We start from the raw sequence: 55521 nt of genomic DNA, 5'->3' as shown, positions 1-55521 counted from the left end.
GCACCACCGGCGGCGACCAGGGCGACACCGAACTGAGCGAGGCCGAGCTGCGCGCCGTCCACCTGCCGCCGTTCCGGGAGGCGGTGAAGCGGGGCGTGGGCTCCGTGATGGTCTCCTACAGCAGCTGGAACGGCGTCAAGATGCACGGCCACCGCTACCTGATCACCGACGTCCTCAAGGGCGAGCTGGGCTTCACCGGCTTCGTGGTCTCGGACTGGGCGGGCGTCGACCAGCTCGACGGGCGGGAGGGGTTCACCGCCGCCGAGGTGCGGGACGCGGTCAACGCCGGCATCGACATGGTGATGGTGCCGCACGACTACCGCAGGTTCATCGAACTGCTGCGCGGCGAGGTGCGGGCCGGGCGGGTCCCGATGGAGCGCATCGACGACGCCAACCGCCGCATCCTGGCCAAGAAGTTCGAACTGGGCCTCTTCGAGAACCCCTACACCGACCGCTCCTACACCGCCGGCATCGGCTCCGACGCCCACCGCCGGCTCGCCCGCGAGGCGGTGCGCAAGTCCCAGGTGCTGCTGAAGAACTCCGGCGGCGCACTGCCGCTGGGCAAATCGGCCAAGGTCTTCGTGGCGGGCAAGAACGCCGACGACATCGGCCACCAGAGCGGCGGCTGGACCATCACCTGGCAGGGCGGGAGCGGCGACATCACCCCCGGGACCTCCATCCTGGAGGGGATGCGGTCGGTGGCCTCCGATCCGTCGCGGGTGGTCTACGACCGACACGGCAACGGCATCGACGGCTCCTACGACGTGGCCGTCGCCGTGGTCGGCGAGACGCCGTACGCGGAGATGGAGGGCGACCGGCCCGGCTCGATGGGCCTGGACCAGGAGGACCTGGACACCCTGGCCCGGCTGAAGGCCTCCGGGGTGCCGGTCGTCGTCGTGCTCGTCTCGGGGCGGCCGCTGGACATCGCGGCGCGGATCGGCGACTGGGACGCGCTGCTCGCCGCCTGGCTGCCCGGAACCGAGGGCGCCGGGGTCGCCGACGTGCTCTACGGCGACTACGCGCCGACGGGCAGGCTGCCGGTGACCTGGATGCGGTCCGCGAGCCAGCAGCCGATCAACGACGGCGACGGCAAGGACGCCCTGTTCCCCTTCGGACACGGGCTCACCTACACCGGCACCGCCCCGGACGAACCCGACGACCCCGATGTCCCGGACGACCCCGACGGCCCCGGGCATCCGGTGTGCACCGCCGACTACCGGGTCGTCAGCCAGTGGTCCGGCGGCTTCCAGGCCGAGGTGACGGTCCGCAACACCGGGGACGCGCCCCTCGACGGATGGAAGGCGGAGTGGACGCCCCCGGGCCCCCTCACCGTCAACAGCGTCTGGAACGGCACGCTCACCCGGACCGGGGACACCGTCTCCGTCACCGGCGCCGGCTGGAACGCGAAACTCGCCCCGGGGGCCTCGGCGACGTTCGGCTTCACCGCCACCGGCTCCCCGGCCGTCCCGGCCATCACCTGCACCGGCGTCTGACCGCCGGCCCGCCCCGGCTTCCTCCGTCCCCGTCACAGGCGGAGGGGGCCGGGGCGGGGACGCGGGGCGGGCGATTCGCCGGTTTTCCGTTCCCGGGGCCCGGGTACCGGGCCCTGGTCAGCGAAGAAGGGACGGAAGAACCATGCGGTACGACACCTTCCTCGGACAGGTCCAGGCCCGTGCCCGGCTGGACAGCGTCGGCGCCGCCGAGACCGCCACCCGCGCCAGCCTGGAGACCCTCGCGGAACGCGTCCCGGCGACGGTGGCGGAGAAACTGGCGGCCCAGCTCCCACGGGAGGTGGGCGAGCACCTGCGCAGGGTGGCGCACGCACCGGACGAACCGGACACCGGCACCCGGATGAGCACCCAGGAGTTCTTCGACCGCGTCGCGCGCCGCGCCTCCGCCGACCGGCCCAAGGCCATGCACGAGGCCCGGTGCGTCATCGAGGTCGTCGACGAGGCCACCAGCGGGACGTGCTCGGCGAAGATCCGCCCCGCCCTGGACGACGACCTCGCCCGGATGCTTTTCTCCGGCAGCTCCGGGCACGCGTGACACAGGGCGGTGACGGATCCCGCCCCGGCGCCCCGGCCCGGGCCGGAGCGCCCGCGCGACGACCCCTGAGACGGTGACCGTGTTCGTCTTCTTCTCCAACCGGGCCGGATGCCTCGGCTCGCTGCTGTTCAGCCTGGTCGGCACGGCCGTCCTGCTGCTGCTCCTGTACAGCTGCCAGCGGGCCTGACGGGCGCCCGCCCGGTCAGCCCTCCGGGCCGTCCGGCAGCGGTTCGCCGCACCGTTCGCAGACGGCGGTGCCCGCCCGCTCGTTCAGCCGGCCGCACGCCGGGCACACCCGGTCCAGCATGCACGGCGGCTCGCCGCCCTCCCCGCCCCCGGCGGGCTCCCGCCGCGCGGCGGACGGGCCGGAGGCGGGACCGCGGACGGTCATCCCGGGCCGCCGCCGGTGAACGGTCAGGTACACCAGCCCCCCGGGTCCCGCCCGCAGCGCCCGGCGGGAGGTGCGCGGCAGCCACACCACGGCCGTGGGCGCGAGCTCCAGCCGCCCGCCCGCGCCGTCCTCGAGTTCCCCGCCGCCGGCGATCACCACCAGCAGGACGTCCAGGTCGTCCTCGGCGTGCTCGCCGACGGACGCCCCCGGCGGGAGGCGCACCAGATTGGAGTCGAGCTGCCGGCCCGGCTCGGCGAGCCGCCACAGGGCGCCGCTCCGCTCCGGCGACGCCCGGCCGGCCAGGTCGCCGAGGTCGGTCAGGACACGGGGGGTCTCAGGGGACACCGGCACCTCCGGGACGTGTGCGAGCGCCACGATCCTAGGCCGCCCCGGACGGGGACCCGCAACGGAGCCCCTAGGCTTGGGCCCCGCGATGAGGAACAGACGCGCGGTACCGCCCTCCCCCCTGCCCCAGCGGCACGGAATAGACCCGGTCCGCCTCAGACTCCCCGCCGACGGCGCCTGGGCGACCGTCCGGGACCACCTGGTCGACCGGCTGTCGTCCGCGGTGGACCCCGGACAGGTCGACGCCATGCTGCGCGAGGGCCGTGTCTGGGGTGCGGACGGCCCCCTGGCCCCCGGCGCCCCGTACGTGCCCGGGGCCTACCTGTGGTTCCACCGGGAGCTGCTTCCGGAGACACCGGTGCCGTACGCGGTGGAGGTCCTGTACCGCGACGAGATCCTGGTCGTCGCGGACAAGCCGCACTTCCTGGCCACCACGCCGCGCGGCCGGCACGTCACCGAGACCGCGCTGGCGCGGCTCCGCCGGGACCTGGGGCTGCCCGCGCTCAGCCCGGCCCACCGGCTGGACCGGCTGACCGCGGGCGTGGTGATGTTCACCGCCCGCCCCGAGTACCGCGCGGCCTACCAGAACCTCTTCCGGGACCGGCGGGTGCGCAAGGAGTACGAGGCCGTGGCGCCGTACGACCCGGAGCTGGGACTGCCCCGCACGGTGCGCAACCGGATCGTCAAGGAACGCGGGGTCATCGCCGCCCGGGAGGTGCCGGGGGAGCCCAACAGCGAGAGCCGGATCGAGCTCCTCGAACACCGCGGCGGGCTGGGCCGCTACCGGCTGGTGCCCCTCACCGGCCGCACCCACCAGCTCCGCCTGCACATGAGCGGCCTGGGCGTCCCCATCCTGGGCGACCCGGTCTACCCGGCCGTCCTCGACAGCGCCCCGGACGACTTCCGCCGCCCCCTGCAACTGCTCGCCAGGTCGCTGGAGTTCACCGACCCGCTCACCGGCCGCGCCCGCCGCTTCGAGAGCCGCCGCACCCTGGCGGCCTGGACCTCCCACCGGGAGTGGGCGGGGGAGGAGACCGCGGCGCCCCGGTGAGGCAGCCGCCCCGCGCGTGGATCCGTCCCGCCGCCCGCCGCCGGGGGATGCGGCCGGATTCCGGCCGCGACTCCCGGCAGACTCGAAGACGTGAGCGAGACCGTGAGCGAGACGGGAAGCGGGACGGGCGGGCCGAGCGCGCGGATGCTGGAGCTGCTCTCCCTGCTCCAGAGCGGGCGCGCCTGGCCGGGCGCGGAACTGGCCGCCCGGCTGGGCGCCTCGCCGCGCACCCTGCGGCGGGACGTCGACCGGCTGCGCGCCCTGGGGTACCCGGTGGTCTCCGTGCCCGGACCGGGCGGCGGCTACCGACTCGTGGCGGGCCGGGCCATGCCGCCGCTGCTGCTCACCGACGAGGAGGCGGTCGCCGTCGTGGTGGGCCTGCGGCTGGCCGCGGCGGCGCAGACCGAGGACGCCGCCGGCGCGGCGGAGGCCGCCCTGCGCAAGCTGGAGCAGGTCCTCCCCTCCCGGCTGCGGCACCGGATGGAGGCGGTGCTGGCCTCCACCGAGATCGCCTCCCGCACCGCGCCCGCGCCGGACCTGAGCACCCTCCACCTGCTGGGCGCGGCCGCGCACAACCGCCAGGACGTGCGGTTCACGTACACCAGCCGGGCCGGCGAGCGCACCGAGCGCCGGGTCGAGCCCTACCGCCAGGTGCTGCTGGGCAGACGCTGGTACCTGCTCGGCTGGGACCGGGACCGCCGGGACTGGCGCACCTTCCGCATCGACCGGATCACCGGGCCGCACGTGCCGGGCACCACCTTCACCCCGCGCGAGCTGCCGCCGGACGGGGCGGTGGGCTTCGTCCGGGCGTCCGCCCGGCTCCCCGTCAGCCGGCACCGGGGCGTGGTGCGCTTCGACGCGCCCGTCGAGGTCGTCTCCGAGCGGCTGACGGCGGAAGCCGGCTCGCTGGAGGCGATCGACGACCGCACCTGCCGGTACGTCACGGCCGCCGACTCCTGGGAGTGGCTCGCCATCACGCTCGCCATGGTCGGGGTGCCCTACACCGTCGAGGGCCCGCCCGAACTGGTGGAGTACTCCCGCGGCCTCGCCCGGCGCATCGCCCGTGCGGCGGACGGGGACCTTGCGCACCCATGGGCGCCGGACCACCGGGTACCCGGGGAACCGGAACGGGAGCACACCGGCGGAAGGACCGCGGATGAGCCGTGACGGAACGCGAGGGGCCGCCCTCTTCGACGTGGACGGCACCCTGGTGGACACCACCTACCTCCACACCGTGGCCTGGTGGGAGGCGCTGCGCCAGGCCGGGCGGCGGGTGCCGATGTCCCTGATCCACCGGACCATCGGCATGGGCAGCGACCAGCTCCTCAAACGGTTCCTCGGCGAGGACCACGACCCGGACGAGGCCGCGTCCGTCAGCGCCGCCCACCGCACGCTCTATGCCGAGTACTGGCCGCGCCTGGCCCCGCTGGAGGGGGCCGCCGACCTGCTGCGGGCCTGCGCCGAGCGCGGCTGGACGGTCGTGCTGGCCAGCTCCGCGCACGGCGACGAGCTGGAGGCGATGCGGCGGGCGGTCGGCGCGGACGACGCGGTGACCGCCGCGACCAGCTCCGACGACGTGGAGGCCAGCAAACCGGCCCCCGACCTGGTGGCCTCCGCGCTCGCCCGTGCGGACGTCCCCCCGGACCGGGCCGTCTTCGTGGGCGACACCGTGTGGGACGTGGCCGCGTGCGAGAGGGCCGGCGTGCCCTGCGTGGGCGTGCTCTCCGGCGGGCTGACCCGGCAGGAACTGCTGGAGGCGGGCGCCGTGGAGGTCTACGAGAACCCCGCCGACCTCCTCGCCCGCCTCGACGGCAGCCCGCTGGGCCGCCCGCCCGGCGGGGACTGAGACCGGGCCCGCTACCCGGCGGACGGGACCCGGCGGCCGGCGTCCAGCCGGTACCCCTCTCCGGCGGCGGCCCGGAGCAGCACCTCGGTCAGCTCGCCGGGAGCGGAGAGCATCGGCCAGTGCCCGGTGGCGAGTTCGAAGAAGCCCGCCCGGGGCTCGGCGAGCGCCCGGAAGCGGGGGTTGCCCGTCGCCACCAGGGCCTCGACCGCGGCGATGGTCGTCCCGCCGCCGGCGGTGCAGAAGATCCCGGTCATCGGCAGCCCGTCGACCGCCCCCGACAGCCGGAGCGGCTGGGTCTGGGTGCGCAGCGGATGGGGCGCGGAGAGGCGGGCCAGCCGGACGAGCGCGTCCTCGGGAACGCCGACGACATTCCCCAGGGTCCGCCACTCCTCCAGCGAGGGCGGGGGGATCCGCCGGCTGTCCTCGGCCTCCTCGGCCTGGCGCAGCATCCGTTCGCGGGTCTCCCGGTCGGCCATCTCGTCGCGCACCTGGTCGAGCATCGAGCGGCCGTGGTCGGGCAGGGGCGAGTCCAGGTACACCACCCGGGAGACCCGTTCCGCGCGCCGGTCGGCGGCGCCCACCACCGGGTAGATGCCGTAGCAGTGGCCGACCATCACCACCTTCGGCGCGTCCAGGTGGTCGACGATCTGGACCAGGTCCTCGATGTGCGTCTCCAGATCCGTCTCCGGTCCCGCCAGGTGGCGGCGGTCGCCCAGGCCCGTGAGCGTCGCCGGGTACGCTCCGGCTCCCGCCGCCCGCAGCCGGCCGGCCACCTCCTCCCACACCCAGCCGCCGATGTGACCCCCCGCCACCAGCACGAACGCCGTCTCGGCCGTCATGAACGCCTCCCTCGCACGCCTCGGTCCGCGCGGCCGGCCGCTGGGGCCGCCCTCGCTCGCCGGTACGGTAGGAACTCCCCCTGAGGGAGGTTCAAGCCGTGTCGGCAGACGACAGCACGTGGAGCATCGGGGAGCTCGCCGAGCGGGCGGGCACCACCGTCAAGACCGTCCGCTTCTACTCCGACCGCGGTCTGCTGCCCGAGGCCGCCCGCAGCGCCGGGGGCCACCGCCGGTACGGGCCCGAGGCGCTCGACCGGCTCCGCCTGATCCGCTCGCTGCGCACCCTCGACCTGCCCGTCCCGGAGGTGGGCCGGGTCCTGGCGAAGGACGGCGCGCTGGAGGAGGCGCTGGAGGACGCCGTCGCGGAGCGGCTGCGGGAGGTCGGCTCGCAACTGGCGGCCCTGCGCTGGCGGGAGGCCGCTCTCCGACTGCTCCGGGACTGCGCGCCCGGGGAGCGCGCCGACCGGCTGCGCCTGGTCGGAGCCGTGACCCTCCCGCCCAGCACGGCCGCGCCGGCCCGCTTCTGGAGGCGCTGGCTCCCTCCGCGGCTCCCGGCCCGGCTGGTCTCCGAGATCCTCGACCAGGCGGTCCCGCAGCCGCCGGAGGACCCGACCCCGGCCCAGGTGCTGGCCTTCGCCCGGCTGAACGCCCTCGTCTCCGGACCCTGCCCGCCGGGCTCCGGCAGGAGCCAGCCCGCGGCGCACCGGTCCGGGGAGGGCTGGCGCCCGGCCGTGCTCTACGCGGGTCTCGGCGAGGCCTACGCGCTGGCGGGGGCACGGATGCGGGCGGGACTGGCTCCCCACGAGGGCGAGGCGCTCGACTGCTTCGTCTCCGCCTACGCCCGCTCGCGCGGCACGCGCGACACCCCCGTCTTCCGCCGCCGGCTCAGTGCCCAGCTCGCCGCGGATCCCCGCATCGACCGGTACTGGCAGCTCACCGTCGAGCTGACCACCCCGCCGTCCGGCACGCCCGAGCCGAACCCCGGCACCGCCCACGACTGGCTCTGCGCCGCCCTGGACGCGCAGGTCGCCCGGACGGCCCCCTGAAGAACAGCGGAGCGCCGCCCGCGGGCGGCGCCGCCCTCAGGCCGTCCGCCGCTCCCCGCCGTCGCGGCCGTCCCCTCCGCCGTCGCCGGGGGGCACCGCGTAGCCGGGGACGGACGGCCACCTGACCGTCAGGACCACCGACTCCTCCTCCGCGTACCAGGAGTGGTCGACGCCGCGCCCCCACACCACGTAGTCGCCCTGCCGCTCCAGGACGACGTCGCGGCCGGGGAACTCCATGCGGAAGCGCCCGCTCACCAGGACCAGCAGGGCCGTCCGCCGCTCGCCCCGCACCCACCGCGCCCGCCGGTCGCCGCGCGGGTGGACACCCCACTTGATCTCCACGTCCTCGCTGTGGCGGGGGTCGCCGGGGTCCTTGAAGTGCCCGAGGATCCAGCCCCGGTCCAGTGCCGCGTCCTCGCCCGCGTTGCCCACGTACACGCCGTCTTCCATGTCCGCGGACGCTAGCAACCGCGCGGCGCCGCACTACCGGCGCCCCCGGGACGCGCCCCGCACCGCTCCCGCGGCCGGCCGGTGAAGGACTCTGCCGCGCCCGCACCACCGCCGGTCCTGCGTCGATCGGGTGGAGATGACGGCGCGCGACCGGTCCGCCCCCCGTGGCCTCCCGGCGACCGGATAACCGATATGCATGATTTATTACGAGTTCTCGCAGAGGAGTGGCAGAGGTTTCCGGCCGCTGCCAGGGGGGCACCCGCCCGCAGCCGTCCCCCGCCCGAGACCCCGATGGTGACGAGGAAGGGCCACGATGCTCGTCAGCCGTACTCCGTCCGCGGCCCCGCCGGCGCCGCCCCCCGCCGGCCGACCCCGCGTGAGGTGGAACGCCGCGTGAGACACCCGATGGCCACGATCGATCCGGGCGCCCCCCGCCGCGTCCACGACTCCCCGCCCGGCCCGGCCCGGCCCGCGCCGCCGGAGGAGACCCGGGACGGCGACCGCGGCGCCCACGGCAGTCACGGCGACCAGGAGGTCCGCCTCCGGGTGGAGGAGGCCCTGCGGCGCTACGTGGCCGAGCGGTGCGAGGAGGCCGAGCGCGTCGACGACTCCTTCCGCGTTCAACTCGCCGCCGCCGTCTCGGCGTTCGCGCTGCGCGGGGGCAAGCGGATGCGCGCCTCCTTCCTCTGGTGGGGCTGGCGGGCCGCCGGAGGGGACCCCCACGGCGAGGACGCGGACGCCGTCCTGCGGACCGCCGCGGCCCTGGAACTGCTCCAGACCTGCGCCCTGATCCACGACGACGTGATGGACGACTCCGCGCTGCGCCGCGGCCGCCCGGCGCTCCACGTCGACTTCGCCCGCCGCCACCGGCAGGACGGCATGCTCGGCAGCCCCGAGACGTACGGGACGTCGGTGGCCACCCTCGCCGGCGACCTCGCCCTGGCCTGGGCGGACGACCTGTTCACCGAGTCCCTCCCGGACGGGCCGGTCCGCCGCGGGGCACACGGGCCGTGGCGGGCCATGCGCACCGAGATGGTGGCCGGCCAGTTCCTCGACCTGCACACCCAGGCGGCCGGCAGTCCCTCGGCGGCCACGGCACTGCGCGTCGCCTACCTCAAGAGCGCCCTCTACACCGTCGAACGCCCCCTCCACCTGGGAGCGGTCCTCGGCGGAGCCGACGACGAACTCATCGGCGCGCTGCGCTTCGTGGGCCACAACGCCGGACTGGCCTTCCAGCTCCGGGACGACCTCCTCGGCGTCTTCGGCGACCCGCGGCAGACGGGCAAGCCCGCGGGCGACGACGTGCGCCAGGGCAAGACGACCTACCTGGTGGCCCTCGCCCTGGCCCGCGCCGAGGCGCTCGGCGACAAGGGGGCCCGCACGGTCCTGCGCGAGAGCCTGGGCGACCCCGGCCTCACCCCGGAACGGCTCGCGCGCTTCCGGGAGGTCCTGACCGGACTGGGGGTGCGCGCCGCCGTGGAGGAGAGGATCGAACGGCTCGGCGAGATCGCCGTGCGCCGGCTGCACCGCGTCTGCGACGACCCGGTCGTCGCCCGCCGGCTGGCGGCCATGGTCCGGGCGGCGGCGGGCACCGGCGGCGAGACGGCGCGGACGCCGGGAACGGAGGCGCGATGAGGACCCTCGGCGGACGCACGGACCACGTCGTGGTGGTCGGGGCCGGACTCTCCGGACTCGCCGCGGCCCTCCACCTGCTCGGCGCGGGACGCCGCGTGACGGTCGTCGAGCGGGAGGCCGCGCCCGGCGGCCGGGCCGGACGCCTGGAGACCGGCGGCTACCGCATCGACACCGGCCCGACCGTCCTGACCATGCCCCACCTGATCGACGAGGCACTGGCCGCCGTGGGCGAGTCCACCGGCAAGCGCCTGGAGCTGCTGCCCCTGCACCCCGCCTACCGCGCCCACTTCGCCGACGGCTCCCGCCTGGAGGTGCACACCGAGGCCGAGGCGATGGAGGAGGAGGTGCGCCGCTTCGCCGGACCGGACGAGGCGGCGGGCTACCTGCGGCTGCGGCAGTGGCTCGAGCGCCTGTACCGCGCGCAGATGCGGCGCTTCATCGACAGCAACATCGACCACCCCCTCCAGCTCCTCCACCCCGACCTCGCCCGGCTGGCGGCCCTGGGCGGGTTCGGACGGCTGGAGGGGCAGGTGAGACGGTTCCTGGCCGACGAGCGCCTGCGCCGGGTCTTCACCTTCCAGGCCCTCTACGCCGGAGTGCCGCCCGCCCGGGCCCTGGCCGCCTACGCCGTCATCGCCTACATGGACACGGTCGCCGGCGTCTGGTTCCCCCGGGGCGGCATCCACGCCCTGCCCGCCGCCCTGGCCGGCGCGGCCCGCGACGCGGGAGGGGAGCTGCTGTACGGCTGCGAGGCGACGCGCCTGGAGAAACGGGCCGGCCGGGCGGTCGCCGTGCACACCGGCGACGGCCGCCGCATCCCCTGCGACGCGGTCGTCCTCACCCCCGACCTTCCCGTCGCCTACCGCCTGCTGGGACGCGCCCCCCGCCGCCCGGTGCCGCTGCGGCACTCGCCCTCGGCGGTGGTGCTCCACGCCGGCACCCGGCGCACCTGGCCCCAACTGGCCCACCACACCCTCTTCTTCGGCGGCGCCTGGCGGGACACCTTCACCGAACTGACCCGCACCGGACGGCTGATGAGCGACCCGTCCCTGCTGGTCTCCCGGCCCACGGCCACCGACCCCGCCCTGGCCCCGCCCGGCCGCCACCTCCACTACGTCCTGGCGCCCTGCCCCAACACCGCCACCGGGCCGCTGCCCTGGAGGGAGCTGGCGCCCGGTTACCGGGACCGCGTCGTGGCCGAACTGGAACGCCGGGGCCTGACCGGGCTGGGCGAGGACATCGAGGTGGAGCACCTGGTCACCCCCGAGGACTGGGCCGCCCAGGGGCACGCCGCCGGGACCCCCTTCTCCGTCGCCCACACCCTCCGGCAGACCGGCCCCTTCCGGCCGAGGAACCTGGTGCGGGGCGTGGACAACGCCGTCCTGGCCGGCTGCGGCACCACCCCGGGCGTCGGCGTGCCCACCGTCCTGATCTCCGGCAAGCTGGCCGCCTGGCGCATCACCGGCCCGCCCCGCCCCGCCCGCACCACCGGACGCCCCGCGCACGCCGCCCCCGCGGCCGGGAGGAGGACGCCATGACCGTCCGGGAACTGGACGCGGCGGGCATCACCGACCCGCGGCTGCGCCGGGCCTACGCCGTCTGCCGCGAACTCAACGCCCGCCACGGCAGGACCTACTTCCTGGCCACCCGCCTCCTGCCGCCCGCCCGCCGCCCCGCCGTGCACGCCCTGTACGGCTTCGCCCGGTGGGCGGACGAGATCGTCGACGACCTGGAGGGGACGCCGACCGCCGGGGAACGCGCCCGCGCCCTGGCCGCGCTGGAGGGCGAACTGGCGGAGGCGCTGCGCGCCGGACCGCACGCCGACGGCTCCGTCCCCGTGCTCCGCGCCCTCGCGCACACCGCCTCGGTCCACGGCATCGACCACCGGCTGTTCCACGACTTCATGGCGTCCATGCGCATGGACCTGGACGTCACCGACTACCCCACCTACGACGACCTGTACCTCTACATGCACGGCTCGGCCGCCGTCATCGGCCTGCAGATGCTGCCCGTGCTGGGCACCGTGGTCCCGCGCGAGGAGGCCGAGCCCCACGCCGCGGCCCTGGGCGTCGCCTTCCAGCTCACCAACTTCCTGCGCGACGTCGGGGAGGACCTGGACCGGGGCCGGGTCTACCTCCCCGGCGAGGTCCTCGCCCGGCACCGCGTCGACCGCGGCCTGCTGCGCTGGTGCCGCGACACGGGCCGGGGCCACACCCGGGTGCGCGAGGCGCTGCGCGAGGTCGCCGCGCACACCCGGTCGGTCTACCGCGACGCCCTTCCCGGCATCGACCTGCTCGACCCCGTCGCGCGGCCCTGCATCCGCACGGCGTTCACCCTCTACGGCGGCATCCTGGAACGGATCGAGGCCGCCGGGTACGCCGTGCTGCACCGCAGGGTCGCCGTACCCGCCCGCCGCCGCGCCGCCGTCGCCCTGGACGGCCTGGCCCGCCTCACCGCCGTCCGGCTGCACCGCCGCATCGCCCACCCGCGGTACGCGGCCGACACGGCCCGCCCGGTCCCCCGGAGGAACGTCCTGCCATGACACCCGACACGCCGCCGGACGCCGCGCCGGGGAGCGGCCTCCCGCACCGCCGCCCCCTCCGCCTCCCCTCCCGCCGCCCGCGGCGCGGCCTGCCCCTGCGGCCGGCGCCCCCGGTCGACTGGGCCGGGCAGCGGCCCACCTGGCGCGAGGCGTCCCCGGCCGTCATCGCCGCCGCCCTGAAACGGGCCGCCGCCCGGCCCTCGGGGAACTGGTACGTCCTGGGACCCTCGGAGAGGATCCGCCCCGGCCGCTCCTTCGGGCGCACCGTCGCCGGGACGGAGGTGGTCGCCTGGCGCGACACGTCCGGGCGCCTGGTGGCCGGACCCGGCGCCTGCCCCCACCTGGGGGCGCCCCTGCGCGAGAGCCCCGTGCACTGCGGCCGGCTGGTCTGCCACTGGCACGGACTGGCCCTGGACGGCCGGGGCGCCGCCGGCTGGGAGCCGTACCCCGCCCACGACGACGGCGTCCTGGCCTGGGTCCGGCTGGACGCGGCCGGCGGCGAGGAACCGCTGGAGGAGCCGGTGCTCCCGGCCCGGCCGCCGCGGGCCGCCTCGCTGGTGGCGGTCACCGAGACCGTGGGCGTGTGCGAGCCGGAGGACGTCGTCGCCAACCGCCTCGACCCCTGGCACGGGGCCTGGTTCCACCCCTACTCCTTCTCCGACCTGACGGTGGAGCAGGTTCCGGGGAGGGACGCCGAACCGGCCGGCCCGGAGGAGGACCGCTTCGTCGTCCGGGTCGCCTTCAGGCTCGGCGCACGCGGCGCGGTCCCGGTGCGGGCGGTCTTCACCGCCCCGGAACCGCGCACGGTGGTGATGCGCATCGCCGAGGGCGAGGGCGCGTCCTCGGTGGTGGAGACCCACGCCACCCCGCTGGGCACGGACGACCGCGGCCGGCCCCGCACCGCGGTGACCGAGGCGGTCCTGGCCACCTCCGACCGCCCGGGCTTCGCCCTGGCCCGGGCGGCGGCCCCGCTGCTGCGGCCGCTGGTGCGCCGCACGGCCGCGCGCCTGTGGCGCGACGACCTCGCCTACGCCGAACGGCGCTGGCTGCTGCGCAGCACGGGCCGCTTCCCCGGCTGAACGCCCCGCGCTCCGGGCCGGTTCACCGCGTCGCCAGCGTCCTCAGCGCCGCCGACCGTCCCGCCACGGGGACCGTCCACAGCGTCTGGCCCCGCACCCCCCAGCGCTCCAGGAGCGCGTTCGCCGCCAGGAAGCCGGTGGTGGCCGCCCGTTCCATCAGCGCCACCGGCAGGTCCACCCGGACGCAGTCCCCGGCGAGCACCACCCCCGGGTCGGGGGTGCGCACCGGCGGGCGGTCGCCGAAGGAGCCCACGGCGAACAGCGGGCAGTCCGCGCGCCACTCGTGCACCGCGTCCACCACCCGCGCCCGGCGGGTCTCCGGCCACAGCCGGCGCAGCTCGGCGAGCAGCCGCTCCCGGACGGCGGCGCGGTCGGCGCCGGGCGGGACGGCGTACGCGTGCAACTCCACCACCGAACCTCCGGTGCGCCGCGCCCACCGGGCCGCCTCGCCCTCCCACCGCTCCAGCACGCTGACGTTGTCCAGCGGGCCGTAGCCGCCGGTGCCCAGGAAACCCGGCCGCTCCGGACGGACCGGCCGGTCCAGCCACAGCCGCGACACCAGGAACGGCGGTGCGGTGCGCAGCCGCCGCACCCGCTCCCGCCAGGCGGTGTCGCCCAGCCCGGGCGAACCGGCCACCACGTGCCGCAGGCCGGCGGCGTCCAGGGCCAGGACCACCGCGTCGAACCGCCCGGCCGCGCCGTCCGCCGACCGCACCTCGTACGCGCCCGGCGCGACGGGGGAGACCGACTCCACGGCGGCGCCGGTGCGGAACGCGGCGCCGTGGCCGCGCAGGTACTTCTCCAGCGGATCCCACAGGGCGGCCGGGAAGGGCTCGTTCACCACGTCGAAGAGCAGGCCCTCGCTCGACCCGAGGAAGTAGATGTGGAACATCAGGGCCAGCTCGGCCGCCGACAGCTCGCCCGGGTCGGCGAAGAAGCTGCGGGAGAACACCTGGAACGCCAGGTGCCGGGCGGCGGCGGGGAAGCGGACGCGGTCGAGGAAGTCCGCGGCGCTGATGCCGTCGAGGCGTTCGAACACTTCCGGCACCCGCACGTCCAGCAGGGGGAGGGCCGCCCGCGGGTCCATGCGCAGCAGCCCGGACCAGGTGAACGTGGGGCTGAGGAGGGCGAAGCCGAGCGCGTTCCACGGCGGGGTGCGGGGCACCCGCGCGAAGCCGTCCCGCGCGCCGGCGGCGTGCTCCAGCGGGTAGTCCGGCAGCGGCGAGAGCATCCCCAGGGAGCCGTCCACCCGGCGCAGCAGCCCCCGCAGGTTGTAGTACTGGCGGAAGAAGGCGTGGAAGCCGCGGCTCATCGTCACCGCGGACCCGTCGGCCAGTGTCACCGGCCACCCGGCGAGCCGGCCGCCCAGCCGGGGCTCCCGCTCGTGGACGGTCACCCGGACGCCCCGCTCGGCCAGCGCCGTGGCCGCCGCCAGCCCCGCGATGCCCCCGCCGACGACGGCGACGCGCGGAGCGCCGTCCCCCGGCACCGAGGGCCGTCCCGGGGCCGGGCGCAGGACGACGGCGCGGCGGTCGCGCCCGCGCCGGGCGGACGTACGGCCGGACGGCGGCCGGCGGCGGGGCAGGGACATGGCGGAACTCCCGGAAGGCGGCGGGGCGGGGGACCGGAGGGAACGGGGGACCGCGCGGCGGCGGCCCGGCGGCCCCGGCGATGACAAGGGCGACGATAAGCCCGTCAGGGCCGCGGAAGGACGGCGTCACGCCGCCGCAGCACGGGCAGTTCCACCGCGGAGCGGAGCATGGGCGGCACCGGGGTGCTCAGCCCGATGGCCACCTCCTCCCACCACCGGGAGCGCCCGTCGAGGAACCGCAGCAGGCGGTCGGCGGGGTTGCGCAGGAACAGCTCGCCGAAGAACCGGGCCCCCGACAACCGGCCGGCGGCCAGGGCCCGCAGCACGACCGCGTCCATCGCCCGGTGCCGGGCCGCGTGCGCCGGGGGCGGCACGGGGACGCGTCCGCGCCGCCAGGCGTCGGCGACGGCGTCGCTCTGCCGCTGGACGGCGGCGAAGGTGTAGCCGGTGGCGGGCCGGGTGGCCCCGCCCGCCGTGCCGATGCGGAAGACGCAGCGGCCCGCGCGGCGCGGGAAGACCGCGTCCGTCATGGGGATGACGCCCTGCTCGGTGTCCAGCACCGTCATCCCGCCGAGCCCCAGCACCTCCGCGGTGTAGTGCCGCAGCGCCCGCTCGTACTCCTCCCGGCGCAGCGGCGCGGCGGAGAACTCGGTGTACTCCACCAGCGCCTCCCGCCGCCCCAGCGGCAGGACGTAGCCGAAGGACAGGCCGTGCGCCGGCTGCGGGGTGCGGAAGTCCATCAGCTCCACGGCCGACGGGTCGAAGGAGTCGGCGGCGCAGCGCACGAACCAGCCGCGGAAGTGCTGGAGCAGGGTGCTGCGCGCGGCGGGCAGCCGGCGCGGGGGGCGGGAGTCGAAGGCCCAGCGGGCCCGCACCCGAACCGGGGAGCCGGAGGCGTCCGTGCCGTGGACGACGGCGCCGCCCGCCGGATGGTCCAGCACCCGGTCGACGGTCGCGGCCGGCCGGTGCAGCCGGGGCAGGCGCGCCAGCCGGCGCTCCACCAGCTCGGCGAAGTCCGGGGAGCGGATCATCTTGTAGCGCAGGGGGCCCAGGCGGGCCTCGGCGGTGCGGCCGTCCGGGCAGCGGACGCGCAGCCGGTCCCAGGAGGCCCGCACCGCCTGCTCGTAGGGGCCCTCGCCGGCCTCCCAGAAGCACCAGGTGCGCGGCGGGGTGCGGGTTCCCGAGCCGGGCTCGCCGGGGGCCTCGACGAGCGCCACGGAGGGGGCGGCGCCGTGCGGGCCGGGGGTGCCGGCCAGCCGGTGCGCCAGGGACAGTCCCGCGGCGCCGGCGCCCACCACGGCGATGTCCACGGTGATGTCCGCGCCGTCCGCGCCGTCCTTGTCGTTCATGCCGTTCATGCCGGGGTCCGCGTCCGCATCGGTCACCCGGAGGGTGTTCCACGCGACACCCGCCCCCACACCGCCGGATCGGCGGCGAGCGTAGGATCGCCGCGGTGTTCCGGTCGGGGCGGGACGGGACACACCCAGCGGTTTTTGTCCCATGGGCAAAAACTTTGCCTGTGAGACAGGTTTCTGGCTCAATCGTCCTGTGAGTTCCCCATCCGAGGACCCCGGCGGCGGACTGCCGCCGCAGATCGCCTCCCGGCTCCGTGACCTGCGGCGGCAGAGCGGGCTGACCCTGGAGGCCGCCGCGCGGCGGGCGGACCTGTCGCCCGCGCACCTGTCGCGCCTGGAGACCGGTGGCCGCCAGCCCTCGCTGCCGTCGCTGCTGGCGCTCGCCCGGATCTACGGGATCACCGTCTCGGAACTGCTCGGCGAGACGCCCCCGGAACGGGACCCGGTCGTCCGGGCCGGCCGGACGGAGGCGGTCACGGCGGACGGCTGGACCTACCGGCAGGCCGGCGGGTCGGGCCGGGCGATGCAGGCGCTGCGGGTGCACGTGCCGCACGGCTCGCGGCCCGGGCACGACCCGGTACGGGTGCACCCGGGCGAGGAGTGGATCCATGTGCTGAGCGGACGGCTGCGGCTGGTGCTGGGGGAGGGCGAGCACGTCCTGCGGCCCGGTGACTCCGCGCACTTCGACTCGCTCACCCCGCACCGGATCTCCGCGGCGGCGCCGGAGGGCGCCGACCTGCTGTTCGTTCACACGCTGCTGCGCAGCACCGTCGCCGAGCTGTGCATCGGCGGACCGGTTCCGCACGGTCCGTGAGACCCGCCACCGTCCCGTTCCCCGGAACCGGCGGCCGAGTCCGGCGAATTCACCCAGTCCCGAAAGGCGGCACCATGTCCGACCAGCAGCCCCGTCCCGCGTCCCGTATGAACGAGGAGAAGAAGTTCCCCCGGGGGGCCGTCATCCGGATCTTCGTCTACTTCGTGGCGACCCACATCTTCGCGGCCTTCCTCTTCCTGCTGTTCAAACTGGGCGGAGCCGAGTGACGGACGCCCGGACGGCGGGCGGCGTCCGCCGTCCGGGCGGGGTGCCCGCCGTTCCGTCCGGGCGTCCTCAGCAGCGCACCGGTCCGGGGACGGTCATGCGGAAGGGCCGCACGGCCGCCGAGAGCAGGGGGACGGTGGCCGCCAGGGGCGGAAGCCGCTCCGACCACGAGACGACCGCCAGGGTCTCCCGGCGGAGGGTGCCCACCATGCGGCCGGGCACGAACAGCCGCCGCCCGGCGGACCCGGAGAAGCCCGGCAGGGGCATCGGAACCGCCGGCAGCCGGAGCCGGCCCGGCCGGAAGACGAGTTCGGCCAGCAGGCCGTCACGGTCGCCCACCCGCACCGAGCGGTCCGTCCAGTCGAACTCGGCGAGCTCCTTGGGCAGGCCCCAGATGCTCCGCCCGCCCCGCACCGACGCGGGGTCGCTGACCCAGATGCGGTCGATCAGCAGTCCGGCCCTCCGGCCGCGCCGCACCAGGGGCCCGACCGCCAGCTCGTCGTAGCGCAGGGTTCCCTCCCGGTACCGGACCAGTCCGACGGCCAGGGCGGGGGAACCGGTCAGCGGACGCAGGTCCGCGGGAACGGGCGGCCGGTGGCGCGCCGGGAAGACCGCGGCCCACAGCTGCCCCCGGAACCTCCAGGGCGCGGGCGGGTGGGACGTCCCGTCGTCCGGGGCGGCACCGGTCATGCTCCACGGCTCCTTCCTGGCGCGGCCCCGGCGCGGCGGCGCCGGCCGGGCCGGGTCTCGTAGGGAGGTGGGAGCCGTGCCCCCGTGCGGCGACCGGGCCTTCGGCGCCCGTGCCCGGGGCGGCCGCCCGGCGGCGGCCGCCTCCCGCACGGAACCCGCCGGGCCGCGTGTCCTTCTCCCGGAGCCCGGCCTCCTCGTCCAGGAGAGCCGGAGTCGGTGGTGTCACGGCTCTCATGGGGGCCGGTCGGGACGGGAGAAGCCGGCGGCCGATCGATGAGGGGGACGGACACACCGGCCGCCGGCGTTGTCAGCGCCCGGCTCCCGCCGACCGCTGTGCGACTCCCTCACGGGTTGTGTCCTTCGCGTACCCGCCCGATGCGCGGACACTCATCCGGACGGCGGGCGAAGGACGCCGGCCGCGGGCGAGGGCGCGCCCGCCGGCGGCGTACCACTGGACGGCGAGGACGAGGGCCAGGGCGATCTCCACCAGGTCGCCGCCGTAGTACATCAGCCGGGCGCCGGTGCGCAGGTCGGCCGGGGCGAAGCCGGTGCCGGGCGGGGGCGAGGCCCAGAGGGACTTGGCGAGCACGGCGTGCGCGGCCCCGGCGCCCAGCAGCGCGGCGCCGCGCGGGAGGAGGCCCCAGCGGCGGCGCACCGGGTCGAGCCGGCAGACGGCGAAGGTGAACAGCAGCCCCGCGGCCAGGACATGGAGGTGCACCGCGGCGTCCAGCACGGGCCGGCCGTGGACGGCGGCCCACAGCGGCGTGCGGTACAGCAGCCACAGACCGCCCACGTCGAGCACGGCCGCCACCGGCGGGCAGACCAGCCACCCGGCGGGCCGGGAGTGCGCCGCGGCCAGCAGGGTGCGCCGTACCGGGCCGGGGCGGAGCAGCCGCAGCGCGAGGGTGAGCGGCCGGGCCAGGACCAGCAGCAGCGGGGCGGCCATGCCGACGGCCAGGTGCCGGGCCATGTGGGCGGTGAACGGACCGCCGGGCGGGGCGACGAGGGCGGCGGCGGCCAGGGCGGCGCCGCCGGCGGCGAAGCAGACGTCCCGTGCGGGTGGCCAGGCGTCGCCGCGGCGGCGCAGACGCGCGGCGGCGAGCAGGTAGACGGCGACCGCCGACAGCGCGGTCGCGGCGGCGGCCAGCGACGCCGGGCCGGGACCGGAGGGGTGGACGTGCGCCGGGGTCACCCGGCTGCTCCTGCCCGCCGGGGAGCGCGTCCCGCCCGCACGGCCAGGGCCGCGCCGATGCCCAGCAGCGCCAGGCCGGCGGCGTTCCAGGCGAGGTCGTAGGGGAGCAGGTCGACGCCGTAGCGGATCTGGTGGAGGCGCAGCACCTTGTGGTCGACGATGCCGTCGAAGAGCTGGAAGCCGCCCAGTCCGAGGAACAGTCCGGCCCGGGCGTGGGCGGGGGAGAGGGCGCCGCGCCGGCGCAGGTCGGCGTAGAGGGTGAATCCGGCGATCAGGCCCAGCAGTTCGGCGGTGTGCAGCAGGCCGTCGGCGAACAGGCCGACCGCGGGGGTGGAGCGGTCGTAGAAGTGGTGCCAGTTCAGGAGCTGGTGGAAGACGATCTCGTCGACGGCGGCCATGACCGCCGCGCCGATCAGCGCGCAGACCGCCGCCGAACGCCGGGGCAGGGGCCGGGGGTGGGACGGTGGGGAGGCGGGCCGCTCGCCGGCCGGTCCGGTCATGGTGTCTGTCGCCCTTTCCGGGAGGGGTCGTGTCGCGTCCGGTACGCGTACCCGCATCCCGGAGGGGAACGATCCGGGGCTCCGGGCGGTCGGGTGGCCGGAATCGCCGGCGGCGGCCGTCCGGGGCACCCGCGCCGGGAGGGGGCGGCGGACGCCGGGAGCCCCGACGGACACCAGTGGACACCTGAGCAAGACGGGAGAAACCGGAAGGGCACGGGGTGAACCGGGATGAGCAGAGCGGCCCGGGAGCGCGCCTTTCTTACCGGAAAGAATTCGGAACTTCCACGGTTAATGAACCTTGCGGTGTGACGTATATCCGCCGACTGTCCTCATCTGCTCCCCCGTCAAAGGGGCTTGAAGGGGAGTTGGCGGAAAAGTTCTCCGGAATTTTTCCGGAAGGAAGCGTTGACGGCGTATCAGGGCGGGCCCATACTCCATAGCGATCGTTGCCGATCGCCATGGACCTGCCATCCATCACCCCCACGCCGGACGGCAGGCCGCAGAGCCGCGAATGGCACATCCACCCGCCGGACGCCCCTGTCCGCGCGGGTCACGGACGAAGGGAAAGCAATGATCGACACCCCCCACGCCGCCGAGCGGCCCAGACCGCCGCGGAAGCGCACGCGGTCCGCGCTGCGCAACGCGCTGGCGCTGGGCGCCACGGTGGCCATGGCCGCGGCCGGCACCCTCACGGCGCTGACCGGCACGGCCAACGCCGCCTCCACCCTCGGTGCGGCGGCGGCGGAGAAGGGCCGCTACTTCGGCACCGCGGTGGCGGCCAACCGACTGGGCGAGTCGGACTACGTCACCACCCTCAACCGGGAGTTCAACTCCATCACGGCCGAGAACGAGATGAAGTGGGACGCCCTGGAGCCGTCCCGCAACTCGTTCAACTTCTCCACCGCCGACCGGATCGCCAACCACGCCCGCAGCCAGGGCATGAAGCTGCGGGGCCACACCCTGGTGTGGCACTCCCAGCTCCCGAGCTGGGTCGGCAGCCTGGGCAGCGCCTCCGAGGTCCGCTCGGCGATGAACAACCACATCAACCAGGTGATGGGCCGCTACAAGGGTCAGGTCCACTCCTGGGACGTGGTCAACGAGGCGTTCGAGGACGGTTCCAGCGGCGCCCGCCGCAACTCCGTCTTCCAGCAGCGCCTGGGCAACGGCTACATCGAGGAGGCCTTCCGCACCGCGCGGGCGGCCGACCCGGACGCCAAGCTCTGCTACAACGACTACAACACCGACAACTGGAGCCACGCCAAGACCCAGGCCGTGTACAACATGGTCAAGGACTTCAAGGCCCGCGGCGTGCCCATCGACTGCGTCGGCTTCCAGGCCCACTTCAACAGCGGCAACCCCGTCCCCTCCAACTACCACACCACCCTGCAGAACTTCGCCGACCTCGGGGTGGACGTCCAGATCACCGAGCTGGACATCGAGGGCTCCGGCACCTCCCAGGCCGAGCAGTACCGCGGCGTGGTCCAGGCCTGCCTGGCGGTCTCCCGCTGCACCGGCATCACCGTCTGGGGCGTGACCGACAAGTACTCCTGGCGCTCCTCCGGCACCCCGCTGCTGTTCGACGGCAACTACAACAAGAAGCCCGCCTACGACGCGGTCCTCGCCGCCCTCGGCGGCTCCTCCTCCGGAGGCGGCACGGGCGGCGGCACCGGAGGCGGCGGCACCGCCGCCTGCACCGTCACCTACGAGCAGACCGACCGCTGGGGCGACCGCTTCAACGGACGGGTCACCGTCAAGGCCGGCAGCAGCGCCATCAGCAACTGGTCGGTGACGGTCACCGTCACCCCGCCGCAGAAGATCTCCAGCACCTGGAACGGCACCCCGTCCTGGGACTCCAGCGGCAACGTGATGACCATGAGGCCGAACGGCAACGCCACCCTGGCGGCCGGGTCCTCCACCAGCTTCGGCTTCACCGTGATGGCCAACGGCAACTGGACCGCCCCGCGCCTGGGCGCCTGCACCGCCTCGTAACCCCTTCTCCCGGATCACATCCGACCCTCCCCCCACACCCGGTGGCGTGGCGGCCCGCGGCCGCCGCGCCACCGGCGCGTCCGCACCGCCGCGCCGGGGGAACGGAGGGAAGAGGCGTTCGTCCGCCAGGGCGACGCCGTGTGCGAATGCCCGGGGAACCGCCCCGCAACGGGGGCGGCGAGGCGGCCGTCCCGGCCCGCCGGCCCCTCAGTGCCCCGGGCCGGCGTAGCGGGGGGCGAGGCCGGGACCCGACCCCTCGCGGATCGCCAGCTCGGCCGCGCGCAGCCGCTCCAGCGCCTCCGGCTCGGCCAGGCCGGGCACGCACACCACCTCGCCGGAGCGCAGGGCCGCGAGGGAGGCGGTCACCACGTCCTCGGGAGGCATGCCGCCCTCGCCGTGCACCCGCTCCTCGTGCCCGGGCACCGGCTCCGCCCCCCGGGTGAGGTGGAACTCGGTGGCCGTCAGGCCGGGGCAGAGCACCTGCACGGCCACCGGTGTGCCCGTCAGCTCGGCGGCGAGCGTCCGGGTGAAGGCCACCACGTAGCCCTTGGTGCCGCCGTAGACGGCCCGGTGGGGCAGCGGGTCGGGCGGCAGCGAGCCGGCGAAGGCCAGCAGCGACGCCACGTTGACCACCGCGCCACGCCCGCGGTCCAGCATTCCCGGCACGGCCGCCCGGGTCAGGACGGTCGGGGCCGTCACGTTGACCGCCAGTACCCGGGCCAGCAGTTCCGGCTCGGTACGGGCGAACGGGCCGTAGCCGTTGATGCCCGCGTTGTTCACCAGCAGGGCCGTGTCCGGCGCGGCGACCCGTTCGGCCACCCGGGCCAGGTCCTCGTCCCGGCCCAGGTCCGCGGTGAGCGTCTCGACCTCGGCCGGGGTCTCGGCGCGCAGCCGGGCGGCCAGGTCCTCCAGCCGCCGGGCGCGCCGCGCCACGAGCACCAGGCGCAGGCCGTGTCCGGCGAGTCTGCGGGCGTAGGCCGCGCCGATGCCGGAGGAGGCACCGGTGACCACGGCGGTTCCGGTCGTGGCGGAGGGATCGAAAGCCATGCCCCCATGGTGCACGGGCAGTGCCCCGGACGCCTCCCGGGACCGGGACCGGGGCCGTGCCGCACCGGCGCCGTCAGCTGTTCAGACCGGCCCGGGCCGCGGCATCGCCGTGGTCCTCGGGCCGGGGGCCGAGCCACTCGCACAGCAGCACGGTGGCGTCGTCCAGGAGCCGGCCGCCGTGGTGGTCGAGCACGGAACCCACCACGCGCCGCAGGGTCTCGGGCACCGGCAGGCCGGAGGTGTGGTGCTGGACGAGGAAGTCCACGAAGCGGGCGAGGCCGAACTCCCGGTCGCCCGGGCCCCGGGCCTCGACGATGCCGTCGGTGTAGAACACGACGCGGTCGCCCGGCTCCAGCTGCTCGCGGCAGAGCGTGCTCCTCAGCCCCAGGCCCGTGCCCATGGGATGGGCGGGCGGGCAGCGCAGCAGGGTGCTCCAGCGCTTGCCGCGGATGACGACCGGAGGATGGTGGCCGCGGTTGACCCAGCTGAACACGCCCGTGCGGGTGTCCAGTTCGGCCAGGACCCCGGTGGCGTAGCGGGTGTGGCCGAACTGCTCGATCAGCAGTTCCTCGACGGCCTCGCCGGTCTCGACGAGGCCGCCGCCCTGGCGGCGGCGGTTCCGGGAGGCGGCCACGGCCAGGTTGGCGGTGAGACCGGCGGCGGTGTCGTGCCCCATGGCGTCGAAGACCGACAGGTGCACCACGGGACCGGCGAGCGCGTAGTCGAAGGCGTCGCCGCTGATCCGGTACGCCGGTTCCATGGCGGCGCCGATCACCACCCGGCCGTCGGCGTAGGTCCTGGACGGCATCAGGTGCCACTGCATCTCGGCGGCCGGGTTCATCTCCGCGGTGCGCACCAGGCGGGAGTGGGAGTCGCTGAGGGGCGCCTTGCTGGCCAGGACGAGAGCCACCAGGGAGGCCAGTTGCTGCATGTCGTCGCGGGTGCGGTCGTCGTCGGTGGCGGTGGTGACGCGCAGCAGGCCCATGCGCTCGGTGCCGTCCAGCAGCGGCACCCACCAGCGGTACCCCTCAGGTCCGGCCCCGGAGACGGGGAGGACCTGCCCGTACTGGTAGGCCCGTCCCGGTACGGTGCCCTCGATCCTCAGCTCCGCCTCGTCGCCGTCCGCGCCCTGCCCGGCGTCCGGCCCGGATCCGGTCAGCAGGCGCAGCACGCGCTCCTGCAGGTCGGCCAGGTAGATCCGCACGTCGTGGAGCCCCGCGACCGCCGCGTGGTCGGCGACGGCGGTCGGCACGAGTTCCAGGGGCATCAGATGGCTGTCGGCCAGCAGGCCCGCGAGCATCTGCCGACTGCGGAGGTACCGCTCCGGCACAGTGGCTCCTTCCCGGCGGGCAGCTCGACGGGGAACCGGACCGGCGCGGCCGGCGGCTCCGCGCGCCCTGTGCGGCGCGGTGCCGGGTCACGGCACCCGCACGGCCCGCCCGTACGGTGTGTCGTTCCGGTGCCGTGTGGTCCGCCGACGGCCGGAGGGACGGGGGAATCCGCCGGCCGCCGACGGGGTGCGGCCGGGTGCCGGTCTGCGACTCCACCTGTTGGCCACCCGGGCGCATCTCCCCGTCTACCCCGCCCGGGGCGGTGCAAGCCTGCCGGGGACGGCGGCCCCGGCCCGATTCCCCCGCCCGCCCGTGAGGACCCCCGCGGCGGCACGGGCGAGGGCGTCCGCGCGGGACTCCGGCGTGCGGCCGAAATCGGTGGGACGGCCGCCGAGCCCGAAGCGAGCACGCCGACCGGGAGGGAGCGACGGCCCGCGGGGGAATTGCGGGTGCGACGGCGAGACGCGGCTGCGAGGATGCCCCGTCATGGAGACCGACGATCTCGTCATCCGCCGTGCGACCGGCCGGGACGCGTCCGCAGTGGCCGGGGTGTGGCTGCGGTCCTTCGCCGCGGCCCTCCCCGGCGTGCGCCGGGCCCACACCGACCGGCAGGTGAGGGAGTGGTTCCGGGACGTGGTGGTGCCGGACCGGGAGACCTGGGTGGCGACCGCGGAGGGCGCGGTCGTCGGGATGATGGTGCTCGACGGCGGGAAGGTGGAACAGCTCTACCTCGACCCGTCCTGGCGGGGCCGGGGCCTCGGCGACCGCTTCGTCGCCCTGGCCAAACGGCGGAGCCCGGACGGGCTGGAGCTGTGGACGTTCCAGGTCAACGGACCGGCCCGGCGGTTCTACGAGCGGCACGGCTTCCGCGCGGTCGAGCACACCGACGGCAGCCTCAACGAGGAGCGCGAACCCGACGTCCGGTACGTGTGGAGGCCGGGGACGGGGGAGCGGACGTCCTCGGGGCACGGCGCCTGACGGCCGCCGGGAGCGCGCCGCGGCGGGGAGGCCCGCCCCGCCCGGCACCCGGCCCGCGCGGGGCGGGGGAGCCGGCCCTGACGGGAGAAGACTCCCCGTCAGGGCCGGCGCTTCCGAGCCGGGTTCCTGAGCCGGGTTCCTGAGCCGGAGCCCTGAGCCGGGCCCCGGCGGGACCGCCCCCGCGGTGGCTCCTCCCACATGGCCGGGGAACCCCGTCCCGCCGTCACATCGACCTGATTCTCAGGTACCTCCGCAGCGCCGGCAGCTCGGCCGCCGCCGCCGCGGCCGCGGCGGCGACCAGGACGCCCACGGCGACACGCACCACGGCCGCGGGGACGAAGACGCCGTTCCTCACCGGGAACCCACCTCCTCCACGGCCAGCAGCTCCTCCACCAGGGACTCGACCAGGGCGACGGCCTCGCCGACCGCACGCCGGACGGGTTCGCTCAGCCCGACGGCCGCCTCCGGCTCGTCGCCGCGCATCCGCACCAGCGGCTCGCAGCCGACGACCAGGACGCGCGGCAGCGGGGCGTCGCCCAACTGCCGCGCCAGAGCCAGAACTCCGACCGGATCCATGGCGTGCGCCTCGGGAGCGCCCCGGTGGGCGTCGAACGCGCCGAGATCCGGTTCGATCACCGAGAGCGTGCCGGGCGGCCTGCCGTGCGGGGCGGCGTCGACGAGCAGGACGGTGCCGTACCCGTCCAGCAGCCGGTACGCCAGGTCCATCCCGCGGATGCCGAAGTCCGCGACGTGGACGCCCTCGGGCGGCGTCCGCCGCAGCAGCGCGGCGGCCACCTCCGGCCCGAAACCGTCGTCGGCGAGGAAGACGTTGCCGATCCCGGCCACCAGGATCCGCGCGCGGGCCGGGCCGGGCCGGCGCCGGCGGGCGGCCCGGCCGGCTCCAGCTCTGCGGGGGAGAAGAAGCGGTGGCCGATCCGCCCGCTCGCCCCGGGATCGCGCCCGGGATCGTCGTCCGGGCCGACCGCGACGTGGACCCGGCCCTCGAAGTCCTCCTCGACGGCGGCGATCTCGGCGGCGCGCCCGGTGAGCGCGAGGTCGAGGACGCCGGCGCCGCGGAGGGGCCTCAGCCGTACGCGGTCGCCCTGGCCCAGCGGGAGCCCGCCGACCGTCACCGTGCGGTTCACATCCCCTCCTCGAGCGGCCGGAACTCGCGGATGGTGCCGTGCAGCGCGAGGAGTTCGTCCGGGCCGAGCCGTGCGCAGCGGTCCAGGATCTCCCGGGCCAGGGGGTCGCAGGCCCGCGCCTCCCGCTGCTCCTCCTCCGTCAGGCTCAGGACGCCCAGGACGAGCAGCCGGTCGATCTCCGTGCCGTCGAAGAGGTCCCCGGGGCTCTCCGGGGCCACCTCGGGGAAGTCGTACAGGGTGACGGGGGAGGAGAGCACCGTGCGGGACCCCGACCAGTCGGCGGCTTCGCCGGAACCGGTCCCGTCGGCGGCGTCGGCAGTGCCGGTGCGGTCGGCGCTGTCAGCGCCGCCGGTGTCGTCGGCGTCGTCGTCGTCCACGAGGACCGGCCAGGTGCCCTGGTTCTCGCAGGCCGCGGCGGCCTCCCACAGGCCCTCCGGCGGATCGATGAGCGAGACGAAACGCCCCTCGGAGCAGTGCAGCACCGTATGGGTGGAGACGAAGGCGTACGCGCACGCCTCCTCCCGGGCGCCCAGGGCGGAGGGGCCCGGCAGCGGGCACGGCGTGGTGTTCACGATGCCCACGGACAGCCGGTACACGCTCTCCGCGACGGGCTCGGCGCTGATCTCCACGGTGCCGCGCAGCGCGTTCCACCGGCGCACCAGGGCGCCGACGGCGCGCCCCGAGCCGTCCTCGATCGGCTCGCGGTCGGCGCCCGCCGGAACGTCCACGGCGGTCCGCGCGGGGCGGGAGAGGACGGAGCCCAGCGTCACGGGGAGGCAGAACTCCCGCTCGGTCGCCTCCTGCCACGCCGGGTACCGCCGCCCGTCCACGGTCAGGTCGTCGACGGCCTCGGGGCCGTTCGGCCCCTCGCGCACCACGCCGCGGTCCACGACGTGCAGGAACCGCACGCGCACCGTCACCCCGGCGGTCTCCGCGGGACGGCCCGCGGTGTCCACCAGCACCTGGGTGCGCATCCGGTGCGGCTCGCCGAGCGCGGCGGCGCAGGAGCGGGGGAAGATCCCGCCGAAGGTCCATCGTTTGGTGTTCTTCAGCGCGGACCTGCGGTACGGCCACAGCAGGTAGCCCTCGTAGAGGCAGGTGCGCACGATCTTCTCGACCCTGTCCGGGCACCGCGCCGCCTTCCGGCGTTCCGCCCGTCTCGTCTCGTCCATGGTGCTCCGGTGGTCTTAGGAGTTCTCCAGGGGTCCGGAGAGCTCGGGAGTGGGGTCTTCCGCCCGGTCCAGCAGGCTGCCGACGGTGTCGTCCCAGGTGCCGAACACCTGACGGAGCCGGTAGGCGTCGAGCCGTTCGTAGGTGTCCCGGGACAGCCGCAGCCAGGGGCTGCCCGCGTAGTAGCGGTCGATCAGGTCGTGCCACAGCCCGGCGGGCAGCCGGTAGCGGGCGTCCTCGGCCCAGGAGATCTGGGCCGTGCTCAGCCGGCCGTCCGGAGCCTGGAAGAAGACGGTGCCGCTGAAGAGGAAGTCCAGGGGCACCTCCCCGTCGCGGACGGCGTACAGGTACTTGGTGACGGCCAGCTCGGCGTCGCCGGGACACGGCACGGTCAGGGTGACGGCGGTGGCGTCCGTGAACGGGGGCACCACCACGGTGGTCCGGGTCCAGGCCAGGGGGCGCAGGGTGGTGCCCCACCGCTCCGGGGCGCCGAACAGTCCGGCCAGGGCGTGCCGCGTCCGGTCGTCGTAGCGGCGGCGGGCTACGTCGATCCGGACCGAGGCCGCCAGGCTGACCGAGCGGACGGGGCCGCCGCCGGTCCGGGTGATGCCCAGGTCGAACCGGAGGGTGGGCACCGCGGCGAAGCGCTCCGGCCGCGCGCCGGTGACGGCGAAGGAGAGCGACGGGACGGTGTGCCGGGCCGGCCCGCCGTCCGGCGCGGTGTGCGGGGCGGTCACGACGGGGAGAGGTTCGGCATGCCGGGCATGATCGGATCGCGGCGCCCGGCGTCGATGCCGGCCGAACGGCGCGCGGTGGAGCGGTCGTCGGGCAGGAGCCCGGCGGACTTCCGGTGGGAGCCCGGCTGGTTGCCCTGCCTGATGCCCCTGACATGGGCGGCCCTGTCGGGCCGCACCCGGGGCTTTCCTGCCCTGATGCCGGTCATGGAGCCTCCTTCGGATTCCGGGTCGGGAACCGGTGGGGGACGGTTCGGTGGGGAAGGCCGCCCGGCGGCGGCCCGTCGGCCGGCGCTCCGCCGGCCGGTGTGCGGAAGAAGTCCTCGATGCGCCGCCGGACCCCGGACCCGCCGCCCGGCCCCTTCCAGTGCGTGCGCACCACGGCGGCCAGGCGGTGGCAGTCGTCCAGCGGGACGATCCAGTGCTCCCGCGCGTCCCGGGACCGGTCGACGAGCAGCGCCTCGACGTCGTCGGCCAGTGCCGCCAGGGCGGGGACGGCCTCCTCCGCCTCCCGCCGGCGGTCCGGGTCCACCGGGGAGCGCAGCAGCCCCAGCGGGCCGGGGCAGCAGGCCGTGACCTCGCCGGACCTCCCGCTGCGGACGAGGAACGCCAGGCCCACCGGTACGCCGAGGGACGCCCACAGCGCGTCGTCGATCGCGTTCCCGCCCAGCCGGACCCTGCGGCGCGGCAGCAGCCGGTAGTGGGCCCCGCCCGCCTCCCGCCGGTCGAACAGCAGGGAGCAGGCGCGGCAGGCGCAGGACACCGCGCCGGCGTGGAGGTCCAGCAGGTGGCGGTGGTCGGCGGGCAGGGGTTCGGGGCACAGGTCGCAGCGTTCCTCCCGCGGGCCGTCGGTGTCCCGCCCGCCGGGGCGGGCGGGACGGCGGGCGAGCCGCCGCAGGCGGGGCGCCGGGAAGGAGGCGGCCACCGCGCTCACCCGCCCGTCTCGGCGGCGGGCGCGGGCGGCGGAAGAGGGAGTCCGCGGGGATGAGCGCCGCGGGCGTCCGCGCCGGGACGGCCACCGCCTCCCGCACGGCCTCCTCCAGGGCCCGTGGCGAGGTGGAGCAGCCGGGTCCGCCGCGCACCCGGACCCGTGTCGCCGCCTCCGACAGCTCCACCAGTTCCACCCCGTCCCGCGCCAGGCCCTTCCGGCCGCGCACGTCCTCCAGGGCGTGGCGCACCCGGGTCTCCAGCGGGTCGGGATGGAGGTCGTGGACCAGCAGGAGGCGGCCGACGAGTTCGTCGTCCGCGAGGCGCCTCAGGAGGCGGTCCCCGTCCTGCTCCCCGCCGAGGAGGGCCGCGATCCGGGCCGGGCAGTCGCCGTAGAGGTCCACCAGGGCCCCGGCGGTCTCGGCAGCCAGGGCGGCCGCGGGGCCGTCCGGCAGCGACTCCGGGCCGGACAGCAGCTCCTCGGTCCGGGCCACCTGCGCGCGGGCGCGCTCGTCGTCCCAGGGCATGGCCCCTCCTCTCTAGGAGACCGCGCCGAAGGTCGGCGAGTGGTGCTGCCGGAGGGTGCGCCCGCCGCCGAGGTGCATGTGGACGCCGCACGGCAGGCAGGGGTCGAAGCTGCGCACGGTGCGCATGCTGTCGATGCCCTTGAAGTCGTCCGGCCCGTTCTCCTCGAAGATCGGGCAGCCCTGGACGGCGTCCTCGTACGGTCCGGGGGTGCCGTGGACGTCGCGGGGGCCGGCGTTCCAGGGGGTCGGCGGGTGCGGGTGGTAGTTGGCGATCTTCTTGTCGCGGATCACCGGGTGGTGGGAGAGCACGCCGCGCACCGCCTCGTGGAAGCCCACGCCGATGCCCTCCTCGGGCACCAGCCGGTCGATGCACTGGTCGAGGGTGATCGGCTCACCGGTGCGGGGATCGTTGTCCGTCGACGTCCAGTAGCCGTCCCCGTTGATGTTCTCGTCGGGGACGGACCCCTCGACGACGAGGACGAAGGGGCCCAGCTCGCCGTCGGCGGCCTGGTGGAAGGCGCGGGTGGAGTCCTCGCCGGTCTCGTGGGCCGGCACCTTGTTGTGCAGACGGACCCTGGGGATGCCGGGGACCGCACCGAGGACGACGTCCTCCAGGCTCGGCAGCGTCGCCGCGGTGACCGAGACCGTGTCGCCGTCGCAGCTCATGCCCTCCGAGGTCCGGAGGACGTGGACCTCGTCGACGCCGCTGGGGGCCGGTGCGTCGGTGCTCATGGCGGCTTCCTTCCTGCCTGCGGATCCGCGGAGGGGCGGGCCCCGGTGCGGCGCGGCGGCGTCCGGCGCCCGGCCGCCGCCGCTCCTCGGAGCCTGACATTTCCAACAAACCCCTACAACTCAAACGTTCGCCGCCGGGGGAGTGCCTCGGTCAGGTGCTCCGGCGTGCGCGCGGGTCCCTCCCCGCGGACGAAGGCCGAGCGCAGGGCGTGGTGCGGCTCGCCCGCCCGGAAGAGGCACCGGTGCGTCCGCGCCAGTTCCGTCGCCCGGTGGTCCCGCAGCGGCCGGACGGCCTCGTCGCGCTCGCGCGCCACCTTCTTCTCGCCGATCCGCGTCTGGAGGGACGGGTCGGCGGCCAGGCCGACCGCCATCCGGGCGACCTCGCGGAAGAAGTTCTCCGGGGCCACGGACAGCACCCGGTCCACCAGACCGGTGCGCAGGGCGGCGGTCGCGCCCACCGGCAGCGCCTGCCGGGTCAGCCGCTCCGCCTCCTCCGCGCCCACCCGGCGGGGCAGGGTGTAGGTCCAGTACTCCGATCCGTACAGCCCCATGAGCCGGTAGTGGGGGTTGAGCACCGTGCCCGTCCTGCACCACACCTCGTCCGCCGCCAGCGCCAGCATCGCCCCGCCGGCCGAGGCGTTGCCCCCCAGGGCCGAGACGACCAGCCGGTCGGTCGTGGTGAGGACCGCCTCCACCAGGTCGTCCATGGCGTGGAGGTTGGCCCAGGCCTCCTCGGCGGGGTCGTCCGCCGCCTCGATCAGGTTCAGGTCGATTCCGTTGGAGAAGAAGTCCCGGCAGGCGCCGAGCACCACCACCTGGGTCGGCCGGGAGCAGGCGAAGCGGTAGGCGTCCAGCAGGCGGCGGCACCGGTCGGTGCCCGTCGCACCGCCGGGGAAGGAGAAGCGCACGAAGCCCACCGGGCCGCTCTCCTCGTAGCGGATCTCGCTCCAGGTGAGGCGCCCGGCGGGGAGCCACAGCGGTACGGGCGCCTCGGGCACGCCCCGCAGCCGGTCGCCGAGGGCCAGGGCGGCGGGCAGCGTGAACGTCCCCGGACCTCCCGGCCGGGGCCGGGGCCGCAGCCGGGGGATCCACACCGCGCCGTCCGTCGTCGCCCGGCAGATCGCCCCGCACCGGGTGGCCAGCACCTCTCCGGGACGGCCGCGCAGCCGGTCCTCGTAGTGGCCGCCGTGCAGGTACCACTCGCCGCCCGCGAACTCGTCCAGCACACCGGGACGGGAGTCGGCGGCCCGCAGTTTCCGCAGCACCACCCGGGTGGGCTCGTTCTCCCAGTCGATGCGGCGCTCCTCCTGGCCGAGGCACGGGCGCGGACCCGGCCCGTCCTCCGGCCGCGGCCGGGGGGTGTAAGCCCCGGAGGCGAAGCGTCTGACGGCCAGCAGCACCGCCTCCACGGCGGCGTCGGCGACCTCGCCCCGGTACAGGTCGCTCTTGCCGACCTGCTGCGGCACGGAGAAGGGGGCCGACGCCCAGACGGGACCCGTGTCCGGCTCCTCCCCGGCCTGGAACACGGTCACCCCCCACTGCCCGGCGCCGTCCTGCAGCGCCCGGTCCAGCGACGAGGGGCCGCGGTCGCCGGGCGGCCCGGGGTGCACCACCAGGCAGGTGCGGGCGGACCACACCTTCCGGGGGACGGCCGCCGTCGGCGTCGGGACGAGGACCAGATCGGGGGCGTGCCGCTCCACGGCCCCCCACCCGGAGCCGTCCCCGGGCACGAGTTCCACGGAGACCGCGTGGCCGCGCTCCTCCAACTCCACCAGGACCCGCTGGGTCAGACTGTTGAACGCGCTCGCCACGAGCAGGATCCGCATGAGGCCTCCCGGACCGTTGGACCGTTGCCGTCGTCTGTGGGCCGTGATCCTGACCCACCGGACCCGCGGACCGGGCCGTGACGCGCTCGGTTCCCCGCGGGCTTGCGCTGTCCGGGGGAACTCGGCTCCGGTGCGGCGGCGGAGCGCGGGGGCGTCCCGGGGCGCTGGCTAGCGTGGCGCCCCATGCACGAGCTGTCGATCGCCCTCGCCGTCGTCGAGGGCGCCGGGGAGGCCGCGCGCCGCCACGGCGCCGACGCGGTGGAGTCGGTGCGCCTGCGCGTCGGGGAGCTGTCGGGGGTGGTGGCGGACGCCCTGCGGTTCTCCTTCGAGGTGGCCGCCGCGGGCACCTCCCTCGCGGGTGCCGGGCTCCGCATCGAGGAGGTGGCCGCCCGCGCCCGCTGCCGGGCGTGCGCGGAGGAGTTCGCCCCGGGCGCACCGCCGCTGCTGTGGTGCCCGGAGTGCGGGGAGTCCGGGACGGAGCTGGTGGCCGGCCGGGAGCTGGAGATCGTCGGCGTGACGCTCCCGGAGGGTCGCCCGTGCCCCGGGAGCGGCGCGGCAGGGGGAGCGACAGGAGGAGAGGGCGTGATGTGCCGGATCGTCGACCTGAGACAGGCCGTACCGGCGAAGAACGACGGACTGGCGGCGGCGCTGCGGGAGGAGCTGGCCGGCCGCGGTGTCACCGCCGTCAACCTGCTGTCCAGCCCGGGCAGCGGCAAGACGGCCCTGCTGGAGCTGCTCCTGGCCCGGGCCGTGGAGCGCGGCCTGCCCGTCGCCGCGCTCACCGCCGACCTCGCCACGGAGAACGACGCGCGGCGGCTGGCCCGCTCCGGCGCGCCGGTCCGGCAGGTGCTGACCGGAGGACTCTGCCACCTGGAGGCGGACGGGCTCCGCGGCCACCTGGAGGGCTGGCTGCCGGACGGCACCCGGCTGCTGTTCGTGGAGAACGTGGGCAACCTGGTGTGCCCGGCCGCCTACGACCTGGGCGAGACGCTGCGGGTGGTGCTGATGTCGGTCACCGAGGGCGAGGACAAGCCGGCCAAGTACCCCATGGCCTTCGGCCTGGCGAACCTGGTCGTGCTCTCCAAGACGGACCTCGCCGGAGCCGCCGGCTTCGACGGGGACGCGTTCGCCGAGCACGTCGAGCGGGTCAACCCGGGGGTGGAGGTGCTGCGGACCTCGGCCCGCACCGGGGAGGGCGTCGGGGAACTGCTGGAGCGGATCACGGCCGTCGGCGCGGGGCGGCGGCCCCACCGGCCGCCGCTGGCCGGCCCGCACCTGCGCGGGTACCGGCACGGCCACGACCACGGACACGGCCGTGAGCAAGCGCACGACCACGGCCACGACCACGGACACGGGCACCGGCACGAACCCGCGCCGGGCGTCCTCCGACTCGAACCCGACACCGGCCTTCCGGTGCGGTGAACGGACACCGGGAAACACCGGGAAGGAGCGCCATGACGGCCACTGTCGACGACCGGCCCGGACACGGCGCGGTGCGGCACCGCGTCCGGGTGGGAGGCACCGTCCAGGGCGTGGGGTTCCGGCCCTTCGTCCACACCCTGGCCCGCGAGCTGGGCCTGAGCGGATACGTGGCGAACGACGCCGGAGGCGTGGTCGCCGAGGTCGAGGGCGGCCCCGAGGCCGTGGAGGCGTTCTGCCGGCGCCTCCGGGAGCAGGCCCCGCCCCTGGCGGTGGTCTCCACGGTGACCTCCGAGCCCGTACCGCCCCGGGGAACCGCGCACCCGTACGCGGAGTTCACCATCCGCCCCTCCCGGCAGGGCGGGGGCCGCACCCAGATCCCGCCCGACACCGCCACCTGCGACGACTGCCTGCGGGAGCTGGCCGATCCCGCCGACCGCCGCCACCGCCACCCGTTCGTCACCTGCACGCACTGCGGCCCCCGGTTCACCATCGCCACCGCACTGCCCTACGACCGGGCGACCACCACCATGGCGGCCTTCTCGCTGTGCCCGGCGTGCGCCGGCGAGTACACCGACCCCGCCGACCGGCGCTTCCACGCCCAGCCGGTCGCCTGCCACGACTGCGGCCCCCGGCTGCACCTGACCCACGCCCCCGGCACGGGCTCCCGCGACGCGGACGGCGAGCGGGCGCTCGCCGGAGCCCGCCGGCTGCTGGCCGAGGGCGGGATCGTGGCGGTCAAGGGCATCGGCGGATACCACCTCGCCTGCGACGCGACGAACTCCGCCGCCGTCGCCGCCCTCCGCGAACGCAAGGCGCGCGGCGGCAAACCCTTCGCCGTGATGTGCCCCGACGTCGCCACCGCCGCCTGGCTCGCCCGCGTCGGCCCCGCCGAGCACCGCGCCCTCACCGGCCGTCTGCGGCCCATCGTGCTGCTGCGCCGTCACCCTCCCGGCGAGGGACCGGACCTGCTGGCCCCCGAGGTGTGCCCCGGCAGCCCGGACGTGGGCGTCCTCCTGCCCTACACCCCGCTGCACCGGCTGCTGTTCGGCCTGCCCGGCGACCCGCCCGGCCCCCAGGTCCTGGTGATGACCAGCGGCAACCGCTCCGGCGAACCCATCGTCACCGACGACCGCGAGGCGCTGACCCGCCTGGCGGGCCTGGCCGACGCCTGGCTCTGGCACGACCGGCCGATCGCGGTGCCCTGCGACGACTCGGTGGTGCGGACCGGCGCGGACGGCGCCGAGGTCGTGCTCCGCCGCTCCCGCGGACACGTCCCCGCCCCGGTCCCGCTCCCCTTCCCCGTGCCGCCCTCGCTGGCCGTCGGAGGAGACCTGGAGAACGCCTTCTGCCTGGCCGAGGGCCGCTCCGCCTGGTTCTCCCCGCACCTGGGCGACCTGGACGGCCCGGCCGGCGCACGGGCGCTGGAGAGCGTCGAGCGGCACATGCGGAAGCTCACCGGAGTCGCCCCCCGGCTGTTCGCCGCCGACCGACACCCCGGCTACCGCTCCGCCCGGTGGGCCCGGCGCCGCGCCGGCGGCCACCCGCTGCACCTGGTGCAGCACCACCACGCGCACATCGCCTCGGTGATGGCCGCCGCCGGGGCCGACGGCGGCGCCCCGGTCGTCGGCGTCGCCTTCGACGGGACCGGCTACGGCGACGACGGGGCGGTCTGGGGAGGCGAGGTGCTGCTGGCCGACTACGCCGGGTACCGGCGGCTGGCCCACCTGACGTACGTCCCGCTGCCCGGCGGCGACGCGGGAGTCGCCAACCCCTGCCGCATGGCGCTGTCCCGGCTGCGCTCGGCGGGCATCGCCTGGGAGGACGACCTGCCGTGCACGGCGGCCTGCACACCGGGCGAACGGCAGCTCCTGGCACGGCAGCTGGAGCGCGGGACGGCCTGCGTCCCGACCTCCAGCATGGGACGGCTGTTCGACGCGATGGCGTCGCTGACGGGACTCTGCCACCGGGCCGGCCACGAGGCGCAGGCCGCCGTCGCCCTGGAGGCGGCCGCCGCCTCGGCCGGCGAGGACGGCACGCCCGGGTACGCCTTCGCCCTCCGCGCGGGCGCCGGGGGAGGCCCGGCCCTGCTGGACCCGGCGCCCGTGCTGCGCGCGGCCGTCGCCGATCTGCGCTCCGGCGCCGGGGCCCCGGTGATCGCCGCGCGCTTCCACCGGGCGGTGGCGGGAGCGGTGGAGGAGGTCTGCCTCCTGGCGCGCCGGGAGACCGGCGCCACCGCGGTCGCCCTGGCCGGCGGGGTGTTCGCCAACGCGCTGCTGGACCGGGAGTGCACCGGGCGGCTGCGCGCGGCCGGCTTCACCGTGCTGCCCCGGCACACGGTGCCCCCCGGCGACGGCGGACTGGCGCTCGGCCAGCTGGCCGTGACGGCGCACGCCGCCGCCCGATGACCCCACGGACCGCCAGAGGAAGACCGGCGACGGACGGAGGACCCATGTGCCTGGCGGTGCCCGGCAGAGTGACCGGGATCGGGGAACGCGACGGCACGCGCATGGCGCGGGTCGGCTTCGGCGGGTGCTGAAGGACGTGTGCCTCGCCTACCTGCCCGACGTGGAGCCGGGCGAGTACGTCATCGTCCACGTCGGCTTCGCGCTGCAGCGACTGGTCTGAGGAGTCCGCCCGGGCGTCGCTGGAGCTTTTCGACCGACCAGGGCTCCCGGACGAGGAGTTCGGGGACGCCTGGGAGCGCGCGGCGGCCGAGGCCGGACAGGGCGCCCCGGCGGATCCCGCAGGCGCCCCGGCGGCCGGAGCGGCGGAACGGGAGGACGCCCGGTGAGGTACATCGACGAGTTCAACGACCCCGGCCGGCCAGGCGGCTGCTGGACGACATCCACGCCACCGCCACCCGGCCCTGGACCATGATGGAGGTCTGCGGCGGCCAGACCCACTCGATCATCCGGCACGGCATCGACCAACTGCTGTCCGACAGCGTCGAACTCGTCCACGGCCCCGGCTGCCCGGTGTGCGTGACGCCCCTGGAGACGATCGACCGGGCCCTGGAGATCGCCTCCCGCCCGGGCGTGGTCTTCTGCTCCTTCGGCGACATGCTCGCCGAGCCGGTGGACCCGGCCGCCTGGTCCTGCCCGGCCCCGCTGCGCGACCGCCCGGCCGTGGTCATGGGACACGGCGGGGGAGGGGCGCTCTCGGCGGAACTGGTGGAGCACCTCTTCGTCCCCGCCTACGGCAACGAGACCCTGGCGGGCCTGCGCGACTCCGCCGAGGTGGTGCTGGGCGGCGCGCGGCTGGCGTTCTCCACCGACTCCTACGTGGTGCGGCCGCTGTTCTTCCCCGGCGGCGGCATCGGCGACCTGGCCGTCAACGGCACGGTCAACGACCTGGCCATGAGCGGGGCGCGGGCCGCCTTCCTGTCATGCGCCTTCATCATCGAGGAGGGCACCGGTCTGCCGGTGGTCCGGCGGGTGGCGCAGGCGACCGGCGCCGCCGCGGCGGCGGACGTCGAGGTCGTCACCGGCGACACCAAGGTGGTCGAGGCGGGCCACGGCGACGGCGTCTACGTCAGCACCGCGGGGACCGGACTGATCCCCGCGGGCGTCGACATCCGCCCGCAGCGCGCCGCGCCGGGCGACGTGGTGATCGTCAGCGGACCCGTCGGCCAGCACGGGGTGGCCATCCTGAGCGTGCGCGAGGGCCTGGAGTTCGGGGCCGAGGTGTGCAGCGACACCGCGCCCCTGGGCGGCCTGGTCCAGGCGATGCTCGCGGCCGCCCCGGACCTCCACGCGCTGCGCGACCCCACCCGCGGCGGGCTGGCCGCCGCGCTGAACGAGATCGCCGCGGCGTCCGGCACAGGCGTCGTCCTGGACGAACGGGCCGTGCCCGTGCCGGAGGCGGTGGCGGCGGCCTGCGGCTTCCTCGGACTGGACCCGCTGTACGTGGCCAACGAGGGCCGCCTGGTGGCCTTCGTCCCCCGGGAGCACGCCGACGCCGTCCTCGCCGCGGTGCGCGCCCACCCCAGGGAGCCGAGGCGGCCCTGATCGGGGAGTGCGTGGCGGACCACCCGGGCATGGTGGTGGCCCGCACCGCCCTCGGCGGCACCCGCGTGGTGGACCTGCCGCTGGGCGAGCAGCTGCCCCGCATCTGCTGACGCGGCCGCGGCCCGTGCCCCGGACCCGGCCGGGGCACGGGCCGCGAGGCGCTCGCGGCGGACCGGCCGCGCCCGCGGACTTGGCTGACAGGGAGTCAGGAAGCCTTCGGCCACATCATCACGAGGAAGACGACCACGACGGGCAGCAGGAGCATCGCCGTGGTCCGGAGCCGGCGGAAGTCCGGGGTCTCGGAGTGGGACAGGCCGCGGTCGGCGCCGTGCGCGGTGGCGAGGTGCTCGCCCGCGATGTCCAACGGCGTGCGGGAGAACGAGAGCGGCAGGCCGCTCCTCCAGTCGCAGTGGTCGCACGCCAGTCCGCGTACCACCGGTTCGAGCATCATGTTGCGCATCAGGCGCACCGTGAACACCCGGCCGTCGGCGTCGGCCGCCGTGATCTCGTGTGTCGGCGTATGCATGGCCGGAGACTATTCCCCGGCCGGCTCCACGGCACTCCCATGACATCCTCCATGGTCGTTTTCCGGACACCGCACCGCCGCGCCCGCCACCGCGGGGACCCCGGAGGCGGCCCGGCCGCGGTCACCCGGCCACGGCGCGGTCCAGGGCGTCCAGGGCCTCCTCCAGATGCGGTGCCACATGGCGCCGCACCCAGGCGCGCCGGTCGGGCGGGTAGCGTCGCGGCTCGGCCTCCACCAGCATGATCAGGTAGAGGTAGGCGCGGTACAGCGCCATCCGCGTCCGGGCCGCGTCGTCGAAGCCGGTGCGGCCCCCGCCGGAGGCGTACCCCGTGAGGAACGCCGGGTCGTCCTCGATGTCGCCCAGCAGGGCGAGCGAGGCGAAGTCCGCCAGCGGGTCCCCCCAGAACATCCGCTCGCCGTCGATGACGCCGCCGATCGTGCGGGCGCCCGGCGCGCCGGTCAGCAGGACGTTCCCCTGCCACAGGTCGAAGTGGACCAGGACGGGCTCGTCCACCTCCTCCAGCACCGGCGACGCCGCGTGGACGAGCCGCCGTATCCCGGCCGCCGGACGAGGCAGCCAGGCGCCGTACTCCTCGGCGTCGTCGAGCACGGCGTCCAGCATGGCGGTGAAGGCGGGCCGCCAGGCGGGGGAGAGGGGCGCCACCGGCTCGGCGGGGTACCCGAAGGACGGTCCGGCGACCGTGTGGAGCCGTGCCACCAGGCGGCCCAGCTCCTCCCGCAGCCGGGCACGTTCACCGGCCTCCAGCTCCGCGTCCGCCGTGTGCCACGGGGTGCCGTCGCACACGGACATCAGCAGGAACGGACCGGTCGCGGCGGCGCCGTCGTACTCGGCGTGCAGCACGCGGGGCACCGGCACACCGGCTTCGGCCGCCGCCCGGTGGAAGACCTCCTCACCGCGCAGGATGCCCCGCTCGTACCGCAGGGAGCGGTCCGCGGCGGGCGGCGGGACCTTCAGCACCAGCTCCTCGCCGCCGGCCAGCCCGATCCGGTGGAGCGTGTTGTACGTGCCGCCGGACAGCGGCTCGCACCGCAGGACCCGGTCGGTTGGAACGCCTGCCGCCGCCAGCATCCGGAGAACTTCTCGCACGGACGTCCTTCCCCCCTCCGCCCCCATGGTGAGAGCGCTCTCAATCATATTCGGCGGGCCGCCCCGGCCGGTTCCGCCGGCCCGTCCGGCGGGTCGGCACGGCCGTGCGGGGCGGGCGTCCTACGGTCGCGCCATGGCCCGCATCCTGATCCGGCGCCGGACGGCGCTGCCCCCCGAGGAAGCATGGCGCAGGCTGACCGCCTGGGAACACCACGCACGCCATGTGCCGCTGACGTCGATCACGGTCGCCACCCCGCCCCCGACCCGGGTGGGCACGCGGTTCACGGCCCGCACGGGCGTGGGACGTGCCGCGTTCGACGACCCGATGGAGGTCGTCCGCTGGGAACCGCCCGTCCGGGGCCGCCCCGGACGCTGCCGCCTGGAGAAGCGGGGGCGCGTCATGGCCGGCTGGGCCGAGGTGGAGGTGACCGGCCGGGACGCGGGGGCGCTGGTGGTGTGGCGCGAGGAGGTGCGGGTGCGCGCGCTGCCGTGGCTGCCGGACGCGCTCGTGGCCCCGGCCGCGCGCCTGCTGTTCGGCCGTGTCGTCGCGGGACTGCTCGGCGGCTGACGCCTCGGGCCGGCCGTCCGTCCGGAACCGGCGCCGGGGCCCGGCCGGCGGGACGGAGGGGTACGGAAGGCACCCCGGCGCGGGACCTTCGGCCCTCCCCGGGGAGATCACCGGGCGGGAACCCTGGAGGTGTCACCACGGCAGGAGGACACCATGAAGCAGACGCAGGAGCGCCCCGTCGTCACCGGCGTTCGGGTGGAGACCAGGGGCGACGTGCCGGGGGGCGCCGCCGAGTACGCCAGGGCCAAGGTGCTGAAGGCCCTGGGCAGGGTGCGGGAGCCGCTGCCGGAGGCCAGGGTGGGACTGAGCCAGGCCGCCGACCCGTCCGTGCCGTATCCGGCGGCCGCCCGGGTGAGCGTGGACGTCAACGGGCACCTGGTGCGGGCGCAGGCCGCCGCCGACACGATGGCCGAGGCGATCGACCTGCTCCAGGACCGGCTGGCCGGCCGGCTCGCTCGCGCCCATGGCAAGGCGCACCACCGCCCGCACCGCGGCCGCGGTCCGCGCCGCCGTCTCCCGGTCGAGGAGCGCCGGGTCGTGCGCCGCAGGACCTTCGGCCCGCCCCGCCGGAACCCGGCCGAGGCGGTGGCGGACATGGAGGCCCTGGGCCACGACTTCCACCTGTTCACCGACGTCGCGTCGGGTGTCGACAGCGTCGTCTACCGCGACGGCCGGGGCGGCTACCGGCTGGCCCGGACGGCGCGGAGCCTGCCCGGACTGCTGCTGCTCTCCGCCAGTCCTTCGGAGGCCGTGGTGGAGGTGAGCGGGGTCCCGGCGCCCCGGATGGGACTGGCGCAGGCGATGTGGCGGCTGGAGGTGACCGGCCTGCCGTTCGTGTTCTTCACCGACGCCGTCACCGGGCGCGGGAACCTGCTCCACCACCGCCGGGACGGCCACTACGGACTGATCACGCCGGCCGGGTAGGGCGGGCGCCCCGCCCTGCCCTGCCCGTCGGTGCCCCGCCCCGGCCGTGCGGACGCGGCCGGGGCGTCACCCGGGGCGCCGGCGGGCCCCGGCGGGCTCTCCCAGGAGTTCCCCGACCAGCGCGCCGACCTGCCCGGTCTCCACCAGGAAGGCGTCATGGCCGCACGGCGACTCGACGATCCGCACCGCGTCGGCGCCGGGGATGCCGGCGGCCAGCTCCTCCTGCTGCCACAGCGGGTAGAGCCGGTCGGTGTCGACGCCGGCCACCAGGGTGGGCATGGTGACCCGGCGCAGGGCGGACGCCGTCCCGCCCCGTCCCCGCCCCACGTCGTGCCCGTTCATCGCCTCGGTGAGCACCACGTAGCTGCCCGCGTCGAAACGGCGGACGAGCTTGTCCGCGTGGTGGTCCAGGTAGGACTCCACGCCGTACCGCCCCCCGGACCGGGGGTCCTCGCCCGGCTGCGGCCGCCGGCCGAACCGCTCCTGGAACTCGGCCTCGCTGCGGTAGGTCACCTGTGCGATCCGCCGGGCCACCCCGAGCCCGCGGTGCGGGCCGCCGCCCGGACCCGCGTCGTGATACTCGCCGCCCCGCCAGGCGGGGTCGGAGCGGATGGCGTGCAACTGGACCGACGCCCAGGCGATCTGCTCGGCACTGGAGGCGGCCGGGGAGGCGAGCAGCAGCAGCCGGGAGACCCGGTCCGGGTGGGACGCCGCCCATTCGAGGGCCCGCATCCCGCCCATCGACCCGCCGACGACCAGCGCCCAGCGGTCGATGCCCAGCGACTCGGCCAGCGCGACCTCCGCGGCCACCTGGTCGCGGACCGTCAGCCGCGGGAACCGGCTCGCCCAGCGCCGCCCGTCCGGACGGCGGGAGGCCGGTCCGGTGGTGCCCTGGCAGCCGCCCAGGACGTTCGGCGCGACCACGAAGAACCGGTCGGTGTCGAGCGGACGGCCGGGGCCGATCAGCGCGTCCCACCACCCCGGGGTCGGGTGGCCCGGCCCCGCCGGGCCTGCCGCGTGGCTGTCGCCGGTGAGGGCGTGGAGCACCAGCACCGCGTTGTCGCCGCCGGGCGCGAGGCGTCCCCAGGTCTCGTAGGCGACGCGCACCCCGGGAAGGAGCTCTCCGCTCTCCAGGGGCAGGGCGTGCGGCAGGTCCGCCCAGCGCCGGTTCCCCGGGGGATCGCCCTCCTGCCAGGCGCCGGTCGCCGGCGGCGGCCCGGTGGGGCGGCCGCCGGCGGGAGCGGACGGGCCGGGCAGCGGGGTCGGCCGCGGCCCGGTCACCGTCCGCCCGGTGGTGCGCGCGTCCGTCACGACGAGGCGCCCTTCGCGGCCCGGAAGCCCGCCTCCAGGTCGGCCTTGAGGTCCTCCAGCGCCTCGATCCCGACCGACAGCCGCACCAGTCCCGGGGAGGTGCCGGTGGCCGCCAGCTCCTCGGGGCCCAGCTGGCTGTGCGTGGTCGAGGCGGGGTGGATGATCAGGCTCCGCACGTCGCCGATGTTCGCCAGGTGGCTGAACAGCTCGACGCCGTCCACGAAGCGCTTGCCCGCCTCCACGCCGCCCCGCAGCTCGAAGGAGAGCACGGCGCCCGCGCCGCGCGGCAGGTAGCGCTGCGCGGCCCCGTGCCAGCGGCTCGACGCCAGCCCCGCGTAGTACACCGCGTCCACCTCGTCGCGCTCCTCCAGCCACCGGGCCAGCGCCAGGGCGTTGGCGCTGTGCCGCTCCATGCGCAGCGACAGCGTCTCCAGGCCCTGGAGCAGGAGGAAGGAGGAGAACGGGGAGATCGCCGGGCCGAGGTCGCGCAGCAGCTGCACCCGCAGCTTCACCGCGTACGCGCTCGGACCCAGGTCGGGCCAGTAGCGCAGCCCGTGGTAGCTGGGGTCGGGCTCGTTGAAGTCCGCGAAGCGCTCGGCGTGCGCCCCGAAGTCGAAGGTCCCGCCGTCCACGACCACGCCGCCGATCGTCGTGCCGTGCCCGCCGAGGAACTTGGTCGCCGAGTGCACCACGACGTCCGCGCCGTGCTCCAGGGGACGCAGCAGGTAGGGGGTGGGCACGGTGTTGTCGACGATCAGCGGCACACCCGCGGTGTGCGCGACGTCGGCCACCGCGGCGATGTCCAGCACGTTGCCGCGCGGGTTGCCCAGCGCCTCGGCGAACAGGGCCTTGGTGTTCGGCCGGACCGCGGCCCGCCACGCGTCGAGGTCGTCGGGGTCCTCGACGAAGCTCACCTCGATGCCCAGCCTGGGCAGGGTGTGGCGGAAGAGGTTGTAGGTGCCGCCGTAGAGCGAGGCGCTGGACACCAGGTGGTCGCCCGCGGAGGCCAGGGTGAGGATCGCCAGGGTCTCGGCGGCCTGCCCCGAGGCGAGGGCGACGGCCGCGACGCCGCCCTCCAGGGCCGCCACCCGCTGCTCGAAGGCGTCCTGGGTGGGGTTGTGGATGCGGGTGTAGATGTTCCCTGGCGCGGCCAGCGAGAACAGGTCGGCCGCGTGCTGGGTGTCGTCGAAGACGAACGAGGTGGTCTGGTAGATCGGCACCGCCCGCGCGCCGGTGGTCGGGTCGGGGGAGGTGCCGGCGTGCACCTGCCTGGTCTCGAACGACCAGGCGTGCTCGGGGGCCTGGGCGGGGTCCTGCTCGGATCCGTGGCCCGCCGTGACGGCGTCGATGGGCTGGCTCATGTCGTTCCTCCGGGTGGGGAAGGGCCGGGTCTTGCCATGTCGGGGAGTTGGGCGCGGACGGCCGCCGGACACGTGCCCGCGGGTGTGGGGCGGGGACGGACGTCCGGCGCTGCCGGGGAGATGGGGCCGACGGGGACGCGGATGCGGCGCCCGCCCGGAGCGGGGGCGTGGGGGAGGGCCGCGCGGGCGCGGAACGCTTCCTCGAGGACGCCGTGGAGCGGAGCGGTGTTGACGCCCCGTCGGAGAACCGGACAGCCGTCAGCGTTCGCCGCGACGACACAGCGCGCTCGCCACGCGGAGGAGGTCCACGTGGTGTCTGGAGACAAGGAGCTCGCCGGGCGGCATGGGGATGACCCTGCCATGATCGAAGAGGGGGGTCAAGACGGTTGTGCGACCGCGCACCCGGCCCAAGTCCGCGCGCTGCCCCGGACGTTCACCGGCCCGCCCGCAGGGACGGCGGCAGCCGGAGGCCCCGTGCCGCACGGAGCGTCGGCGGAGGGACGGGCGCGGAAGGCGGCCGGCACCCGGTGCCGGCCGCCGGTGCGGCGCCTCCCGCTCGTGGGGGAGGCGCCGGGGCCTCCCGCGTCACGTCCCGCCCGGGCCGGAAGCGGGGACCGGCGGTCGTTCGCCGCGGGAGCGGTGCGGGAGCGGTGCGGGGAAGCCCCGCACCGGGATTCCCTCAGGACGCCTCGTGCTCGGCGAGGGCCGCCTGTGCGACGAGACGCCGTGCCAGCTCGCGCGCCTCGGGAGCGGTGAGTGCCATCCAGGTACCGGGCGTGCCGCCGCGGTCCGGACCCACGTCCAGGGCCACCCTGCTGATCGGCCGGTCCGGCATGGTCAGCCGCAGGCACTTCACGGCGATCATCCGGTCGCAGGAGGTCACCATCGGTTCGTCGCCGGCCGGATGGGGGCGCTTCCGTCCTGTTTCCCGCACCGTTCCCACACCTTTCCTCTCGTGCTCGTGCAACCGGGGCACAGGGGACAGCGCTCCCGGGGGGCCGCTTGTTCCCGGGAGAAAGTGATCCGCGCCCTTCGTCGCGCCGCGGCCGGTGTGGACGACGGGGGCGTCCCCCGCACCGGCACGGGACCGGGTGCCCTCCCGCAGCCCGTGCGGGGCAGGCCCCCTCCGTCCCGCCGCCGGGCGAGTGCGCGCCTGTCGGGAGCGGTACCGCACGGGAGAGCGCGTGCACGTACGCCTCGGCCGCGGCCCGGAGGTCTCCGGGGGCGGGGAGCCGGTCGAGTCGTCCCGTTGCCGGTGCGGCGCCACCCGGAGCGGGACCCACCGGGCCGGCGGGACCGAACCCGGGTGACCCCGTCCGCCGTCCCCGCCGGGCCGCCCCTCACGGACGCCGGGCGGAGGGCCGGAGGGCGGCGGAGGGCCGGGGCGGCTCGGGCGGATCGCGCAGGACGTTCCAGGCGACCGGGCCGAGCAGGTCGGACAGGCGCTGGAAGACGTCCAGGAACAGGTCGTCGACGCTGAGGACGCCGACGACGCGACCGCGCCCGTCCAGGACGGGCAGCCGCCGCACCCCGGACTTGCGGAAGGCGTAGTAGGCGGTCGCGATGTCGTCGGCGGTCTCCAGGGTGACCACGGAGGACGACATCAGCTCCGACACCGGGGTCTGCGGGGAGCGCTCCCCGGCCAGGCAGCGCACCGCCAGATCGCGGTCGGTGACGATCCCGCGCAGTTCGCTCTCCACCACGACCAGCAGGCAGCCGACCGCCTCCTGCCGCATGCGGAGGGCGGCCTGCCGGGCGGGGGTGTCCGGGGACACCGTCACCGCCGGGGACGCCATGTATTCGCGGACCCTCATGCCCTGCCCCCTTCACGTCGGGTTTCGCCACCGGGCCCGGGACCGGACTCCATCGTGACCCCTCCGGCCCCGCCTCGCATCCGGGACGGGGCGTCCGGCGTCCGGCGGACCCTACGCGGCACGCCCGCCGGACGCCGGGACGACGAGGACCGGGCAGCGGGCGTGGCGGAGCACGCCCTGGCTCACCGAACCCAGCAGCATCCCGGCGAACCCCCCGCGCCCCCGGCTGCCCACGACCAGCCCGAGGGCGTGGGCGGACGCCTCGGCCAGGACCTGCACGGGGTGGCCCCGCACGAACTCCTGGCGCACCTCCACCTCCGGCCGGGCGGCGGCGGGTCCGTCCAGCGACTCGGACAGCACACGGCGACCCTCCTGCTCGGCGGCCTCCCGGCTCAGGGCGCCGAGCAGCGGCGGACGCCACACGCACAGGGCCCTCAGCTCCGCCCCGCGCAGGGCCGCCGCCTCGAACGCGAAGTCGATCGCGGCGGCGGAGTCCGGACTGCCGTCGACGCCGACCACGAAGTGCGCCGGCTGCCGGGCGGTGTGCTCCGGCTCCGGCACGACCGCCACCGGACACGGGGCGTGCGCGGCGAGCGGCAGGCTCACCGAGGCGGAACCGAGCAGCTCCTCGGTACGGGACAGGTGGCGGGAGCCCACCACGGCCATCGCCGCGTCCCGGGCCTGCTCGCGCAGGACCCACGCGGGGTGTCCGTCCGCCGACCGCCGGGAGACCTCCAGCCGGGGGCGCCGGCGTCGGGCGAACGCGGCGGCGTCCTCCAGTACGCGCTCGCCCGCGTCGCGCGCCGCCTCCTCCCAGCCCTCCCGGAACTCCCACTGCTCCCGGCCCGTGCGGAACTCCCCCGACCAGTACCCGCTGGTCGTCATCCCCCGGGCGTGCACCAGCCGCAGCGGCAGGCCGCGCCGGTCCGCCTCGTCCGCGGCCCAGGCCAGGGCCGAGCGGCGGGACGGGTCGGGGTCCACGCCCACCACGATCGGCCGGGCTCCCTGTGTACTCGTCATGGCCGCCTCCGGGTCGCTTCGCTGACGGCTGCCGGCCCCGGACGCGCGGGGCCACGTCCGTCGGACGAGCCCGCGAGGGAGCCGTGGTCATGCCGGACACCCTCCGCCCGGGTTCTCCCACGGGCCCTCGGACCGGGCTTCCGACCGGGCGGCGGCCGTCGCGACGGTGGCACGGGTGCCGCCCGGGCCGATCGGGACCATCCTCTTCCAGTCTGCTCCGCACCGCCCCCGGGCCGCACGGCGAGAACGCCGTCGCGCAAGGTCACGGCGCGCTCCGCACCGTGACCCTGCGTGGGCCGGGCGGCGTTCTCACGGCGGTGTTCTCACGGCGTGTTCCATGCCGTTCACAAAACCGCCGTTCGCGGGGCGGGCCGTGAACGGCGGGTGACGATCGGTGCCGCCGTGCCCCGTGTTGCGGGGAAGCGCCCGATTGCCAATCTTGGCAGGGGCATGACGTCATGGCAGGCTCCGGGGGACCGCATGACCGCCGACGCCCCGCGACCCGGGGCGCGTTGGAGAGGACACCCCCATGTCCCGTTCCCGCCGTTCCGCGGCCGGAGGCATAACCCTGGCCGTGGCCGCCGTGGTGGCCACGGCCTTCCCCGCCTCGGCCGTGCCCGCCCCCGCCGGTCCGGCCGCCGTACGGAGCACCCCCTCCACGGACGCGTACTACGCGCCCGCGGAGGGGAAGACCGGTGCCGCCCTGAAGGAGGCCCTGCACGAGATCGTCGACGACCACACCCGGATCTCCTACAGCCAGGTCTGGGACGCCCTGGGCGAGACCGACGAGGACCCCGCCGACCCGGACAACGTGATCCTGCTGTACACCGGCCGCTCCCGGGCCAAGTCCGACCACGGCGGGAACCTCGGCGACTGGAACCGCGAGCACGTGTGGGCGAAGTCCCACGGCGACTTCGGCACCGCCGCCGGACCCGGCACCGACCTCCACCACCTGCGCCCCGCGGACGTCCAGGTCAACAGCATCCGCGGCAACAAGGACTTCGACGACGGAGGCAGCCAGGTCGGCGGCGCCCCGGGCAACTACACCGACGGCGACAGCTTCGAGCCCCGCGACGCGGTCAAGGGCGACGTCGCCCGCATGATCCTCTACATGGCCGTGCGCTACGAGGGCGACGACGGGTTCGCCGACCTTGAGCCCAACGACCGGGTGAGCAACGGCTCCGCCCCGTACCACGGCCGGCTGAGCGTCCTGAAGCAGTGGCACCGGGAGGACCCGCCCGACGCCTTCGAGCGCAACCGCAACGAGATCATCCACTCCCGCTACCAGCACAACCGGAACCCGTTCATCGACCGCCCCGAGTGGGTCGAGGCCATCTGGTAGGCAGGGCGCCCGCCGTACGGTTCACTCCGCCCGGACCACCCCCGTGGCCCGGGCGGTGGAGCGGACGAACGGACGGTCCCGGGAGGTGAGGGCAGCGGCCGGCCCGGCGGCCCGCAGGACGGTGTCGAGAGCCCGCTGCGGATCGGAGGCGTACATGCCGCTCGCCCAGGCGGCATTGGCCTCGATCACCGCCCAGTGCCCGTCGACGGTCCCCACGTCGACCACGATCGCGGTGGGCAGCGTGTGACCGCACCCGTCCAGCAGGTCGGCGCCGAAGGCGGCCGCCTCGTCCGACAGCGGCCCGAGCGCGAGCCGCCCCCGCGACGCGTACCGGCTGCCGGTGTGGACCGTCCCGTCGAGCAGGTACAGGCGGTACTCGGTCTCGAACCCCACCACGTCGCAGACCAGCACCGGAGTGTCCGGATCCACCGCGTCGGGGCCGGGCAGCCGCGACCCGTCGGTGTAGACGCGCGCCGGCACCTCCTTGTCGTTGGGGGACTTCACGAACACGGGGCGGCGCAGCGCGTACGCCTCACGGATCGGCATGACCAGGATCTCGCGCCGGGTGTACTCGCGGGGCAGCCGGGCCAGCCAGTCGGCGGGCGCCTCCAGCGGGGCGATGCCGAGGACGGGCGCCACGGCGTCCGCGAAGGAGGGCCCCGCGTGCAGGTGCCCGGCCCGCAGGCCGGCGGGCACCTCGAACGTGGGCAGCCGCACCGTGCGCAGGCCGCGGCGGTGGGCGGCGTCGCGCAGGGCGCGTGCGGAGGCGGTGAGCCGGGGCGGCAGGACGAGGGTCACGGTCACCGATCATCGCGCACGGCCGGACGGCCGCTCCACCCGTTTCCGGAGGGCGGCCGGGGCTCGCCGCACCAGGGACCGGGTGCGCCGGGAGGACCGAGCGCCTACCATCCGCACGGAACCACATCCGGGAGGCCCTCCATGGTGGACGAGACCGACCTGCGGCACCTGCGCCGCTGCGTGGAACTGGCGGCCGAGGCGCTGGAGGCGGGCGACGAACCGTTCGGCTCCGTGCTCGTGGGCGGCGACGGGACGGTCCTGGCCGAGGACCACAACCGCGTCGCCGCCGGCGACCGCACCCGCCACCCCGAGTTCGAACTGGCCCGCTGGGCAGCGGCGCACCTGACCCCCGGAGAGCGGGCGGCGGCGACCGTCTACACCTCCGGCGAGCACTGCCCGATGTGCGCCGCCGCGCACGGCTGGGTCGGACTGGGCCGCATCGTGTACGCCACCTCGTCCGGGCAGCTGGCGTCCTGGCTGGCCGAGTGGGGGGTGCCGGAACCGCCCGTGCGGATGCTGCCGATCGGGGAGGTCGTCCCCGGCGCGGTGGTGGAGGGGCCGGTGCCCGGGTTCGCGGAGCGGGTCCGCGACCTGCACCGCCGCCTCCACAGCCGGTCCTGAGCGGAGGAGAAGGACGGCGACCGGCGGTCGAGGGGGCCCGGGGGACGCCCGCTCGGCGCCTCCTGTGCTGCTGCCCGCGGTGACCGGCGAGGAACGGCGGGCGGCGAGGGATCTGTTCGAGCTGATCGTGGAGCGGCCGGCGGAGGTCCTGACCGGGCTTCTCGCCATCCTGGTGGTTCTCTGGCTGCTGGCCGGGCCCGTCGTCACCGTCCTCCTCCGGGCCCAGGAGGGTATGGAGATCGCCCTGCCGGTCCTCGCCCTGTGGGCGGGCGTCACCGCGCTCCGCCTCCTGGTGCGCGCGGCGGTCCGGCGCCTGCGCCGCGCGTGACCCCGGCGGGCGCCCGCGCGCCCGCCGCGGCGCGGCCGTTACGGTGGGCGCCATGTTCTCCCCCGAAGGCCCGACCTTCCGCGAACTCGCCGTACAGGCCCTGTCGTCCGTCGAACGCGGCTACGACCTGCTGGCGCCGAAGTTCGACCGCACCCCGTTCCGGACGCCGGACCGCGCGCTGGAATCGGTGGCGCGCGCCCTCCGGCCGCTGGGACCGTTCGCGACCGGGCTGGACGTCTGCTGCGGCACCGGCGCGGGGGTGGGTGTCCTCCGGCGGCTGTGCGAACAGCGGGTCGTCGGCGTCGACTTCAGCGCGGGCATGCTGTCCGTGGCCCGTGCCGCCCTCCCCGCGCCCGCCGGGGGACCGGCGGTGCACTGGGTGCGGGCCGACGCCCTGCGGCTCCCCTTCGAGCGGTCCGTCGACCTGGCCGTCAGCTTCGGGGCGTTCGGGCACTTCCTGCCCCGGGAGCGGCCCGCGCTGTTCGCGGAGGTGCACGCGGCGCTCCGGCCCGGCGGCCTGTTCGCCTTCCCCGTCGCGGCGCCGCCCCGGGTCGGATCGCGGCTCTACTGGACGCTGTGGGGGTTCGACGCCGCGATGCGCGTGCGCAACGCGCTGTGGCGTCCGCGGTTCGTCATGTACTACCGCACGTTCCGGCTCCCCGACGTGCTCGGGGAGCTGGCCGGGGCGGGGTTCGAGGTGGAGACCCTGCCCCTGGAGGATCTGGGCCGGCGGACGGACGGCAGCCCCCGCTGCCGTCTGGTCCTGGCCCGGCGGAGGTGACCGGGCCGTCCCGCCGCCGTGTGCCGGGACGCCGGCGTGTCGGCGGCGCCGCCCGGACCGGCCGCGGGCGCGTGGCGCACGCCGGATCACACCCGGCCCACTGCCTAAACTGATCACCGCAGTTGTCCCATCATCCGTTCTGTTGGTTTCTCATCGCCTATCACCAGGAGTGATCGACATGGCAACCGTCCGTACTGCCAAGACCCACTGGGAAGGCAACCTCATGGAGGGTCAGGGCACCGTCGCCCTCGACTCCTCCAAGATCGGCACCTATGACGTGACGTGGGCCTCCCGCGCCGAGCAGCCCGGTGGCAGGACCAGCCCCGAGGAGCTGATCGCCGCGGCCCACTCCGCCTGCTACTCCATGGCCTTCTCGCACGGCCTGGCGGGCAAGGGCTACACCGTGGAGAAGGTGGACACCCAGGCGGACGTCACCTTCCAGCCGGGCGAGGGCATCACCGCCATCAAGCTGACCGTCCGCGCCACCGTGCCCGGACTGTCGGAGGAGGACTTCCGGGCGGCGGCCGAGGACGCCAAGGCCAACTGCCCGGTCAGTCAGGCCCTCGCCGCCGTCAAGAACATCACCCTGGACGCCCAGCTCGTCTGACGGCCCGGCGGAGTCCCGCGCGGCCCGGCGGTCCCGGGCCGCCGGGCCGCCATGGGGGCTGTGCGAGCCGAGGGACCGGCCGGGTCCGGCGACGGACCCGGCCGGTCCCTCCGTCGTTGGACGGCGGGCCGCCCGCCGTCCAACGACGGCCCGTCAGACCGGCAGCCGGTCCGGGAAGGCGCCGGAGGGCGCCCGGTGCGGGTCCGGTCCTCGGACCACTCGACACGGAACGGGGCCGGATACCGGGCGCACCCGTGACGATCCCGCCGGCCGGACCGGCCACGGTCTTCGCGGCACTGTCCGGGAAGGGGCGGTCGTACGGGCGCCTGCCCGGCCGCGAGGCCGTCGGGCGGGCGGGGAGACGCTCCGCGCCTTCGGCCGGAGACGCCCGCCGAAGGCGGACCGGACGGCCCCGGCGCGTCCGCTCCCCTCCACGGGAGAGGCGGGGACGTGTCCGCCGCCGGTCCGGGCGAACAGCTCGTCGGCGGTATGCCGGTGCGGCCGGCGCATCGCAGGCGGACGTCATCCCCGCGCGGCACGGCCTCGGTGACGAGTGCCCGGCCGGTGCGGAGAGGACGGCTCCCGCCCTCGTCCCCGTCGCGGCCTGCCCGCACCGCCCGCCGCGCGTCCTGATCGCGCCTCTGCCGGCGGATGCTCCCACGACGCCCCTGGAGGGGGCTGCTCGCTGCGGACCGGGCATCCCGGTCCGCGACGCGGCCCCCGCCCCGTCACGTCCTGCCGCGTCCCGGAACGGCCCCGGGCCGTCGATCCGGTCATGATCCTCCCGGTAGCCGGCCCGCTCTCCCGCTCCTCGGGCGGGGAAACACCCGATCCCCGCCGTGTTGATCGCAAAGCGACGCGCCGAGGGCGCCATATATTCGTCTTATTATTGTGACCGCATTGGGTCGACCCTGCTCGGCGTTGATCTTACAAGCGCATCTTTTCATCGCCATAAATCCCCCGGCATGCGCAAAATTCGAGGATGTCGCACGCCCGGGAGGCCGGCCCGGCCCGGATGACCGAAACCCCTCCTTGACCCTTGTCACGGCGGAGTTCGACACTCCCAGAGGAACTCACGCATCAGGAGTTGCGAGCCATTCGGCTTGGCCGTGCGAAACCGACCGCGCATGGCGTGTGCGACGGGGGAGAAAAGAACAACAGGCGCCGGTCCCTCGACCGTCTGCGCATATTTCCTTCACCCCTTCTCCTCATCTCTTGGTGCCCGAAGGGAATGGAGGGGAAAGCCGGTGCACATGGGCCATCCCGGCGTATACATCGAGGAACTTCCCAGCAGCGTCCGCACCATCTCCGGGGTCACGACCTCGGTCACCGCGTTCGTCGGCCACACCCGCCGCGGTCCGCTCAACCAGCCGGTACGGGTCACCAGCTTCGCCGACTTCGAACGCCGCTTCGGCGGACTCACCTCCCAGAGCGCCGTCTCCTACGCCGTCCACCAGTTCTTCGGCAACGGCGGCACCGCCGCGGTGGTCGTGAGGGTCGCCGCGGCCGGCACCGGCGAGGAGGCGAGCGCCACGCTGGAGTCGACGGAGGGGCACAGCGCCTGCCCCGTCATGACGGTGCACGCCAAGGAACCCGGGGTCTGGGGCTCCCGGCTGCGCCTGTCCGTCGACCACGACACCCGCCACCCCGGCGAGACCTTCAACCTGCGCGTCCTGGACACGGACGGCAGCACCCGCGAGACCTTCACCGGCCTCTCCATGGACCCCGGCCACGGCCGCTACGCCGAGACCGTGGTCAACGCCGACTCCGAACTGGTGAGGATCGACGTCGTCGACGAGGGCAGGCCGGACCCGTCGGGCACGGTGTCCAAGCCGTTCGCCGAGGAGCTGCCGGACCTCGGCGTCGAGCTGACCGTGAAGATCGGCGACGTCGAGCGGGAGTTCACCCTCCACGACCCCGACCGGGACGGCGAGCCGCCGCGGACCGTCACCGAACTGGCGCTGCTCCTGGAGCGCAAGCTGCGCGCCCTGCCGGACGCCCCCGGCAAGCGGGCCTTCGCGGGCGCGGAGGTCACCGCCTTCGGCCGCAGGCTCCAGGTCGTCGCGGGCTCCACCGACCCCCGCGACACCGTCCGCTTCCTGGGCCAGTGCGCCAACGACCTCGGCCTGGAGGCCACCGTCAACCCGCCGGTCTTCCCGCTCTCCGGAGGCGTGGACGGCGACCCGCCCGGCCCGCGCGACATCATCGGCGACGAGGCCGCCAAGACCGGGCTGCACGCGCTGCGCGACGCCGACGACGTCAACCTGCTCTCCCTGCCGGAACTCGCCGCCTACGACTCCACCGAGGACATGGTCACGGTGGTCTCGGCCGCGCAGGCGCTCTGCCGCGAACGGCGGATCTTCCTGCTCGTGGACGCGCCCGGCTCCTGGGCCGACGTCGACAGCGCACGGGCCGGAGTGAGCGCCTTCGACCCCGTGCGGGACGACCACTCGGCCCTGTACTTCCCGCACCTGCAGATGACCGACCCCCTCACGGGCCGCCTGCGCTCCTTCCCGCCCTCCGGCGCCATCGCCGGCGTGTGCGCGCGCACGGACGCCGAACGCGGCGTGTGGAAGGCGCCGGCGGGCACCGAGGCGAGACTGGCGGGCGTCCACTCGCTGAGCGTCCGCCTCACCGACCGGGAGAACGCCCTCCTCGGCCCCCTCGGCGTCAACTGCCTGCGCGCCCTGCCCGTCGTCGGGCCGGTCGTCTGGGGCGCGCGCACCCTCCAGGGCGCGGACGCGCTCGGCAGCGAGTGGAAGTACGTGCCGGTGCGGCGGCTGGCGCTGCACATCGAGGAGAGCCTGTACCGCGGGCTGCAGTGGGTCGTGTTCGAACCGAACAACGAGCAGCTGTGGCAGCAGATCCGGCTCGACGCCTCGGCCTGGCTGAACACGCTCTTCCGGCAGGGCGCCTTCAAGGGCACCACTCCGCGCGAGGCGTACTTCGTGAAGTGCGACAAGGACACCACCACGGAGGAGGACGTCGCGCGCGGCGTGGTGAACGTCCTGGTCGGCATCGCTCCCGCCAAGCCCGCCGAGTTCGTGGTCGTCAGGATCCAGCAGATGGCCGGACAGTTCGAGGTTTAGGAATCCGATGGCTGAGTTTCAGGTGAACGCCCAGCGCTTCGACCCCTACAAGAACTTCAAGTTCCTGGTGCTGTGGGGCGGTCGCACGGTCGCGGGAGTCAGCAAGATCAGTCCGCTGAAGAGGACCACCGAGGTGGTCAAGCACCGGCACGGCGGCGACCCGAGCACACCGCGCAAGTCCCCGGGCCGCTCCGAGTTCGAGGGCATCACCCTCGAACGCGGTGTCACCCACGACCCCGAATTCGACCGCTGGGCCAACAAGGTCTGGCAGGTCGGCGCGGGCCTGGGATCCGAGGTGTCGCTCGCCGACTTCCGCAAGGACATCGTGATCCAGGTCCTCAACGAGGCCGGGCAGGTGGCCGTCTCGCACAAGCTCTACCGGACCTGGCCCAGCGAGTACCAGATCCTGGGCGAACTGGACGCCAACGCCAATGCGGTGGCCATCCAGAGCCTCAAGCTGGAGTGCGAGGGCTGGGAGCGGGACTACGAGGTGCCGGAGCCCACCGAGCCGTCGTTCACCAACCCCGCCTGAGCGGACGGTCCGGCACATGGCGATCACCGGGCCCGCGGAGCTGCTGGCCGTCTGGGAGGCGGGGCTGGACCGGTCCGGAGCCGGCCGCGCCCTCCTGCTCCACCGCACGGCCCGGCCGGAGGCCGGGGACGAGGAACTGCTGTCGGTGCCGGTGGGCGAGCGGGAGGCCGACCTGTTCGCGCTGCGCCGCACGCTGTTCGGCGAGCGGATGCAGGTGCTGGTGGAGTGCGAACCGTGCGGCGAGGCGATGGAGTTCGACCTCGACGCGGACGGACTCGCCGCGCAGCGGCCCCGGGAGGAGGGGCCGCTGCGGGTGACGGAAGGCGACTGGAACGTCGAATTCCGGCTGCCCACGGTCGCCGACCTGACGGCCGCGGCCGAGGCGGCCGTCCCCGGCACGGACGGCCCGTCCGCCCGCTCCCTGCTGATCGCACGCTGCCTCGCCTCGGCGGAACGGGCCGGGCGGCCGGTCCCCGCCGGCCGGCTGCCGGATGAACTGCCCGAGACGGTGCTGAGGCGCGTCGCCGAAGCCGCCGAGCGGGCGGACCCGGCCGCCGACGTGACGCTCAAGGTCTCCTGCCCCGAGTGCGGCGGGACGACCCGGGCCGAACTCGACATCGCCTCCTACCTGTGGAGCGAACTCGACGCCTGGGCGCGGGACCTGCTCCTCGACGTCCACCTGCTCGCCGCCGCCTACGGCTGGACCGAGCCGGAGATCCTGGCGCTCAGCCCGCTGCGGCGCCGCTACTACCTGGAGCTGTGTGCGGATGCCTGACCACTTCGACCGGCTGCTGACCCGGTACGCCCCCGCGGCCGCCGCGGCCGGCGGCCCGGCGGACGGCGGGAACGGGCGCGTACGGGCGAGGCCGCGGCTGCCCGGACCGTTCGAGCGCGTCGGCGCGCCCGGGGACGGGCCGCTCCGGCAGGAGGAGACCGACCCGTTCCTCCCCGCCGCGCCCCGGCCGGCCGCGCACCGCGAGGAGACCCGGGCGGCGGCCCCCCGCGAACGGGAGATCCGCACCGAGCACCGCACCGTGGTACGCGCCGAGTCCCCGGCACGCGGCGAGGTCCCGCGCCCGCCCGCCGCCCGGCCCGTCCGGCCACTGCCGCGGCCCGCACGGAGCACGGCGCCGGCACCGCGCCCGGCCGCCGCGTCCGGACCCCGGCGCGACGGGCCGACGGCCCCGGCGCGCACGGAACCGGAGGCACCCCCCAGATCGGCGGCGTCCGCACCTCTCCACCCGAGCGCGGACGCCGCCCTCCCGCCCGCCGGCACCGGACGGCTGCGGCCGGCCGCCTCCGGCGCCTCGGCGGCGGGC

Annotated in this window: 52 protein-coding genes and 4 pseudogenes (1 of these 56 only partly in view); 30 read left to right on the top strand and 26 right to left on the bottom strand. The window is 75.8% G+C overall.

Translation table 11 applies throughout. From position 1 onward, the window contains the following. Together ABD358_RS08045 and ABD358_RS08040 are read left to right on the top strand one after the other, a co-directional pair. Positions 1-1493, top strand: partial view of a glycoside hydrolase family 3 N-terminal domain-containing protein gene (locus tag ABD358_RS08045; RefSeq protein WP_344630170.1) — the 3' portion only. It extends 751 nt beyond the left edge of the window; the window shows 1493 of its 2244 coding nt (coding positions 752-2244); the start codon falls outside the window, past its left edge; it ends in the stop codon at positions 1491-1493. 142 nt (positions 1494-1635) lie between these two features. After that, a complete protein-coding gene (locus tag ABD358_RS08040; protein WP_344630169.1) occupies positions 1636-2046 on the top strand; it encodes a DUF2267 domain-containing protein in 411 nt (136 codons plus the stop codon). 202 nt (positions 2047-2248) lie between these two features. Here the strand turns inward: ABD358_RS08040 and ABD358_RS08035 are convergent, their stop codons facing one another. After that, positions 2249-2782, bottom strand: a complete 534-nt coding sequence (locus tag ABD358_RS08035; protein WP_344630168.1) for a cupin domain-containing protein — start codon at positions 2780-2782, stop codon at positions 2249-2251. Positions 2783-2870: 88 nt separating this feature from the next. Here ABD358_RS08035 and ABD358_RS08030 point away from each other — a divergent pair, with 88 nt between their 5' ends. From ABD358_RS08030 to ABD358_RS08020, 3 genes are all read left to right on the top strand, one after another. Beyond that, positions 2871-3833, top strand: coding sequence for an RluA family pseudouridine synthase (locus ABD358_RS08030; protein WP_344630167.1), 963 nt, complete (start codon positions 2871-2873; stop codon positions 3831-3833). A gap of 144 nt (positions 3834-3977) precedes the next feature. After that, positions 3978-5000: a helix-turn-helix transcriptional regulator gene (locus tag ABD358_RS08025; RefSeq protein ID WP_425576280.1), complete on the top strand. Its 1023-nt coding sequence runs from the start codon at positions 3978-3980 to the stop codon at positions 4998-5000. After that, positions 4990-5679, top strand: coding sequence for an HAD family hydrolase (locus ABD358_RS08020; protein WP_344630165.1), 690 nt, complete (start codon positions 4990-4992; stop codon positions 5677-5679). Before ABD358_RS08025 ends, ABD358_RS08020 begins: the two co-directional genes overlap by 11 nt. 11 nt (positions 5680-5690) lie before the next feature. Here the strand turns inward: ABD358_RS08020 and ABD358_RS08015 are convergent, their stop codons facing one another. Further along, the gene (locus ABD358_RS08015; protein ID WP_344630164.1) at positions 5691-6518 is read right to left on the bottom strand and encodes an alpha/beta fold hydrolase; all 828 of its coding nucleotides are present in this window, start codon (positions 6516-6518) and stop codon (positions 5691-5693) included. 98 nt (positions 6519-6616) lie between these two features. On the opposite strand from ABD358_RS08015, the gene ABD358_RS08010 reads away from it, so the two are divergent. Beyond that, positions 6617-7564, top strand: coding sequence for a helix-turn-helix domain-containing protein (locus ABD358_RS08010; RefSeq protein WP_344630163.1), 948 nt, complete (start codon positions 6617-6619; stop codon positions 7562-7564). 36 nt (positions 7565-7600) lie between these two features. On the opposite strand, the gene ABD358_RS08005 is transcribed toward ABD358_RS08010, so the two are convergent. Beyond that, positions 7601-8014: a cupin domain-containing protein gene (locus ABD358_RS08005; protein WP_344630162.1), complete on the bottom strand. Its 414-nt coding sequence runs from the start codon at positions 8012-8014 to the stop codon at positions 7601-7603. Between the two features lie 393 nt (positions 8015-8407). On the opposite strand from ABD358_RS08005, the gene ABD358_RS08000 reads away from it, so the two are divergent. The 4 genes from ABD358_RS08000 to ABD358_RS07985 are packed head-to-tail and all read left to right on the top strand — an operon-like array spanning position 8408 to position 13270. Next, positions 8408-9649 carry a polyprenyl synthetase family protein gene (locus ABD358_RS08000; protein ID WP_344630161.1) on the top strand — a complete coding sequence of 414 codons (1242 nt, stop codon included), beginning with the start codon at positions 8408-8410 and terminating at the stop codon, positions 9647-9649. After that, complete coding sequence (gene crtI, locus ABD358_RS07995) at positions 9646-11187, top strand: phytoene desaturase family protein (RefSeq protein ID WP_344630160.1); 1542 nt, start codon at positions 9646-9648, stop codon at positions 11185-11187. Before ABD358_RS08000 ends, crtI begins: the two co-directional genes overlap by 4 nt. Further along, positions 11184-12191 carry a phytoene/squalene synthase family protein gene (locus ABD358_RS07990; RefSeq protein ID WP_344630159.1) on the top strand — a complete coding sequence of 336 codons (1008 nt, stop codon included), beginning with the start codon at positions 11184-11186 and terminating at the stop codon, positions 12189-12191. Before crtI ends, ABD358_RS07990 begins: the two co-directional genes overlap by 4 nt. Continuing rightward, positions 12188-13270, top strand: coding sequence for a Rieske (2Fe-2S) protein (locus ABD358_RS07985; protein WP_344630158.1), 1083 nt, complete (start codon positions 12188-12190; stop codon positions 13268-13270). Before ABD358_RS07990 ends, ABD358_RS07985 begins: the two co-directional genes overlap by 4 nt. A 22-nt stretch (positions 13271-13292) precedes the next feature. Here the strand turns inward: ABD358_RS07985 and ABD358_RS07980 are convergent, their stop codons facing one another. Beyond that, complete coding sequence (locus ABD358_RS07980; RefSeq protein WP_344630157.1) at positions 13293-14861, bottom strand: FAD-dependent oxidoreductase; 1569 nt, start codon at positions 14859-14861, stop codon at positions 13293-13295. 104 nt (positions 14862-14965) lie between these two features. After that, positions 14966-16219, bottom strand: a complete 1254-nt coding sequence (locus ABD358_RS07975; RefSeq protein WP_425576279.1) for a lycopene cyclase family protein — start codon at positions 16217-16219, stop codon at positions 14966-14968. Positions 16220-16409: 190 nt separating this feature from the next. Between ABD358_RS07975 and ABD358_RS07970 the strand changes: the two genes are divergently transcribed. Both ABD358_RS07970 and ABD358_RS07965 read left to right on the top strand, forming a co-directional pair. Beyond that, complete coding sequence (locus ABD358_RS07970) at positions 16410-17030, top strand: helix-turn-helix domain-containing protein (RefSeq protein ID WP_344630156.1); 621 nt, start codon at positions 16410-16412, stop codon at positions 17028-17030. A 74-nt stretch (positions 17031-17104) separates the two neighbouring features. Then, entirely contained in the window at positions 17105-17257 is a 153-nt protein-coding gene (locus tag ABD358_RS07965) for a DUF6126 family protein (protein ID WP_344630155.1), read from the top strand. Between the two features lie 67 nt (positions 17258-17324). On the opposite strand, the gene ABD358_RS07960 is transcribed toward ABD358_RS07965, so the two are convergent. From ABD358_RS07960 to ABD358_RS07950, 3 genes are all read right to left on the bottom strand, one after another. After that, positions 17325-17945, bottom strand: a complete 621-nt coding sequence (locus ABD358_RS07960; RefSeq protein ID WP_344630154.1) for an acetoacetate decarboxylase family protein — start codon at positions 17943-17945, stop codon at positions 17325-17327. Positions 17946-18252: 307 nt separating this feature from the next. Continuing rightward, positions 18253-19137 carry a cytochrome c oxidase assembly protein gene (locus ABD358_RS07955; RefSeq protein ID WP_344630153.1) on the bottom strand — a complete coding sequence of 295 codons (885 nt, stop codon included), beginning with the start codon at positions 19135-19137 and terminating at the stop codon, positions 18253-18255. Further along, on the bottom strand, positions 19134-19637 hold the full coding sequence (locus ABD358_RS07950; RefSeq protein WP_344630152.1) for a DUF2243 domain-containing protein: 504 nt from the start codon (positions 19635-19637) through the stop codon (positions 19134-19136). The genes ABD358_RS07955 and ABD358_RS07950 overlap by 4 nt, the downstream gene beginning before the upstream one ends. Positions 19638-20207: 570 nt before the next feature. Here ABD358_RS07950 and ABD358_RS07945 point away from each other — a divergent pair. Further along, on the top strand, positions 20208-21626 hold the full coding sequence (locus tag ABD358_RS07945; RefSeq protein WP_425576269.1) for a glycoside hydrolase family 10 protein: 1419 nt from the start codon (positions 20208-20210) through the stop codon (positions 21624-21626). A 207-nt stretch (positions 21627-21833) separates the two neighbouring features. Here ABD358_RS07945 and ABD358_RS07940 read toward each other — a convergent pair whose 3' ends face one another. Both ABD358_RS07940 and ABD358_RS07935 read right to left on the bottom strand, forming a co-directional pair. Further along, on the bottom strand, positions 21834-22673 hold the full coding sequence (locus tag ABD358_RS07940) for an SDR family NAD(P)-dependent oxidoreductase (protein WP_344630151.1): 840 nt from the start codon (positions 22671-22673) through the stop codon (positions 21834-21836). 73 nt (positions 22674-22746) lie between these two features. Next, positions 22747-23973 carry a PP2C family protein-serine/threonine phosphatase gene (locus tag ABD358_RS07935; protein ID WP_344630353.1) on the bottom strand — a complete coding sequence of 409 codons (1227 nt, stop codon included), beginning with the start codon at positions 23971-23973 and terminating at the stop codon, positions 22747-22749. 517 nt (positions 23974-24490) lie between these two features. Here ABD358_RS07935 and ABD358_RS07930 point away from each other — a divergent pair. Then, entirely contained in the window at positions 24491-24982 is a 492-nt protein-coding gene (locus ABD358_RS07930) for a GNAT family N-acetyltransferase (RefSeq protein ID WP_344630150.1), read from the top strand. A gap of 223 nt (positions 24983-25205) precedes the next feature. Here the strand turns inward: ABD358_RS07930 and ABD358_RS07925 are convergent, their stop codons facing one another. From ABD358_RS07925 to ABD358_RS07890, 8 genes and pseudogenes are all read right to left on the bottom strand, one after another. Next, positions 25206-25337, bottom strand: coding sequence for a DUF6893 family small protein (locus tag ABD358_RS07925; RefSeq protein ID WP_344630149.1), 132 nt, complete (start codon positions 25335-25337; stop codon positions 25206-25208). After that, on the bottom strand, positions 25334-25828 hold the full coding sequence (locus tag ABD358_RS07920) for a hydrogenase maturation protease (protein ID WP_344630148.1): 495 nt from the start codon (positions 25826-25828) through the stop codon (positions 25334-25336). The genes ABD358_RS07925 and ABD358_RS07920 overlap by 4 nt, the downstream gene beginning before the upstream one ends. Positions 25829-26123: 295 nt before the next feature. Beyond that, a complete protein-coding gene (locus ABD358_RS07915; RefSeq protein ID WP_344630147.1) occupies positions 26124-27299 on the bottom strand; it encodes a hypothetical protein in 1176 nt (391 codons plus the stop codon). A gap of 15 nt (positions 27300-27314) precedes the next feature. Continuing rightward, positions 27315-28034 (bottom strand): DUF6084 family protein, encoded by a 720-nt coding sequence (locus ABD358_RS07910; RefSeq protein WP_344630146.1) that lies wholly within the window; start codon positions 28032-28034, stop codon positions 27315-27317. Then, positions 28031-28240 carry a hypothetical protein gene (locus ABD358_RS07905; protein WP_344630145.1) on the bottom strand — a complete coding sequence of 70 codons (210 nt, stop codon included), beginning with the start codon at positions 28238-28240 and terminating at the stop codon, positions 28031-28033. Before ABD358_RS07905 ends, ABD358_RS07910 begins: the two co-directional genes overlap by 4 nt. Further along, positions 28237-28965 carry a DUF5947 family protein gene (locus ABD358_RS07900; RefSeq protein ID WP_344630144.1) on the bottom strand — a complete coding sequence of 243 codons (729 nt, stop codon included), beginning with the start codon at positions 28963-28965 and terminating at the stop codon, positions 28237-28239. Before ABD358_RS07900 ends, ABD358_RS07905 begins: the two co-directional genes overlap by 4 nt. Positions 28966-29497: 532 nt before the next feature. Next, positions 29498-29842, bottom strand: a pseudogene (locus tag ABD358_RS07895) (nickel-dependent hydrogenase large subunit); the annotation flags it as partial. Between the two features lie 488 nt (positions 29843-30330). Further along, a complete protein-coding gene (locus tag ABD358_RS07890; protein WP_344630143.1) occupies positions 30331-32043 on the bottom strand; it encodes an enoyl-CoA hydratase-related protein in 1713 nt (570 codons plus the stop codon). Positions 32044-32226: 183 nt separating this feature from the next. Here ABD358_RS07890 and hypA point away from each other — a divergent pair. The 5 genes and pseudogenes from hypA to hypE form a co-directional block, all read left to right on the top strand. Next, positions 32227-32586, top strand: a pseudogene (gene hypA, locus ABD358_RS07885) (hydrogenase maturation nickel metallochaperone HypA); the annotation flags it as partial. A 42-nt stretch (positions 32587-32628) separates the two neighbouring features. Beyond that, positions 32629-33465, top strand: a complete 837-nt coding sequence (gene hypB, locus ABD358_RS07880; protein ID WP_344630352.1) for a hydrogenase nickel incorporation protein HypB — start codon at positions 32629-32631, stop codon at positions 33463-33465. 32 nt (positions 33466-33497) lie between these two features. Then, positions 33498-35870, top strand: coding sequence for a carbamoyltransferase HypF (gene hypF / locus ABD358_RS07875; RefSeq protein WP_344630142.1), 2373 nt, complete (start codon positions 33498-33500; stop codon positions 35868-35870). Positions 35871-35914: 44 nt separating this feature from the next. Continuing rightward, positions 35915-36256: pseudogene (locus ABD358_RS07870) on the top strand (HypC/HybG/HupF family hydrogenase formation chaperone). Next, a pseudogene (gene hypE / locus ABD358_RS07865) lies at positions 36253-37582 on the top strand (hydrogenase expression/formation protein HypE). The pseudogenes ABD358_RS07870 and hypE overlap by 4 nt, the downstream one beginning before the upstream one ends. Positions 37583-37677: 95 nt before the next feature. Here the strand turns inward: hypE and ABD358_RS07860 are convergent. Both ABD358_RS07860 and ABD358_RS07855 read right to left on the bottom strand, forming a co-directional pair. After that, positions 37678-37998, bottom strand: coding sequence for a hypothetical protein (locus ABD358_RS07860; protein WP_344630141.1), 321 nt, complete (start codon positions 37996-37998; stop codon positions 37678-37680). Between the two features lie 121 nt (positions 37999-38119). Beyond that, complete coding sequence (locus ABD358_RS07855; RefSeq protein WP_425576278.1) at positions 38120-39133, bottom strand: phosphotransferase family protein; 1014 nt, start codon at positions 39131-39133, stop codon at positions 38120-38122. A gap of 106 nt (positions 39134-39239) precedes the next feature. On the opposite strand from ABD358_RS07855, the gene ABD358_RS07850 reads away from it, so the two are divergent. Together ABD358_RS07850 and ABD358_RS07845 are read left to right on the top strand one after the other, a co-directional pair. Further along, a complete protein-coding gene (locus tag ABD358_RS07850; RefSeq protein WP_344630139.1) occupies positions 39240-39674 on the top strand; it encodes an SRPBCC family protein in 435 nt (144 codons plus the stop codon). Positions 39675-39827: 153 nt separating this feature from the next. Continuing rightward, positions 39828-40598, top strand: coding sequence for a sigma 54 modulation/S30EA ribosomal C-terminal domain-containing protein (locus ABD358_RS07845; RefSeq protein ID WP_344630138.1), 771 nt, complete (start codon positions 39828-39830; stop codon positions 40596-40598). Positions 40599-40664: 66 nt separating this feature from the next. Here ABD358_RS07845 and metX read toward each other — a convergent pair whose 3' ends face one another. The 5 genes from metX to ABD358_RS07820 all read right to left on the bottom strand — a co-directional run bounded on the left by metX (position 40665) and on the right by ABD358_RS07820 (position 46104). Continuing rightward, complete coding sequence (gene metX / locus ABD358_RS07840) at positions 40665-41855, bottom strand: homoserine O-acetyltransferase MetX (RefSeq protein WP_344630351.1); 1191 nt, start codon at positions 41853-41855, stop codon at positions 40665-40667. A 50-nt stretch (positions 41856-41905) separates the two neighbouring features. Next, positions 41906-43270 carry a bifunctional o-acetylhomoserine/o-acetylserine sulfhydrylase gene (locus tag ABD358_RS07835; RefSeq protein WP_344630137.1) on the bottom strand — a complete coding sequence of 455 codons (1365 nt, stop codon included), beginning with the start codon at positions 43268-43270 and terminating at the stop codon, positions 41906-41908. 679 nt (positions 43271-43949) lie between these two features. Next, complete coding sequence (locus ABD358_RS07830; RefSeq protein ID WP_344630136.1) at positions 43950-44204, bottom strand: hypothetical protein; 255 nt, start codon at positions 44202-44204, stop codon at positions 43950-43952. A gap of 406 nt (positions 44205-44610) precedes the next feature. Beyond that, positions 44611-45084: a CBS domain-containing protein gene (locus ABD358_RS07825; RefSeq protein ID WP_344630135.1), complete on the bottom strand. Its 474-nt coding sequence runs from the start codon at positions 45082-45084 to the stop codon at positions 44611-44613. Positions 45085-45195: 111 nt separating this feature from the next. Next, positions 45196-46104, bottom strand: a complete 909-nt coding sequence (locus ABD358_RS07820) for a universal stress protein (protein ID WP_344630134.1) — start codon at positions 46102-46104, stop codon at positions 45196-45198. Positions 46105-46633: 529 nt separating this feature from the next. Between ABD358_RS07820 and ABD358_RS07815 the strand changes: the two genes are divergently transcribed. Further along, the gene (locus tag ABD358_RS07815; RefSeq protein ID WP_344630133.1) at positions 46634-47446 is read left to right on the top strand and encodes an endonuclease I family protein; all 813 of its coding nucleotides are present in this window, start codon (positions 46634-46636) and stop codon (positions 47444-47446) included. 21 nt (positions 47447-47467) lie between these two features. Here ABD358_RS07815 and ABD358_RS07810 read toward each other — a convergent pair whose 3' ends face one another. Continuing rightward, complete coding sequence (locus ABD358_RS07810) at positions 47468-48244, bottom strand: ATP-grasp domain-containing protein (RefSeq protein WP_344630132.1); 777 nt, start codon at positions 48242-48244, stop codon at positions 47468-47470. A gap of 141 nt (positions 48245-48385) precedes the next feature. On the opposite strand from ABD358_RS07810, the gene ABD358_RS07805 reads away from it, so the two are divergent. The 8 genes from ABD358_RS07805 to ABD358_RS07770 all read left to right on the top strand — a co-directional run. Continuing rightward, a complete protein-coding gene (locus ABD358_RS07805; protein WP_344630131.1) occupies positions 48386-48865 on the top strand; it encodes a nucleoside deaminase in 480 nt (159 codons plus the stop codon). 64 nt (positions 48866-48929) lie between these two features. After that, a complete protein-coding gene (locus tag ABD358_RS07800) occupies positions 48930-49193 on the top strand; it encodes a hypothetical protein (RefSeq protein WP_344630130.1) in 264 nt (87 codons plus the stop codon). 52 nt (positions 49194-49245) lie between these two features. Further along, complete coding sequence (locus tag ABD358_RS07795; protein ID WP_344630129.1) at positions 49246-49974, top strand: class I SAM-dependent methyltransferase; 729 nt, start codon at positions 49246-49248, stop codon at positions 49972-49974. A gap of 178 nt (positions 49975-50152) precedes the next feature. Then, positions 50153-50581: an OsmC family protein gene (locus ABD358_RS07790; protein WP_344630128.1), complete on the top strand. Its 429-nt coding sequence runs from the start codon at positions 50153-50155 to the stop codon at positions 50579-50581. Positions 50582-51834: 1253 nt separating this feature from the next. Next, entirely contained in the window at positions 51835-53670 is a 1836-nt protein-coding gene (locus ABD358_RS07785; protein ID WP_344630127.1) for a phage tail sheath C-terminal domain-containing protein, read from the top strand. A gap of 7 nt (positions 53671-53677) precedes the next feature. Further along, positions 53678-54202: a phage tail protein gene (locus tag ABD358_RS07780; RefSeq protein ID WP_344323543.1), complete on the top strand. Its 525-nt coding sequence runs from the start codon at positions 53678-53680 to the stop codon at positions 54200-54202. Between the two features lie 16 nt (positions 54203-54218). Continuing rightward, the gene (locus ABD358_RS07775; RefSeq protein ID WP_344630126.1) at positions 54219-54977 is read left to right on the top strand and encodes a T4 family baseplate hub assembly chaperone; all 759 of its coding nucleotides are present in this window, start codon (positions 54219-54221) and stop codon (positions 54975-54977) included. Further along, on the top strand, positions 54970-55521 hold a 552-nt coding region (locus ABD358_RS07770; RefSeq protein ID WP_344630125.1), incomplete at its 3' end, for a hypothetical protein. The genes ABD358_RS07775 and ABD358_RS07770, both read left to right, overlap by 8 nt.

Origin of the sequence: Streptomyces glaucosporus, from assembly GCF_039533345.1 — a bacterium.
GTDB classification, from domain to species: domain Bacteria; phylum Actinomycetota; class Actinomycetes; order Streptomycetales; family Streptomycetaceae; genus Streptomyces; species Streptomyces glaucosporus.
This window is presented reverse-complemented; position numbering and strand designations above follow the sequence as displayed.

Excerpts from the sequence above, each read along its gene's own strand:
- crtI (WP_344630160.1), top strand. The coding sequence starts at position 9,646 with ATGAGGACCCTCGGCGGACGCACGGACCACGTCGTGGTGGTCGGGGCC.
- ABD358_RS07975 (WP_425576279.1), bottom strand. The coding sequence starts at position 16,219 with ATGAACGGCATGAACGACAAGGACGGCGCGGACGGCGCGGACATCACC.
- ABD358_RS07805 (WP_344630131.1), top strand. The coding sequence starts at position 48,386 with ATGGTGGACGAGACCGACCTGCGGCACCTGCGCCGCTGCGTGGAACTG.
- ABD358_RS07820 (WP_344630134.1), bottom strand. The coding sequence starts at position 46,104 with ATGACGAGTACACAGGGAGCCCGGCCGATCGTGGTGGGCGTGGACCCC.
- ABD358_RS08005 (WP_344630162.1), bottom strand. The coding sequence starts at position 8,014 with ATGGAAGACGGCGTGTACGTGGGCAACGCGGGCGAGGACGCGGCACTG.
- ABD358_RS07850 (WP_344630139.1), top strand. The coding sequence starts at position 39,240 with ATGGCCCGCATCCTGATCCGGCGCCGGACGGCGCTGCCCCCCGAGGAA.
- ABD358_RS07795 (WP_344630129.1), top strand. The coding sequence starts at position 49,246 with ATGTTCTCCCCCGAAGGCCCGACCTTCCGCGAACTCGCCGTACAGGCC.
- ABD358_RS08040 (WP_344630169.1), top strand. The coding sequence starts at position 1,636 with ATGCGGTACGACACCTTCCTCGGACAGGTCCAGGCCCGTGCCCGGCTG.
- ABD358_RS07855 (WP_425576278.1), bottom strand. The coding sequence starts at position 39,133 with ATGGGGGCGGAGGGGGGAAGGACGTCCGTGCGAGAAGTTCTCCGGATG.
- ABD358_RS07965 (WP_344630155.1), top strand. The coding sequence starts at position 17,105 with ATGTCCGACCAGCAGCCCCGTCCCGCGTCCCGTATGAACGAGGAGAAG.
- ABD358_RS07935 (WP_344630353.1), bottom strand. The coding sequence starts at position 23,973 with ATGCTCGCGGGCCTGCTGGCCGACAGCCATCTGATGCCCCTGGAACTC.
- ABD358_RS07890 (WP_344630143.1), bottom strand. The coding sequence starts at position 32,043 with ATGCGGATCCTGCTCGTGGCGAGCGCGTTCAACAGTCTGACCCAGCGG.
- ABD358_RS07775 (WP_344630126.1), top strand. The coding sequence starts at position 54,219 with ATGGCGATCACCGGGCCCGCGGAGCTGCTGGCCGTCTGGGAGGCGGGG.
- hypB (WP_344630352.1), top strand. The coding sequence starts at position 32,629 with ATGTGCCGGATCGTCGACCTGAGACAGGCCGTACCGGCGAAGAACGAC.
- ABD358_RS07960 (WP_344630154.1), bottom strand. The coding sequence starts at position 17,945 with ATGACCGGTGCCGCCCCGGACGACGGGACGTCCCACCCGCCCGCGCCC.
- ABD358_RS07905 (WP_344630145.1), bottom strand. The coding sequence starts at position 28,240 with ATGACCGGCATCAGGGCAGGAAAGCCCCGGGTGCGGCCCGACAGGGCC.
- ABD358_RS08020 (WP_344630165.1), top strand. The coding sequence starts at position 4,990 with ATGAGCCGTGACGGAACGCGAGGGGCCGCCCTCTTCGACGTGGACGGC.
- ABD358_RS07980 (WP_344630157.1), bottom strand. The coding sequence starts at position 14,861 with ATGTCCCTGCCCCGCCGCCGGCCGCCGTCCGGCCGTACGTCCGCCCGG.
- ABD358_RS07815 (WP_344630133.1), top strand. The coding sequence starts at position 46,634 with ATGTCCCGTTCCCGCCGTTCCGCGGCCGGAGGCATAACCCTGGCCGTG.
- ABD358_RS08030 (WP_344630167.1), top strand. The coding sequence starts at position 2,871 with ATGAGGAACAGACGCGCGGTACCGCCCTCCCCCCTGCCCCAGCGGCAC.
- ABD358_RS07945 (WP_425576269.1), top strand. The coding sequence starts at position 20,208 with ATGATCGACACCCCCCACGCCGCCGAGCGGCCCAGACCGCCGCGGAAG.
- ABD358_RS07780 (WP_344323543.1), top strand. The coding sequence starts at position 53,678 with ATGGCTGAGTTTCAGGTGAACGCCCAGCGCTTCGACCCCTACAAGAAC.
- ABD358_RS07930 (WP_344630150.1), top strand. The coding sequence starts at position 24,491 with ATGGAGACCGACGATCTCGTCATCCGCCGTGCGACCGGCCGGGACGCG.
- ABD358_RS07785 (WP_344630127.1), top strand. The coding sequence starts at position 51,835 with ATGGGCCATCCCGGCGTATACATCGAGGAACTTCCCAGCAGCGTCCGC.
- ABD358_RS08025 (WP_425576280.1), top strand. The coding sequence starts at position 3,978 with ATGCTGGAGCTGCTCTCCCTGCTCCAGAGCGGGCGCGCCTGGCCGGGC.
- ABD358_RS07860 (WP_344630141.1), bottom strand. The coding sequence starts at position 37,998 with ATGCATACGCCGACACACGAGATCACGGCGGCCGACGCCGACGGCCGG.
- ABD358_RS07915 (WP_344630147.1), bottom strand. The coding sequence starts at position 27,299 with ATGGACGAGACGAGACGGGCGGAACGCCGGAAGGCGGCGCGGTGCCCG.
- ABD358_RS07990 (WP_344630159.1), top strand. The coding sequence starts at position 11,184 with ATGACCGTCCGGGAACTGGACGCGGCGGGCATCACCGACCCGCGGCTG.
- ABD358_RS07985 (WP_344630158.1), top strand. The coding sequence starts at position 12,188 with ATGACACCCGACACGCCGCCGGACGCCGCGCCGGGGAGCGGCCTCCCG.
- ABD358_RS07835 (WP_344630137.1), bottom strand. The coding sequence starts at position 43,270 with ATGAGCCAGCCCATCGACGCCGTCACGGCGGGCCACGGATCCGAGCAG.
- hypF (WP_344630142.1), top strand. The coding sequence starts at position 33,498 with ATGACGGCCACTGTCGACGACCGGCCCGGACACGGCGCGGTGCGGCAC.
- ABD358_RS07950 (WP_344630152.1), bottom strand. The coding sequence starts at position 19,637 with ATGACCGGACCGGCCGGCGAGCGGCCCGCCTCCCCACCGTCCCACCCC.
- ABD358_RS07825 (WP_344630135.1), bottom strand. The coding sequence starts at position 45,084 with ATGAGGGTCCGCGAATACATGGCGTCCCCGGCGGTGACGGTGTCCCCG.
- ABD358_RS07940 (WP_344630151.1), bottom strand. The coding sequence starts at position 22,673 with ATGGCTTTCGATCCCTCCGCCACGACCGGAACCGCCGTGGTCACCGGT.
- ABD358_RS08015 (WP_344630164.1), bottom strand. The coding sequence starts at position 6,518 with ATGACGGCCGAGACGGCGTTCGTGCTGGTGGCGGGGGGTCACATCGGC.
- ABD358_RS07790 (WP_344630128.1), top strand. The coding sequence starts at position 50,153 with ATGGCAACCGTCCGTACTGCCAAGACCCACTGGGAAGGCAACCTCATG.
- ABD358_RS07845 (WP_344630138.1), top strand. The coding sequence starts at position 39,828 with ATGAAGCAGACGCAGGAGCGCCCCGTCGTCACCGGCGTTCGGGTGGAG.